The 57,671-nt window shown below is 57.7% G+C and carries 48 protein-coding genes and 1 other RNA gene (2 of these 49 only partly in view); 31 read left to right on the top strand and 18 right to left on the bottom strand.

Features of this window, described 5'->3' with window-relative positions; translation table 11 throughout:
• Both gltB and QMZ18_RS08805 read right to left on the bottom strand, forming a co-directional pair.
• Positions 1–3,184, bottom strand: partial view of a glutamate synthase large subunit gene (gene gltB / locus QMZ18_RS08810; RefSeq protein ID WP_282605910.1) — the 5' portion only. It extends 1,388 nt beyond the left edge of the window; the window shows 3,184 of its 4,572 coding nt (coding positions 1–3,184); it begins with the start codon at positions 3,182–3,184; its stop codon lies off the left edge, out of view.
• A 106-nt stretch (positions 3,185–3,290) separates the two neighbouring features.
• The gene (locus tag QMZ18_RS08805) at positions 3,291–4,760 is read right to left on the bottom strand and encodes an NAD(P)-dependent oxidoreductase (RefSeq protein ID WP_282605909.1); all 1,470 of its coding nucleotides are present in this window, start codon (positions 4,758–4,760) and stop codon (positions 3,291–3,293) included.
• A gap of 822 nt (positions 4,761–5,582) precedes the next feature.
• Between QMZ18_RS08805 and QMZ18_RS08800 the strand changes: the two genes are divergently transcribed.
• Positions 5,583–6,404, top strand: coding sequence for an undecaprenyl-diphosphate phosphatase (locus tag QMZ18_RS08800; RefSeq protein ID WP_282605908.1), 822 nt, complete (start codon positions 5,583–5,585; stop codon positions 6,402–6,404).
• 25 nt (positions 6,405–6,429) lie between these two features.
• Here the strand turns inward: QMZ18_RS08800 and QMZ18_RS08795 are convergent, their stop codons facing one another.
• A complete protein-coding gene (locus QMZ18_RS08795; RefSeq protein ID WP_282605907.1) occupies positions 6,430–7,380 on the bottom strand; it encodes a complex I NDUFA9 subunit family protein in 951 nt (316 codons plus the stop codon).
• A 270-nt stretch (positions 7,381–7,650) separates the two neighbouring features.
• Here QMZ18_RS08795 and QMZ18_RS08790 point away from each other — a divergent pair, with 270 nt between their 5' ends.
• The 8 genes from QMZ18_RS08790 to ptsN all read left to right on the top strand — a co-directional run bounded on the left by QMZ18_RS08790 (position 7,651) and on the right by ptsN (position 15,530).
• Entirely contained in the window at positions 7,651–8,271 is a 621-nt protein-coding gene (locus QMZ18_RS08790; protein ID WP_282605906.1) for a ribonuclease D, read from the top strand.
• A gap of 160 nt (positions 8,272–8,431) precedes the next feature.
• Complete coding sequence (locus QMZ18_RS08785; RefSeq protein WP_282605905.1) at positions 8,432–9,505, top strand: SIS domain-containing protein; 1,074 nt, start codon at positions 8,432–8,434, stop codon at positions 9,503–9,505.
• Between the two features lie 17 nt (positions 9,506–9,522).
• Positions 9,523–10,209 carry an LPS export ABC transporter periplasmic protein LptC gene (lptC, locus tag QMZ18_RS08780; RefSeq protein ID WP_282605904.1) on the top strand — a complete coding sequence of 229 codons (687 nt, stop codon included), beginning with the start codon at positions 9,523–9,525 and terminating at the stop codon, positions 10,207–10,209.
• On the top strand, positions 10,206–11,057 hold the full coding sequence (locus tag QMZ18_RS08775) for an LptA/OstA family protein (RefSeq protein ID WP_282605903.1): 852 nt from the start codon (positions 10,206–10,208) through the stop codon (positions 11,055–11,057). The genes lptC and QMZ18_RS08775 overlap by 4 nt, the downstream gene beginning before the upstream one ends.
• Before the next feature lie 70 nt (positions 11,058–11,127).
• The gene (lptB, locus tag QMZ18_RS08770) at positions 11,128–11,922 is read left to right on the top strand and encodes an LPS export ABC transporter ATP-binding protein (RefSeq protein WP_282605902.1); all 795 of its coding nucleotides are present in this window, start codon (positions 11,128–11,130) and stop codon (positions 11,920–11,922) included.
• Positions 11,923–11,934: 12 nt separating this feature from the next.
• Positions 11,935–13,533 carry an RNA polymerase factor sigma-54 gene (gene rpoN, locus QMZ18_RS08765; protein ID WP_282605901.1) on the top strand — a complete coding sequence of 533 codons (1,599 nt, stop codon included), beginning with the start codon at positions 11,935–11,937 and terminating at the stop codon, positions 13,531–13,533.
• Positions 13,534–14,454: 921 nt separating this feature from the next.
• Positions 14,455–15,042, top strand: a complete 588-nt coding sequence (gene raiA, locus QMZ18_RS08760) for a ribosome-associated translation inhibitor RaiA (protein ID WP_282605900.1) — start codon at positions 14,455–14,457, stop codon at positions 15,040–15,042.
• Between the two features lie 23 nt (positions 15,043–15,065).
• Positions 15,066–15,530 (top strand): PTS IIA-like nitrogen regulatory protein PtsN, encoded by a 465-nt coding sequence (ptsN, locus tag QMZ18_RS08755; RefSeq protein WP_282605899.1) that lies wholly within the window; start codon positions 15,066–15,068, stop codon positions 15,528–15,530.
• 188 nt (positions 15,531–15,718) lie between these two features.
• Here ptsN and QMZ18_RS08750 read toward each other — a convergent pair whose 3' ends face one another.
• Positions 15,719–15,937 (bottom strand): DUF1150 family protein, encoded by a 219-nt coding sequence (locus tag QMZ18_RS08750; protein WP_282605898.1) that lies wholly within the window; start codon positions 15,935–15,937, stop codon positions 15,719–15,721.
• A gap of 90 nt (positions 15,938–16,027) precedes the next feature.
• A complete protein-coding gene (locus QMZ18_RS08745; protein ID WP_282605897.1) occupies positions 16,028–16,492 on the bottom strand; it encodes an Hsp20 family protein in 465 nt (154 codons plus the stop codon).
• Positions 16,493–17,519: 1,027 nt separating this feature from the next.
• Between QMZ18_RS08745 and QMZ18_RS08740 the strand changes: the two genes are divergently transcribed.
• Positions 17,520–18,314, top strand: a complete 795-nt coding sequence (locus QMZ18_RS08740) for a metallophosphoesterase family protein (protein ID WP_282605896.1) — start codon at positions 17,520–17,522, stop codon at positions 18,312–18,314.
• 439 nt (positions 18,315–18,753) lie between these two features.
• Positions 18,754–20,733: an XrtA/PEP-CTERM system exopolysaccharide export protein gene (locus QMZ18_RS08735; RefSeq protein ID WP_282605895.1), complete on the top strand. Its 1,980-nt coding sequence runs from the start codon at positions 18,754–18,756 to the stop codon at positions 20,731–20,733.
• Between the two features lie 132 nt (positions 20,734–20,865).
• On the opposite strand, the gene QMZ18_RS08730 is transcribed toward QMZ18_RS08735, so the two are convergent.
• The gene (locus QMZ18_RS08730; RefSeq protein WP_282605894.1) at positions 20,866–23,427 is read right to left on the bottom strand and encodes a cadherin-like domain-containing protein; all 2,562 of its coding nucleotides are present in this window, start codon (positions 23,425–23,427) and stop codon (positions 20,866–20,868) included.
• Between the two features lie 232 nt (positions 23,428–23,659).
• On the opposite strand from QMZ18_RS08730, the gene QMZ18_RS08725 reads away from it, so the two are divergent.
• The 3 genes from QMZ18_RS08725 to QMZ18_RS08715 all read left to right on the top strand — a co-directional run bounded on the left by QMZ18_RS08725 (position 23,660) and on the right by QMZ18_RS08715 (position 26,050).
• The gene (locus tag QMZ18_RS08725; RefSeq protein ID WP_282605893.1) at positions 23,660–23,785 is read left to right on the top strand and encodes a hypothetical protein; all 126 of its coding nucleotides are present in this window, start codon (positions 23,660–23,662) and stop codon (positions 23,783–23,785) included.
• A 61-nt stretch (positions 23,786–23,846) separates the two neighbouring features.
• Positions 23,847–24,539 carry a ParA family protein gene (locus QMZ18_RS08720; RefSeq protein WP_282605892.1) on the top strand — a complete coding sequence of 231 codons (693 nt, stop codon included), beginning with the start codon at positions 23,847–23,849 and terminating at the stop codon, positions 24,537–24,539.
• Positions 24,540–24,763: 224 nt separating this feature from the next.
• Complete coding sequence (locus QMZ18_RS08715) at positions 24,764–26,050, top strand: nucleotide sugar dehydrogenase (RefSeq protein ID WP_282605891.1); 1,287 nt, start codon at positions 24,764–24,766, stop codon at positions 26,048–26,050.
• 109 nt (positions 26,051–26,159) lie between these two features.
• Here QMZ18_RS08715 and QMZ18_RS08710 read toward each other — a convergent pair whose 3' ends face one another.
• Positions 26,160–27,269 (bottom strand): response regulator, encoded by a 1,110-nt coding sequence (locus tag QMZ18_RS08710; RefSeq protein ID WP_282605890.1) that lies wholly within the window; start codon positions 27,267–27,269, stop codon positions 26,160–26,162.
• Positions 27,270–27,549: 280 nt separating this feature from the next.
• Here QMZ18_RS08710 and QMZ18_RS08705 point away from each other — a divergent pair, with 280 nt between their 5' ends.
• From QMZ18_RS08705 to QMZ18_RS08685, 5 genes are all read left to right on the top strand, one after another.
• Positions 27,550–28,593: a 2OG-Fe(II) oxygenase gene (locus tag QMZ18_RS08705; protein WP_282605889.1), complete on the top strand. Its 1,044-nt coding sequence runs from the start codon at positions 27,550–27,552 to the stop codon at positions 28,591–28,593.
• A gap of 216 nt (positions 28,594–28,809) precedes the next feature.
• Positions 28,810–30,006 carry a cupin domain-containing protein gene (locus tag QMZ18_RS08700; protein ID WP_282605888.1) on the top strand — a complete coding sequence of 399 codons (1,197 nt, stop codon included), beginning with the start codon at positions 28,810–28,812 and terminating at the stop codon, positions 30,004–30,006.
• A gap of 346 nt (positions 30,007–30,352) precedes the next feature.
• Entirely contained in the window at positions 30,353–31,336 is a 984-nt protein-coding gene (locus QMZ18_RS08695; RefSeq protein ID WP_282605887.1) for a hypothetical protein, read from the top strand.
• Positions 31,337–31,563: 227 nt separating this feature from the next.
• A complete protein-coding gene (locus QMZ18_RS08690; protein ID WP_282605886.1) occupies positions 31,564–32,991 on the top strand; it encodes an NAD(P)/FAD-dependent oxidoreductase in 1,428 nt (475 codons plus the stop codon).
• 173 nt (positions 32,992–33,164) lie between these two features.
• A complete protein-coding gene (locus QMZ18_RS08685) occupies positions 33,165–34,208 on the top strand; it encodes a TAXI family TRAP transporter solute-binding subunit (protein ID WP_282605885.1) in 1,044 nt (347 codons plus the stop codon).
• Between the two features lie 43 nt (positions 34,209–34,251).
• Here QMZ18_RS08685 and QMZ18_RS08680 read toward each other — a convergent pair whose 3' ends face one another.
• Positions 34,252–34,902, bottom strand: coding sequence for a glutathione S-transferase family protein (locus QMZ18_RS08680; RefSeq protein WP_282605884.1), 651 nt, complete (start codon positions 34,900–34,902; stop codon positions 34,252–34,254).
• Positions 34,903–35,082: 180 nt separating this feature from the next.
• On the opposite strand from QMZ18_RS08680, the gene QMZ18_RS08675 reads away from it, so the two are divergent.
• Together QMZ18_RS08675 and QMZ18_RS08670 are read left to right on the top strand one after the other, a co-directional pair.
• A complete protein-coding gene (locus QMZ18_RS08675; RefSeq protein WP_282605883.1) occupies positions 35,083–36,462 on the top strand; it encodes a M17 family metallopeptidase in 1,380 nt (459 codons plus the stop codon).
• Between the two features lie 168 nt (positions 36,463–36,630).
• Complete coding sequence (locus QMZ18_RS08670) at positions 36,631–36,924, top strand: MarR family transcriptional regulator (RefSeq protein WP_322097185.1); 294 nt, start codon at positions 36,631–36,633, stop codon at positions 36,922–36,924.
• 1 nt (position 36,925) lies between these two features.
• On the opposite strand, the gene QMZ18_RS08665 is transcribed toward QMZ18_RS08670, so the two are convergent.
• From QMZ18_RS08665 to QMZ18_RS08630, 8 genes are all read right to left on the bottom strand, one after another.
• Entirely contained in the window at positions 36,926–38,695 is a 1,770-nt protein-coding gene (locus tag QMZ18_RS08665) for a cobalamin B12-binding domain-containing protein (RefSeq protein WP_282605881.1), read from the bottom strand.
• 44 nt (positions 38,696–38,739) lie between these two features.
• Complete coding sequence (locus QMZ18_RS08660; RefSeq protein WP_282605880.1) at positions 38,740–39,669, bottom strand: glyoxylate/hydroxypyruvate reductase A; 930 nt, start codon at positions 39,667–39,669, stop codon at positions 38,740–38,742.
• A gap of 24 nt (positions 39,670–39,693) precedes the next feature.
• The gene (locus QMZ18_RS08655; RefSeq protein WP_282605879.1) at positions 39,694–41,322 is read right to left on the bottom strand and encodes an ABC transporter ATP-binding protein; all 1,629 of its coding nucleotides are present in this window, start codon (positions 41,320–41,322) and stop codon (positions 39,694–39,696) included.
• Positions 41,319–42,407: an ABC transporter permease gene (locus QMZ18_RS08650; RefSeq protein ID WP_367575944.1), complete on the bottom strand. Its 1,089-nt coding sequence runs from the start codon at positions 42,405–42,407 to the stop codon at positions 41,319–41,321. The genes QMZ18_RS08655 and QMZ18_RS08650 overlap by 4 nt, the downstream gene beginning before the upstream one ends.
• 25 nt (positions 42,408–42,432) lie before the next feature.
• The gene (locus tag QMZ18_RS08645; RefSeq protein WP_282605877.1) at positions 42,433–43,545 is read right to left on the bottom strand and encodes a microcin C ABC transporter permease YejB; all 1,113 of its coding nucleotides are present in this window, start codon (positions 43,543–43,545) and stop codon (positions 42,433–42,435) included.
• Between the two features lie 13 nt (positions 43,546–43,558).
• Positions 43,559–45,577 carry an extracellular solute-binding protein gene (locus tag QMZ18_RS08640; protein ID WP_282605876.1) on the bottom strand — a complete coding sequence of 673 codons (2,019 nt, stop codon included), beginning with the start codon at positions 45,575–45,577 and terminating at the stop codon, positions 43,559–43,561.
• Between the two features lie 159 nt (positions 45,578–45,736).
• Complete coding sequence (hisN, locus tag QMZ18_RS08635; RefSeq protein ID WP_282605875.1) at positions 45,737–46,546, bottom strand: histidinol-phosphatase; 810 nt, start codon at positions 46,544–46,546, stop codon at positions 45,737–45,739.
• Between the two features lie 149 nt (positions 46,547–46,695).
• A complete protein-coding gene (locus tag QMZ18_RS08630; RefSeq protein WP_282605874.1) occupies positions 46,696–47,232 on the bottom strand; it encodes a cytochrome c family protein in 537 nt (178 codons plus the stop codon).
• A gap of 318 nt (positions 47,233–47,550) precedes the next feature.
• Here QMZ18_RS08630 and QMZ18_RS08625 point away from each other — a divergent pair, with 318 nt between their 5' ends.
• From QMZ18_RS08625 to QMZ18_RS08615, 3 genes are all read left to right on the top strand, one after another.
• Positions 47,551–48,087, top strand: coding sequence for a DUF2975 domain-containing protein (locus QMZ18_RS08625; RefSeq protein WP_282605873.1), 537 nt, complete (start codon positions 47,551–47,553; stop codon positions 48,085–48,087).
• A 219-nt stretch (positions 48,088–48,306) separates the two neighbouring features.
• Entirely contained in the window at positions 48,307–49,071 is a 765-nt protein-coding gene (locus tag QMZ18_RS08620) for a 3-deoxy-manno-octulosonate cytidylyltransferase (RefSeq protein ID WP_282605872.1), read from the top strand.
• A gap of 131 nt (positions 49,072–49,202) precedes the next feature.
• Positions 49,203–50,063, top strand: a complete 861-nt coding sequence (locus QMZ18_RS08615; protein ID WP_282605871.1) for a prephenate dehydratase — start codon at positions 49,203–49,205, stop codon at positions 50,061–50,063.
• Between the two features lie 90 nt (positions 50,064–50,153).
• Here QMZ18_RS08615 and nudC read toward each other — a convergent pair whose 3' ends face one another.
• Positions 50,154–51,086: an NAD(+) diphosphatase gene (gene nudC, locus QMZ18_RS08610; RefSeq protein WP_282605870.1), complete on the bottom strand. Its 933-nt coding sequence runs from the start codon at positions 51,084–51,086 to the stop codon at positions 50,154–50,156.
• Between the two features lie 245 nt (positions 51,087–51,331).
• Here nudC and QMZ18_RS08605 point away from each other — a divergent pair, with 245 nt between their 5' ends.
• The 7 genes from QMZ18_RS08605 to QMZ18_RS08575 all read left to right on the top strand — a co-directional run bounded on the left by QMZ18_RS08605 (position 51,332) and on the right by QMZ18_RS08575 (position 57,467).
• Positions 51,332–51,964, top strand: a complete 633-nt coding sequence (locus QMZ18_RS08605) for a DUF6134 family protein (RefSeq protein ID WP_282605869.1) — start codon at positions 51,332–51,334, stop codon at positions 51,962–51,964.
• A 63-nt stretch (positions 51,965–52,027) separates the two neighbouring features.
• Complete coding sequence (locus QMZ18_RS08600; RefSeq protein WP_282605868.1) at positions 52,028–52,543, top strand: DinB family protein; 516 nt, start codon at positions 52,028–52,030, stop codon at positions 52,541–52,543.
• A gap of 232 nt (positions 52,544–52,775) precedes the next feature.
• An RNA gene (gene ffs, locus QMZ18_RS08595) (signal recognition particle sRNA small type) lies at positions 52,776–52,872 on the top strand.
• 103 nt (positions 52,873–52,975) lie between these two features.
• Positions 52,976–54,958: a DNA polymerase III subunit gamma/tau gene (locus QMZ18_RS08590; protein ID WP_282605867.1), complete on the top strand. Its 1,983-nt coding sequence runs from the start codon at positions 52,976–52,978 to the stop codon at positions 54,956–54,958.
• Between the two features lie 8 nt (positions 54,959–54,966).
• Entirely contained in the window at positions 54,967–55,290 is a 324-nt protein-coding gene (locus QMZ18_RS08585; RefSeq protein WP_282605866.1) for a YbaB/EbfC family nucleoid-associated protein, read from the top strand.
• Positions 55,291–55,324: 34 nt separating this feature from the next.
• Entirely contained in the window at positions 55,325–55,921 is a 597-nt protein-coding gene (recR, locus tag QMZ18_RS08580; RefSeq protein ID WP_282605865.1) for a recombination mediator RecR, read from the top strand.
• 112 nt (positions 55,922–56,033) lie between these two features.
• On the top strand, positions 56,034–57,467 hold the full coding sequence (locus tag QMZ18_RS08575; protein WP_282605864.1) for a DUF4139 domain-containing protein: 1,434 nt from the start codon (positions 56,034–56,036) through the stop codon (positions 57,465–57,467).
• A gap of 24 nt (positions 57,468–57,491) precedes the next feature.
• Here QMZ18_RS08575 and QMZ18_RS08570 read toward each other — a convergent pair whose 3' ends face one another.
• Positions 57,492–57,671: the final stretch of a LysE family translocator gene (locus tag QMZ18_RS08570; protein WP_282605863.1), read on the bottom strand. The gene runs 447 nt beyond the window's last position; the window shows 180 of its 627 coding nt (coding positions 448–627); its start codon lies beyond the right edge, outside the window; it ends in the stop codon at positions 57,492–57,494.

Raw genomic sequence — 57,671 nt, 5'->3', positions numbered from 1 at the left:
CCTTTGCTTTGGCCACACCCGCGGCAATCGTGCCGATGCCCGAGCGGGCCACCAGCTTGACGCAGACCTTGGCATCCGGATTGATCTGTTTCAGGTCATAAATCAATTGCGCCAGATCTTCGATCGAATAGATGTCGTGGTGCGGCGGCGGCGAAATCAGCATCACACCGGGCGTGGCATGACGCAGCTTGGCAATCATCTCGGTGACCTTGAAGCCGGGCAGCTGGCCGCCTTCGCCGGGCTTGGCGCCCTGGGCGACCTTGATCTCGATTTCGCGGCAGTTGTTGAGATACTCCGCAGTCACCCCGAAGCGGCCGGACGCAATCTGCTTGATCGCCGAATTCTCGTTGTCGCCGTTGGGACGTGGGATGAAGCGCTCGGGCACCTCACCGCCTTCACCCGAATCCGACTTAGCGCCGATCCGGTTCATGGCGATGTTGAGGGTGCCGTGTGCTTCGGGACTCAGAGCCCCCAGCGACATCCCGGGTGTGACGAAGCGCTTGCGTATCGCCGTGATCGATTCGACTTCTTCGATCGACAGGGGCTCGATGGCATCGCGCTTGAAGTCGACAAGATCGCGCAGGCTGCTGGGCGGGAGGTTGCGAATTCCCTCGCTGAATTTACGGTAGGTCGAGTAGGCGTCGTTGGCGACCGCCGATTGAAGGGTATGGATGAGTCCGGCTTCCCAAGCGTGACTCTCGCCGCCGCGGCGGTAGCGGTAAAAGCCGCCGACCGGCAGAGCTATGAAATCCTCAGTCCAGGCTTTGCGGTGCAGGTCCAGGATCTTTTGCTGGATGCCCGACATACCGATGCCGGAAATCCGGCTCGGCATGGCCGGGAAGTATTCATCGACCAAGGTCCGGGACAACCCGACGGCTTCGAAGTTGTAGCCGCCGCGGTAAGAGGAGATGACGGCGATGCCCATCTTTGACATGACCTTGAGGAGGCCTTCGTCGACGGCTTTTTTGAAGCGCCGCACACAATCTTCCAGCGATAATTCGCCGAACAGGCCGCGCCGGTGCCGGTCGGCGATGGATTCCTGCGCCAGATAGGCGTTGACCGAAGTCGCACCCACGCCGATCAGAACTGCGAAATAGTGAACATCCATGCATTCGCCGCTGCGGACATTCAGCGAGATGAAGGTGCGCAGCTTCTGTTTGACCAGATGAGAGTGCACGGCGGCCGTGGCCAGGATCATCGGCATGGCCGCGCGGTCTGCATTTACATCCTCATCGCTGAGAATCAGATGTTCACAGCCCTCGCGCACGGCGTTCTCCGCCTCTTGCTGAATACGTGCAACCGCGTTGCGCAGACCGACTTCGTCCTCCGCAGCGTCGAAGGTGCAATTTATCGAGGTGACCGTATCGCCCATGTGGTGGCGCATGGCCTGGAATTCGGCATTGGACAGCACCGGTGAATCCAGCTGCAGCAGGTTACACTGGGTCTCGTCCTCGTCCAGGATGTTGCCCAGGTTGCCGAGGCGCGTCTTCAGGGTCATGACACGCCGCTCGCGCAGGCTGTCGATGGGCGGGTTGGTGACCTGGCTGAAATTCTGGCGGAAGAAATGGTGCAGTGCCCGGTAATGATCGGACAGCACAGCCATCGGCGTATCGTCGCCCATGGAGCCAAGGGCTTCCTTGGCCTCTTCCACCATCGGGTGGAGGATCAGTTCCAGATCTTCCATGGTCTGGCCGAAGCTGAGCTGGCGCCGGCGAAGTTCTTCGCGGTCGAAGTGAGATTTCTCGCCCTTGTCCGCGCTGGCCCGCACCAGATCGTCGATGGCGGTCGTGTTGCGCACCCACTCGCCGTAAGGCTGCTGCTCGGCGAGGTGGTCCTTGACCTCACGGTCCCGGTAGAGCTTGCCGTCCTCGAGATCGATCGCGATCATCTCGCCCGGTCCGAGTCTGCCCTTTTCACGGACCGAATTTTCGTCGACGCGTACCATGCCGGTCTCGGAGCCGGCAAACAGTATGCCGTCGTGGGTGATCGTGTAGCGCATTGGCCGCAGACCGTTCCGGTCCATGCCGGCCATGACCCAGCGGCCACCGTAGCCGCAGATTGCAGCCGGACCGTCCCAGGGCTCCATCACGGCGTTGCTGTAGCCATAAAGATCCTTGTGGGATTGCGGGACAGCCGAGTTGTTGTCCCAGGCTTCGGGGACCAGCATGATTTTCGCCATAGGCAGGCTGCGTCCTGCCCGCACGACCAGCTCGAAAACCGCATCCAGGGCCGCCGAGTCGGAACTGCCCGGCTGGATCACCGGCTTTAGTTCCTCGATATTGTCGCCGAAGGTTTCCGATGCCATGCGGCATTCGTGCGCCTTCATCCAGTTCACGTTGCCGCGCACCGTATTGATTTCGCCGTTGTGCGCGACCATCCGGAAGGGCTGTGCCAGATGCCAGGTCGGGAAGGTGTTGGTGGAATAGCGCTGGTGGAAGATCGCGAAATTCGAGATGAAGCGGTCGTCGTTCAGATCCGGATAGAATTCGGCCAGGGACTCGGCCAGGAACATACCTTTGTAGATCACTGAACGGCAGCTCAGCGAACAGATATAGAAGTCTTTGATCGAATCCGTCTCAGCGGCTTTTTCAATGCGCCGGCGGATGATGTAGAGGTCGGTCTCAAATTGCTCGAGCGAGACGCCGCGGCTGTTGGCGATCATGATCTGCTCGATTTCCGGCCGGTTGGCGGCGGCTTTCTCACCGATGACCGTGGTGTCGACGGGAACCTGACGCCAACCATAGATCGTGTAGCCGAAATTCAGGATCTCGCGCTCGACGATGACCCGGCAGCGCTCTTGCGCCGAGAAATCCGTGCGCGGCAGAAAGACCATGCCGACCGCAAGTTTGCCTTCGATCGGCGTATGTCCCGTCCGCTCGACGTGTTCATGGAAAAAGTCTTGGGGAATCTGAACATGGATGCCGCAGCCGTCGCCGGTCTTTCCGTCGGCGTCGACGGCGCCGCGATGCCAGACTGCCTTCAGCGCCTTGATACCGGCTTCGACCACCCGGCGGCTGGCGCGGCCGTCGATCGAAGCGACCAGGCCCACGCCGCAGGAGGCATGTTCCTCTGCAGGATCGTACAGGCCGTGCTCCGACAGGTAGCGGGCGTTGTCTTCCCAACTGTCGATGAACTTCACGCCGTTATCTTCCGGCTGCTTCTGGAAATCGCTTTTCTTCGTCATGCTCTTACATCCCTGAAGAGGTGCCCTTTTTGAGGAATCCTCTCGCCCATTCCGGGCCATTCATTCGTTCTGGTCCGCCTGTATCGCAGCCTTTGATCTGACCGGATCAGGCGACGGCGCGTTCGCCGGCCACGGTCTTTGCGGTCTTGGTTTCAGTGCCTGCGGCCTTCTGGATATAGCCGTGGATCTGCTCGGCAACGTCGCGGCCATCGCGCACCGCCCAGACCACCAGCGAAGCGCCCCGCACGATGTCACCTGCTCCGAAAACGCCATCCAGGCTGGTCATCATGGTCCGGAAATCGACCTTTAGCGTACCCCAGCGGGTCACGGTCAGGTCGCTACTGTCGAACATCTGCGGCAAGTCTTCCGGATCGAAGCCCAAAGCCTTGATCGCAATATCAGCGTCGATGGTGAAACTGGATCCTTCGAGGATTTGCGGAGTCTGACGACCGGTCGCATCGGCCACTCCCAGGTGGACCCGCGAGGCGCGCACGGCCTCGACTGCGCCATTCCCCAAGAAAGCTTCCGGCGCGGAAAGCCAGATGAATTCGACGCCCTCTTCTTCGGCGTGTTTCACCTCGCGCTGAGACCCCGGCATGTTTTGACGGTCCCGGCGATAGAGGCATTTGACCGATTTCGCGCCTTGGCGCACCGCGGTACGCACACAGTCCATCGCCGTGTCGCCACCGCCGATAACCACGACATTCTTGCCTTCGGCGTTCAGGTTGCCGTCATCAAAATCGGGGACCGAATCACCAAGGCCCTTGCGGTTTGATGCCGTCAGGTAATCCAAAGCCGGAAGAATATTGGCCAGCCCGACGCCCGGCATCTTGATGTCGCGGCCCTTATAGACGCCCGTCGCGATCAGCACTGCAGCATGCTTGCTGCGCAGATCTTCCAGGCTTGAGTCCTTACCGACCTCGAAATTCATATGATAGGTCACGCCCGAATCAGCGAGCAGCTTTGCCCGGCGTTCGACGATGTCCTTTTCCAGCTTGAAGTTTGGAATGCCGTAGATCAAAAGCCCGCCGACGCGGTCGTAACGGTCGTAGATATCGACCTGATAGCCTTTGCGCCGCAGCTCTTCGGCGGCGGCAAGTCCGGCCGGACCCGCACCGATTATACCCACCGATTCTGTGCGTTCGCGTAGCGGCTTGACCGGCTTGACCCAGCCTTTTTCCCATGCGGTGTCGGTAATGTACTTTTCCACGGATCCAATGGTGACCGTGCCGTGGCCGGCCTGTTCGATCACGCAGTTGCCCTCGCAGAGACGGTCCTGGGGACAGATCCGGCCGCAGATTTCCGGGAAATTGTTAGTCGACTGCGAGAGCTCGTAGGCTTCTTCCAAACGGTCTTCCGCCGTCAGCATCAGCCAGTCGGGAATGTTGTTGTGTAGAGGACAGTGGACCTGGCAGAAGGGCACGCCGCATTGCGAGCAGCGGCTGGCCTGCTCAGCCGCCCCGCTGGGATCATATTCGCGGTAAATCTCGTCGAAGTCCTGGCGCCGCGATGATGCGTCGCGCTTTTCCGGCAGATGCTGGTCCCGATGGACAAACTGCAGCATTTTCTTCGTCATTCTCCGACCTCACTCCTAACGACTCTCTGTATCGCGCCCGCTCCGTCTTCGGCGCCTGCTTCGGTTCCAGCGGACTGCGGGCAGGCTTTTGTCGCCGGAAGCCGTCATTCCGCCGGCGTTCGCCATCTCGCAGCGTCGCTACAACTTGGATGTTGCAGACTTTGAACGGATCCTCACCCTTGGGACAAAAATGTGCCAACGGGCGAGCGCACTCTTTTTGTGTGTAGCCTGACCGGCTGCACAGAACCCGCGCGGCAGTTTTCGCCTCCGCACAGGCCTATTGGGGAGAGCTATAACCGATCTGAGCAGTCAAAGCGACAGGAAACTGATTAATAGGTCATAAATGCTGACATATTAATCAAGAGCCATTGACGCAACACATATTTTTAGGCGAGTTAGTCAAAGCGGTTAACGGAGTATAGTACCGAAATGGGACTAATTTGGGCCTGTGCCCGAATTGAGGCGTAGTGCTATAAGCCGCGTGGATCTTGTTCGACCCAAATTTCCATGACGTCCGACCATCGGAAAATACCTGCTGCGGAAGATTGCAAGGAACAGCGGCTTTGCGAAGTTGTGCTGAAGAGGCGGTGACGCGGCCCTGATTATGGTTAACGAAATTTAGATACCGGTCGCTGCATGATTGAGTGTGAAAACAGGTGATCAATAAGAAGCTGATACCAAGGAATGTTGATAATGACCGAAAGAGATTGTGTGCAGCGGCGGCTTTCAGCGATTTTCGGGCTGCGCACACCTAACCGAAAGACGCGTAAAGATGTCTCTGTGCGTCAGTATCAACGCTCCTTGGCATAAGAGGAAAACGCCTTGGCGCTTCTTCATGTTTTTGTCCTGGCGATTGTGCAGGGACTTACGGAATTTCTTCCGGTCAGCTCTTCCGGTCACCTCGTGCTGGTGTGGGAGGGGGTAGACTATGCCGGCCTGTCGGTGCCGCAGGAAACCGCCCGTTCACGGCTTTTGCTCGATATTGCCGTGCATGTCGGCACATTGCTTGCGGTCTGCCTCTACTATTACCGGGATCTGGGGGCGATGCTCGGCGGGCTCTTCGCACTTCTTGCCGGCCGGGTAACACCGGGTGCCAAACTGGTTTTCCTGGTTGCCGTGGCCAGCGTTCCGCTTGGTCTGGTGGGATACTTCTTTTTGGATCGTATAGCCGATTCTCTGCACAACATCGAAGTGGTCGCCTGGACGACGATCATTTTCGCGCTGGTTCTGTTTGTGACGGACCGTGTCGGAATGACTCTACGCCGGATCGAGCACATGACGATCTGGACGGCCCTTCTGATTGGCTGTTGTCAGGTGTTGGCCCTGATCCCCGGCACCAGTCGTTCGGGCATTACCATGTCGGCCGCGCGGTTACTGGGGTTCGAACGTACAGAAGCGGCGCGTTTTTCCCTTCTCATGGCGATTCCCGCAATTGCCGGGCCGGGTCTGCTCCTCGCCCGCAAGTTCTATCAGGCACCGGACTTTCAGTTCGGCCACGAAGTCATCCTGGCCGCCGGCGTGTCCTTCGCCGTCGCCTTCATCACCATTGCCGTCATGATCCGCTGGCTCCAATACGCGGGCTTTGCACCCTTCGTGGTTTACCGGCTTCTGCTGGGGGCCGCGCTGCTCTACTGGATTGCCTGATCCGCTACATTCCTAGGCCGCTTAGCTAAGAGGTCTGGTTGGTGTTGAAGCGTCCGCCGGGCCGGTGGCGGTCCAGATAGGTCGGGATCACGGATTCGACGGCATTCGGGGTCATGCCCAGATCGGCGAAGCCCTTGGCATCTTCGCTCACGACATTGTCGCTCCGCAGCATCCGAACCTGGTCGCGCGTTAAAGGCGGAACGGGAAGCAGTTCCAGAAATGTTGCCTGCAGGCTGGCGATGGCGAAAGGCAGAGGGATCAAGGCGCGCCGCTTGCCGATCTGCTCAAGCATCATCTCCAGCAGGGCCTTGAAGCTGTAGACTCCTGGGCCACCCAACTCGAAGGTCTGCCCCAGAAGATCGTTGCGTTCCATGGCCATCTGAATCGCTTCTGCGACGTCGCCGACGCAGACCGGCTGGAAACGCGTCTTTCCACCCCCTACCAGGGGTAGGAAGGGCGAGACGCTGGTCATATCGGCAAAGCGATTGAAAAATCCGTCTTCCGGACCGATCACGATGCTGGGGCGCAGAATGGTAGCGTTTGGAAAGGCCTGACGGACGGCCTCTTCTCCCTGTCCTTTCGAGCGGGCGTATTTGGCCCCGGCCTCGGGATCCGCCCCGATTGCAGAGATATGGACCAGATGCCGGGCGCCGGCGGTCGCTGCCGCCCGTGCGATATTGGCGGCGCCGAGATGATGGACGGCATCGAATTTCTGCCGGCCCGACTCATAGAGGATGCCGGTTAGGTTCACCACCGCGTCAGCGCCTTCGACGACTCTGGCGACGCGGCTTTCATCCTGAACCCGGGCGGCGACAGCGGAAATCTGACCTACGTCACCAAGCGGCTGCAGGTAATGTGCGCGCGAAGGGTGGCGTTCGGCCAACAGGATGGACCAGCCCGATCGGGCCAGCCGTGTGACCAGATGACGTCCCAAAAAACCGGATCCGCCGAAAATTGTGACTTTTCGTTGTTTCATAGCGCCCCCGCAGCATTTCTTTTTTTGGATATCCCGGGCGAGTCGTTAGGGAAACAATAGCCCGAGCGCCAGAGAAAAGGTATAGCCGACGCGAAGGCAGCGATGGTTTAGGCTGATCGGGGTCGGGATCTGCGATCGCCGTGGCTGCGCCAGCCGTCCTGTGCGCTGGGGCGTAGAGCTTGACAGGCCTTCAGGCGTTGTGAGAATGCCCGCAGCTCCATATTTTGGGCCAATGGATAATCCATAGGGCCGTTACAAAGGTTCCACCGCGTGAACGCACCAGAGATACATCTTCATCAAGACGATCTTTCCGATGGTCTGGATTTTGGCGATGCCGTCGCCATCGATACCGAGACCATGGGGTTGAATCCGCTGCGAGACCGTTTATGTCTGGTGCAGCTGTCCGCCGGTGATGGCGTCTGCCATCTGGTTCAGCTGCGCGACGGCGCCTTCGAAGCGCCAAATCTGAGGGCGCTGCTGACCGACCAAAAGGTGACCAAGCTTTTCCATTTCGCCCGCTTCGATCTTGCGGCCCTGAAACACTATATGGATGTCGACTGTAATCCGGTTTACTGCACCAAGATTGCCTCTAAGCTTGCGCGGACCTTTACCGACCGGCACGGATTGAAGGATCTTTGCCGGGAACTGATCGGCAAGGATATGTCCAAGCAGCAGCAATCTTCGGATTGGGGCGCAAAAACCCTGACGCAGGAGCAATTGAAGTATGCGGCTTCCGACGTGCTCTATCTGCACGAACTCAGGCGCCGTCTCGACGAGATGCTGGTGCGGGAAGGCCGGAATGAACTGGCAAAGAGCTGTTTTGAGTTTTTGCCGACCCGCTCGGCGCTCGATCTGGCGGGCTGGAGCGAAGTCGATATTTTTGCGCATTGACCGGGCCGCGTTCGCGTGCGGCCTTTGACCTCTGTCAAGTCGGGGCCTTTGGGGATGGGGCAGTCTGGTCAAGGTGCGAAGACGGCGAGGCAAGGTAAAGTGGGACCTCATCGGCGAGGTCGTGCATAATTGAGATGAAAAACGAGATGAGAAGGTTGGCATGAAGCCGCTAGCAACGAGTCCCGCCGCAGTCGCGGATCTGCAGGATAGCGCCCCCTCGACTCCTTCAGCCGGCGCGGATGTTTCCGAAGCCGGTGATCCCGGACCGGCTGCCGTCGATACCCGTCAGGGCCTCGAGTTCGGCCGCCGCGTTCTACAGCGTGAGATCCACGGTTTGCAGGACCTGGCCGAGGGCCTTGATGAGAGCTTCGTGCAGGCGCTGGACATCCTGGCCGCGCTGAAAGGGCGGGCCATTATCACAGGTATGGGCAAAAGCGGCCACGTCGCGCGCAAAATTGCCGCGACGCTGGCGTCGACCGGCACACCTTCCCAGTTCGTGCATCCGGGCGAAGCCAGTCATGGCGACCTCGGCATGATTGCCAGGGATGACGTGGTCCTGGCTCTGTCGAATTCAGGTAACACGACCGAACTGACCGATATCGTCGGCTATACGCGGCGCTACGCTATTCCGCTGATTGCCATGACCAGCCGGGCCCGTTCAACTCTGGCCGAGGCAGCGGATGTGGCTCTGATTCTGCCGCGGGCACCCGAGGCCTGTTCCATTACCGAGGCGCCGACGACTTCAACGACGATGGCACTGGCGCTTGGTGATGCCCTCGCGGTGTCTCTGCTGGAGTGCAAGGGCTTCTCCGCGCAGGATTTCCACGTCTTCCATCCGGGCGGTGCCCTCGGCAGCAAACTCGTGCGCGTTTCGGAAGTGATGCGTGGCCGCGACGAATTGCCGCTGTGCGATCCCGAGACAGCGGTTTCCGATGCTATCCTGCTCATGACCGGCGGCGGCTTCGGCTGTGTCGGCGTGACCGACGGGTCGGAAAATCTGATCGGGATCGTCACCGACGGTGACCTGCGGCGGAATATGGCGCCATCCCTTCTTCAATGCAGAGTCCGCGATGTCATGACGCCGGAGCCGAAGTCGATCCGGCCCCAGGCGCTTGCGGCCGAAGCGCTTGGTGTCATGAACGACAACAAGATCACCAGTCTCTTCGTCCTTGAGGACGACCGGCCCGTCGGCATCGTCAGGATGCACGACTGTCTGCACATCGGCGTTGCTTGAGGAATTCGAACAGCATCATGGCGCAGGCATTCGACAGTCACGGTGATTACGGGGGAACGGCTACCGCCGCGCCCGCAGAACCTGCGCCGCCGCCGCCGCGCTATTCTCAACGTAGCGGATACAGCCGTTTTGTCAGTGTCCTGAAGGTGTTGCTGCCGGCCACCGCGGTCGGACTTATTATCCTCGTCATCGCCTGGCAGAAGATCGGCCCAACGGAAGGCATCATCCCGACAACGGTGCCGGAGTGGCAGGGGGCGGGCGAAGTTAGCGTGTTGAACCCACGCTGGAACGGCGTGGATGAAGAGAACCGGCCGTTTACGGTGACCGCAGATCTCGTTTCGCAATCGACGGGCGATGGAAACCTTTACGAACTCGAGTTGCCCAAAGCGGATATCACGCTGGAGGACGATACCTGGCTTGCGCTGACGGCAAAATCCGGACGTTTTTTTTATGAGGAACAGCAGCTTGAACTGATCGGAGACGTCGATCTCTTTCACGACCAGGGCTTCGAGATCCGCACCGAGGCAGCCACGATCGACCTCAAAACCAAGGACGCGCAGGGTGACAGTCCCGTGGAAGGACATGGTCCCGCCGGACGGCTCAACGCAGAAGGCTTCCGTATTACGCAAGAAGGTGCGAGAATCACCTTTACAGGCAAAAGCCGCCTGATCGTCTACCCGGAAGCGCAGGAGGCCATCCGTTGATTGAATTTGCGTTCGGAAACTCGACACGGTTTCGAGCCGTCCGGACTCTGCTGCTCGGTCTTGCCTTCACTTGGCTTTCTCTTGCCACGCCGCTGCACGCCCAGGGCCTCTCGGGCCTGGACAAGGGCGACGCACCGTTGGAGATCAACGCGGAAGACGGCATTGAATGGCGGCGTGACGAGCAGACCTATGTGGCGCGGGGCAATGCCCGGGCAGCCCGTGGCGAGCTTGAGGTCTTTGCTGATGTAATGATCGCCAGCTACAAGGAAACCGCCAAGTCCAACACCGACATCTACCGGATTGACGTGCATGGCGACGTCCGGATCGTGACGCCGAACGAGGTGGTGTACGGCGAAGACGGTGTTTATGACGTCGAAAACGGTATCCTGGTGCTGACCGGAGACAATCTGAAGCTGACCAGCGGGCCGGATGTTCTGACCGCCCGTGACAGCCTGGAGTACTGGGAGGGTAAGCAGCTTGCCGTGGCACGCGGCAATGCGGTCGCCATTCGCGAAGATAAGCGGATCCGCGGCGATGTCCTGACCGCCCATTTCGAGCAGGATGCGAAGGAAAAGCTGGAACTGCACAGGGTCGATGCCTTTGGCAACGTCGAAGTGGCGACACAGCAGGAGTTCGCACGTGCCGATAAGGGGCAGTATTTCGTCAAGCGGGAGGTCGCGCGGCTGGTCGGCAACGTCAAGGTTACGCGCTGCGGCAACCAGATGAATGGTAACGAAGCCGAAGTGAACCTTGCGACCGGTGTCAGCAGGATGCTTGCCGGTGATGGTGGTCCCGTCAACGTGCTTGTTGTGCCGGGCTCGGTCGACAAAGGTAAGGACGGTTGCTGAGTGTTTATGCTACCAATACCTGCGCATCGAATGCATTTTTGATGCCGGTGGTTAAATCGAGAAAGTTGAAATGCGGGAAATAAAGAGCGGTCAGGTCGAAGAAGCAGACGGTGACAGAGCAAAACCGAGGCTGGTTGCGGACAATTCCGGACTTATGGCGGTCAATATCGGTAAGAGCTTCAAAAAGCGGCCGGTTCTGCGTGGCATCTCGATGGAACTCCAGCGCGGCGAAGCCGTCGGTCTGCTCGGCCCGAACGGTGCCGGCAAGACAACAAGCTTTTATATCATCACCGGACTGCTCTCACCGGACTATGGCTGGGTGACCCTCGACGGCAACGACATCACGGATATGCCGATGTACCGGCGGTCGCGGATGGGAGTCGGCTACCTGCCGCAGGAAGCGTCGATCTTTCGCGGATTGAACGTCGAGCAGAATATCCGGGGCGTACTTGAGGTTACGGAATCCGATCGCGAGCGCCGCGAGGCCATGCTCGAAGACCTGATGGCTGAATTCTCGATCACTCATCTGCGGCGCACGCCTGCCATGGCTCTCTCGGGTGGCGAACGACGCCGAGTCGAAATCGCCCGCGCTCTGGCGTCGCAACCCGGCTTCATCCTGCTGGACGAGCCCCTGGCGGGCATCGACCCGATTGCAGTCGGCGACATTCGCGATCTGGTGTCTCATCTCAAGGACCGGGGGATCGGTGTGTTGATCACCGACCACAATGTCAGGGAAACACTGGAGATCGTTGATCGCGCATACATCATTCACGATGGAATGGTGCTCATGGAAGGCAACCCGTCCGAGATCGTCGCGCATGAAGATGTGCGGCGTGTTTACCTGGGCGAAAGGTTTAGCCTTTAAGGGTTTAACCATATGGCGGTGACCCAAAGGTTAGAACTCCGACAGGGCCAGACCCTTGTCATGACGCCGCAGCTGCAGCAGGCGATCAAACTGCTGCAACTTTCCAACGTCGAGCTTGCGGCCTTCATCGACAGGGAACTTGAGCAAAACCCTTTGCTTGAGAGGGAAGACGGCCCTGATGGCGGAGCCAGCGAAAACGCAGCACAGGAAAGTGCCGCGGCGAGCGAACCTGCCTATAGCAACGGACACGACGGGGATGCGTCGGGCAATGCGGCAACCGGCCCCGAAACGACATCCGATCCGCAGGCCGAGCCGGTCGAATCTCAACCCGATTCGCTCGATCTGGCCAACGCCGATAACCTGCCCGGAGCCAACGAAGCTCCTCTCGACACCGACTTTGAAGATGTCTATCAAAGCAGTCCCGGTGACGATCGGGGACAGGAGGACACGGCCTTCTCCAACTGGGGGGCCGGTGGCAATACGCGCTTCGAAGACAGCGAAAATTCGATTGAAAGCCAGCTGACCGAGACTGTGACGCTCCGGCAGCACTTACTTGATCAATTGCAGATTGAGGTCGACGATCCGGTCGATCGTATGATCGGTGTTCATCTGATCGATATGCTCGATGCCAGTGGCTATATCGTCGGTGAGCTGGAGGAACTGGCGGCGACACTGTCCTGCGATTTGAGCCGAGTCGAATCGACCCTGGCCATCCTGCAGAAAATGGACCCGGCGGGCGTTTTTGCACGCTCGCTGAGCGAATGCCTTGCCTTACAGCTTGCCGAGCAAAACCGGCTTGATCCTGCCATAGAACTGGCGCTCGATAATCTCCACCTTATTGCGACGCGGCAACTGTCCGAGTTGCGCAAGATTTGCGGTGTCGACGACGAAGACCTGATGGAAATGATTGCCGAGATCAAGGCGCTCAATCCCAGACCCGCAGCGGCTTTCGACGATAATGCCGCCGAACCCATTATTCCGGACGTTCTTATGCGTGCGCAGCCGGACGGCACCTGGATCGTCGAGTTGAACAGCGATACGCTGCCGCGTGTTCTGATTAATACGCGCTACTTCGCGCACGTGTCCGAAAAGGTCAGGACGAAAGAAGAGCGTGATTATCTATCGAATCAATATCAGACCGCAAACTGGCTGGTAAAATCGCTGCATCAACGGGCCACGACGATCTTGAAAGTGGCGGCTGAAATCGTGCGGCAGCAGGACGCCTTTTTCCGCAAAGGCGTGCAGCATATGAAGCCTCTGACACTTCGGCATATCGCCGAGGTCATTGAGATGCACGAATCGACGGTCAGCCGCGTAACTTCCAACAAATACATCGTCACACCACGCGGTACCTACGAGCTCAAGTACTTCTTTACCGCTTCGATAGGTGGGTCGGATGGCGAATCCCATTCGGCAGAAGCCGTCCGCCATCGGATTAAGATTTTGATCGATGCGGAGAACGCGGCCAAGGTGCTGTCCGATGACTCGATCGTAGAGATGTTGAGAAGTGATGGTATTGATATTGCGCGCCGTACGGTCGCAAAATACCGCGAAGCCATGCGCATTCCTTCTTCGGTTCAGCGCCGGCGTGAAAAAGCCGCCCATCTATAAAAGCGTGTCCTGCGCCCTTTGTTCTGCCCCCTAGGCTATACGCCTCCACGCACTGAACCCGCGGCTGATTCATATAGTTACAGGGCGATTCGCGTTCCCGGCTGTTTCCTTCAAGAACGACCGTACTCAAGATCGGCCGGAAAGTGATGCCAGGATACTGGCAAAGCGGCGCAGATGGGTTTAGGCTAACGCTATGAACAAGGCGGAGTAGTTGCTCTTGATTGCAACAATCGAGAAGGTTAATGCCTCTCTAACTTGTTGATAAAGAGGCTGATTCACGTTTCATTTTGCTTCAAAATGAAACGATCAGGCTCAGGAGTGCGTTCACTTTTGATTTGATTGATCAAAAGTGTGAATCGCCCTCCAAGTAGTTATAGTTAGAGACTGATTCACGTTTCATTTTGCTTCAAAATGAAACGATCAGGCTCAGGAGTGCGTTCACTTTTGATTTGATTGATCAAAAGTGTGAATCGCCCTCCAAGTAGTTATAATTAGAGACTGATTCACGTTTCATTTTGCTTCAAAATGAAACGATCAGGCTCAGGAGTGCGTTCACTTTTGATTTGATTGATCAAAAGTGTGAATCGCCCTCCAAGTAGTTATAGTTAGAGACTGATTCACGTTTCATTTTGCTTCAAAATGAAACGATCAGGCTCAGGAGTGCGTTCACTTTTGATTTGATTGATCAAAAGTGTGAATCGCCCTCCAAGTAGTTATAATTAGAGACTGATTCACGTTTCATTTTGCTTCAAAATGAAACGATCAGGCTCTAGGTCTGAGGTTCGACGGAAACGGGAGTCTCAACAGTGATAGCGCAACTATTGACTCCATGCAGGGCCGACACTAATGTGCGCCGTCCTGGGCTGAACAGAAGCCAAAAAACTTCGAAAACCCGCAGAAATCCTAGAGAAATATAGAAATATGCAGCTATCCGTCAAAGGGAAGCAGCTCGATGTTGGTGACGCGATGCGCACCCATATTGAGGACAGTCTGTCGCGAACACTCGACAAATATTTCGGTGACGCCATCGAAGTCAATGTGACCTTGACACGCGAAGCCCATCTCTATCAGGCGACGGTTTCAGCCCATGTCGGCCGCAATATTCGATTGCAGGCCAACGGTGCGGCTGCAGAGCCCTATCCGGCCTTTGATGTCGCGGCGGAGCGTTTGTCCAAGCGCCTGCGCCGGCACAAGCGGAAACTCCGTGATCACGGCAACTCGAATGAGCGTGCGGTTGAGACTCAGTTGGCGCAGCAGTATATTCTCTCAGGAGACGCCGAATCGCTGGATGGCGAGGGCGATGAAGGGGATAGCAAATCTTTGATCGTGGCCGAAATGGCCACAGATATCCCGAGCCTGACGGCTGGACAGGCCGTTATGCGTATGGATTTGGAGGATCTTCCGGCGATGATGTTCCGCAATAGTTCTCACGGCGGCCTGAATATGATCTATCGTCGACCAGACGGTAACATCGGCTGGATCGACCCCCGCGGCAATCGCGGCGAATAGTTTTTCACAACCAAGATATCATCATGGAAATTGCCGATCTCATCAGCCATGGCAGTGTTGTTGCCAATTTGCGGGTGACCAGCAAAAAACAGGCACTTCAAGAGCTTGCCAAACGCGCCTCTGAGCTGACGGGTCAACCGGAACGCGTCCTGTTCGAGGTTCTGATCGAACGGGAACGCCTGGGGACCACCGGCGTGGGGAACGGCATCGCCATCCCGCATGGCAAGCTGGCCGGCCTCGACCGCCTCTACGGTATGTTTGCACGCCTTGAGACGCCGATCGATTTTGACGCAATCGACGAACAGCCGGTCGATTTGATCTGCATGCTGCTGGCACCTGAGACAGCGGGCGCGGATCACTTGAAGGCGTTGGCACGGGTTTCCAGGTTGCTGAGAAACCGCAGCGTATGCGAAAAATTGCGCGGCACCGACAGTACCGACGGCATTTACGCCCTGTTAACGGAATCAACCGCCAGTCATGCGGCTTAGCCGCTGATAGGTCTGCCAATCCGGCGTTAAGGACCTCGCCGGTCTCTCACCTGCTGCTGCTCGGGACAATGACTGCGGTGTCGGAGGGGGAATTCCGGCGCCGGAACTGGCGCCGCTGGAGCATCATAACTCTTTGACATAGAGCCTGATTCGCGCTTTTCACTCATTCAGTGAAAAGCGGTAAGACTCTAGTGAATGCTGGCAGGTTCCATATTGTTCTGACGCACGGTCACGACTGCGACTTCCCGTTCGGGGACGCGCGCGACCTCCGTCCCATCGGCGGCGTGGATGGTGTAGTACACCTGCCCGTCCGATTCTTGAGGCTTAATGTAGGCAACTTCGTTAATCCCGAGGATACGAAGGTCATGGGTCGAAATGCTGTTCGCGAATTCCAAGGTGTTCTGCATTTTACGTCCTCCATCCTGGATCGTACGATCTAGATGTTAACAAGCTTCATAATAAGCGGCATTTGCCTAAGTTTTTCCGAAGATCGGGCTTCAATCGTCTGCGCCATGATCCTTTAGTGCAGGGAGCTCCAGGGATTTGCTGGTTTCTGCGCTGCGAATCGCAATGGTTTTGACCGCCGGCTCGATTTGGGGCCACTCCAGGTCTATGTGCAGGAGGCCGTTGTCGAGCGACGCTCCGCTGACTTCCACACCGTCGGCGAGAACGAAGCTGCGGTGAAACTGCCGCGCAGCGATTCCACGGTGAAGGTAAACACGGCTCTGATCGTCTTTTTGCTTGCCGTGGATGACGAGCTGGTTGCTTTCGATCTGGACCTGCATGTCATCCGACGTGAAGCCTGCGACGGCTAAGGTTATGCGAAGCCGGTTATCTGCGAGCTTTTCGACATTATAGGGGGGATATCCGTCCGACGCCGTCTTCGAAATACGGTCGATCGCCTGTTCGAACTGTTCGAAGCCGAGCATTAACGGGCTATTGAATAAAGACATCCGGGTCATCTGCCAGCGTCCTCCTCTCCTGTGAGCAAGGGCTGCGTTATAATCATCAGGACCTGCCAAGCAGCGTCCAACGTTTGACCACCTGCCTTTCGGCACGGTGCGCTACCCTTACTTGGGAGGTTTTTCCTGGCGATCAAGTTTTGAGATCTGCCGGGCTCTTGCGGGGGAGCACCGGCCATCATCACCGCGAGTCCCGAGACCGGCCTTACACTTCCCTCAGATTGTGGAAAAGATTCCGGAAAGGGTGCTGATCATGGCATATGAAAAAGTATCTTTTGTTGTCATAGCCTTAGCTGACTTTCAACGAAAATATGGTTACCAAAATGTTGCGATTAACGCTTTCTTAACGCCAGATAAGGTAGGTTAGCTCTATCAACATACTACATCTTGTGGATAAGGCTGTGGATAAGATGCCAAAAAATAAATTTAATCAATCTCTTAGCCCTTATCTCAATCGCCCGCTTCGCAGCCTCCATGAAGTCTTGAGCACTCGTCTTGAAACTCAGGTGCCAAAAGCGGAAGAGCGGGCTGTAAATTGCACGCACAACGATCATCTGAGCACTTCGGAAAATATACAAGATTCAGCTGTTTAGGCTGCGGGATCTATAGCTTAACAGGCGCACTTTCCTCACTTTTCCTCAAATTCCGGGTGACCCGGCCGCCGGGGCCAAATCTCTTTGAAGCTGCGGCGATGAATTCGTTCACATACTGCGGGTAATCTTGGATGGCGGCGGTTTAACTTAGGTTGAGCTTGCTCCGGAAAATGTCTGTCCTCCTAAAGAGTATCTGCCCGCCAATAATGTGTCCTCGACAGCGCCTACCCCAGACAACACAACCCCGACAAGGCCGGCTCCAACGCTTGCCGATGAAGAGAGGAGACCGAGCCGCGCCCAATGAACGATCTGGAACAGCCTGAGGAATTGCCGTGGAACGGGACAACGCATCTTATGAGGTTCATTCAGCAATATCGCCGTTAAGCCGCGTCTGGAGACTTGTCGCGCCCGGTGAGGCAGGTTAGGACATGCTTATGCGTGGCTCCTTCTCTTCTCTGAAGCGATTGTTTTCCGGCACCGCCGCGTCGTCTCAAGGAGGCTACCGGGTTCCGGAAGGACAACGCATTTATGCGATCGGCGACGTGCATGGCCGAGCAGATCTGCTGGCAGAACTCCACGAACAGATCAGAGACGATTTCGCAACGGGAACGGAAAGTCCGGCGGCCACGGTGGTATATCTCGGTGACTATGTCGACCGGGGTACGCAAAGCCGTGACGTCATCGACTTCCTCCTCGATCAGCCGCTTGAAGGTTTTACGTCAGTGCACCTCAAAGGCAATCACGAGGAAGCCATGTTGAGGTTTATGGATGAGCCCGCCATAGGGCCGCAGTGGTTTGGATTCGGTGGTGAGTCCACGGTCATGAGTTATGGTGTCGTCCTGGCGCGCACACCCGATGACCCGCGCTACTACAGCGATATTTCAACAGAGCTGCGCGAACGCGTACCCGCGCGGCATAAGGCATTTCTGTCCAGCCTCGATCTGCAATACCTCGTCGGCGATTACCTCTTCGTGCATGCCGGGATCCGGCCGGGTTGCCCGATCGATGAACAGGACGATGATGATCTTCTTTGGATTCGCAGTGAATTTTTAAATTCGCAGGAAGATCATGGGGTCATGGTCGTTCATGGGCATACACCGACGGCGCGTCCCGACGTCCGCAGGAATCGAATCGGAATCGACACGGGAGCCTTTGCATCCGGCACGCTGACCTGCCTGGTGCTGGAAGGGAGTGGGCGCCGATTCCTGTCGACGTCTTTAAAACGTTGATAACAATTGACGTTTGACTCGAACAAGAACGTGCTAAGCCGTTGAGTCAATGAGAGTTGGCTGTGAAGGCAGTTCGTACTGCGTAAAGAATTTCTTAAAGTTCGGGGTGTTAGGTCCTGGAATGTAGTTATTCGGTGGTGTGACCGAATCTTTTGACCTAAGCTGCCGAATATTATGGTAGTTTTCCGCCGACTCGGGGGGTGAGTCCGGGTCTCAGGGCCTCGACGGCGCAAGATGGTTGATATATACAGGCAATTGTTCTCGCGCCGAGTCGGGTTTCTAGAAGCAATTCGGGGTTCTGGACAACCGAAGAGGCGCAGTAGCAAACGCGGAGCATATGAGCAAAGCGATATCATCTGACCGTAGTTTGCGGTCTGTCGCTCGGGGGATTTTGTTAGGCGGGGTCAGTGCTGCGGCGTTGAGCCTGTCGTTTGGCTGTATGGCGTTCGCAGAAGAACGTCGCGCCGGAACGCAAGAAAATCTTTCGCAACTGGCGGCACAGACACCAGAGGGCGCGCAGCTGGAAGGCGAAGTGGCTTCACCGGACTATTTGATTGGTCCAGGTGATGTCATTGAACTGCTGGTGCTGCGCAATCCTGATCTTTCCGGTGTCTACACCGTGCGGCCTGACGGCCGTGTTTCCACACCCTTGATCGAAGACCTCGTGATCGTCGGTCATACGCCGACGACATTGGCGCGTGAGCTGGAAGAAAAGCTTAGTGTCTATGTGCAGGATCCGATCATAACGGTGATCGTCCGTAGTTTCGTTGGCGATCTCAGACAGCAGATCCGTGTGGTTGGCGCCGCGCAGCAGCCGCGCGCTGTTGCATTCCGTGATCGCATGACGGTGTTGGATGTCATGATCGCAGTCGGTGGACTTTCCAGTGGCGCCGACGGCAATTCGGCAATTCTTCTGCGGCGCGAAGGCGACGGAGAGGAGCGCAGGCAGATTGAATTGCGCCTGGACGATCTTGTCGACGGTGGCGATTCCTCTGCGAATGTCGCGATGGAGCCGGGCGACGTCATTATCATTCCGGAAGGCTTCTTTTCCGGCGACTGGCGCGTGACCCCGACGATTTCCTTCAATCAGACCTTCACCGATAACGTCGACCTGGATCCTGACGGCCAGGAGGAGGAGGCGTTCATCAGCACGGTGAGCCCGGGCATTACCTTCTCAGCCAACGCCGCCAGAATCAGATGGGCTTTCAGCGGCGATGTCGCGCTGAGCAACCAAAACGGCGGTGAAGACGAAGGTTTCAACGCGGACATCGATCTGAACAGCTCGGGCAATGTCGAAGTGTTCGAAGACCTCTTCTTCATCGACGGCAGCGCCTCGGTGAGTCAGGAAGTGCTGAACAACGATACCGCCGATTCGGGCTCGGATGATAACAATTCCAATCGCGACACGATTCAGAACTATCGCTTCAGTCCCTATCTGCAGAATCGTTTTGGTGATTTCGCCTCGGCCGAAACGCGTTACCGCCTGTCGCAGGTCTTTATCGATTCCGACGACGTGTCGAATACGACGGAGCATGAACTCAGTTACAATTTGAGCAGCGGTGAGGATTTTACGCAGTTCACTTGGCGACTGGCGCTCTCGGCCTCGGAAGCGACATCGTCGGATGATGACGATGTTTCGCGGCGCGATATCAACTTCACGACCACTTACGCGGTCACAAGGCAGTTTTTCCTTATTGGAACTGTGGGCTATCAGCAGTTTGACGATGGAGATTCGGATAACGACATAAGCGACCCGACATGGCGGACTGCCCTGCGTTGGCAACCGAGCTCCCGGACTCAGGTGGAGGTCGGCTACGGCCAGAGCGATGACGAAACCAGCTTTGACGGTACCGTGCGCTATGACATCTCCCCGCGCACGCGTTTTACGGCAAGCTATGACGAAACCCTGCGGACCTCTCAGGAGGCTTTAGGTCGGAACCTGGACAACATCGTGTTCAACCCGGACACCGGCCAGTTCGAAAATGGCGATACGGGACAGGTGGTCGATTCAGCCAACGACCTGCCGTTTGAAGTCGACGATGAAACGACGCGTGTTTCGACCTTCCGGATGGGATTGAACGGCTCGCGCGGCCGGAATACCTTTGGCTCCAACTTCCGGATCCAGACCGAAGACAATGGCGGGGGCGACGAAGACCAGACCGAGTACGGCCTCCGGGCCGATTGGGGTCGTACGCTGAACAATCGCACGCGCTTCAATACCTCCGGCGAATACGAGTACAACGATCTCGGCGATTCTATCGAGACCGAATACACCTTCCGAAGCGGCTTGAGCTACAGCGTGTTCAACAATGTTTCGGCGAGCGTCAATTACACCTTCAGGCTTCGCGAATCAGATACGAGTTCCGACGACGAGTTCATGGAGAATGCCGTGACCGTGGGGCTGAGCGCCACTTTCTGACGCGGCTCTTTTTCGAAAGTGGGTCCGAACCCGCCGCGACGATATCCTGAATCTCAACAGACCTAAGACAAACAAAACGGCCGGCGTCTTTGACAGACACCGGCCGTATTTCGTTGTGCGTTACGGAGATCGTTAGACGACGACGATATCGCTGTCCGGATCGATACCGACCGTCAGTGCGTCGGTGACACCGGAGAGTGTGACCATAAAGTCGGTAGCGCCGTTGACCGTAATCTCGGTGTTGCCACCGTTGACCACCACGTTGACGTCGCCGGCCCGGTTGGCTTCGGCAATACCCAGTGCGTCGAAGAGAGCATCCAGGTTGACCTGATCCTCGCCTTTGACGAAATCCTGGATGATGTCGTTGCCGTCAAAGTCGAGGACGCCTGCACCCAGATCGCGGGCACCGAAGGCAAAATCGTCCTCGCCCAGGCCGCCGATCAGCAGATCGTCACCGCCAAGACCGATGATAAGATCGTTGCCGTCGCCACCGGTCAGCACGTTCTGCCCGTTGTGACCTTCGACGATATCGAAGTCGTCGCCGCCGCTTTCGGGCGCATCTGTCGTGACATTGACGGTGATCTGGCCGCCGACCTGATCCGTTGTCGAATCGTTTGTGACGGTCAGCTTGATGTCCGGGTCGTTGTTATGTCCCTCGTCCAGCGGTGCGGAAAGGGTCACTTCCCAGGAGTGCTCGCCGGTCACCGGGTCGACGGTTGGCGCACCGATCGAGACATAGTCGTTGTCGTCGTCGGCGACACTCAGCGTCAGGCTGTCGGTAATCTGGTTCAGCCCGTCTTCGATGGCCTGGACCAGATTGCTGCTGTCGAGCTCCAGGGGCACGCGGGCACCGACACCCAGCTCCGCAATGACGCCGTCGTAGAAGTTATTGATGAAGGCCTCACCCTCGTCGCCGGCGGCAACCAGGAAAATCGGGATGACCCCGGAGGCCTGTAGATTGGCTTTCAACTCCGCACGGAAGACCGCGTTGTCCCAATCCTTGGAGGTGGCATCGGTGATGATAACCACGACCTTTGAAGAACCGGTGCGGAAGCCGAACTGGGAGGCTGTCCCGCCGTTGCCGTCCTCCGCTGCCGCCGCGTCGAGGGCGACCTGATTCAAAGCGACCAACTGGCGTTCTGGGAAGTCACCGCCGAGACCGGTCGGTCCGGGACCCGGATTGCCCGCGAACAATTCGTCGTAAGCTTCGCCGGGGTTAGGCGGCAGGTTCGGATTTGCCGGTGGAGGAACCGCCGGGTCTCCATCCAGGCGCTGACCGCCCTGTCCTGCCTCCAGATTGAGCAGATGCTGGAAATCGAACTGGCTGCCCGGCGCACTGCCGCCGCCTGGCCCGATATCGCGGAATGCACCCAGTCCGAACTGTACGTCCGAGGTAATCGCTTCCACCCCAGTCACCAGGTCGTCGAGCAATCCAAGATCCGCCGCGTCGTTATTGGCGGACTGCTCACCGCGTACGATCGGTAGATCGTCTCGGAACGAGCCGGAGAGATCCTGCAGCAGATAAAGATCGAGAACATCCGGGGCTTCCGGGTCGGCCGTCACCGTGAAGGTCACGTCGCTGTTTGGAAAAAGGTTCACATTGACGGTTGAAGGGTCGGTGTCGGTCCCATTGGGGCCGTCCACATCGACCAGTTGTGTATCGACCGTGCTGAGCAGTTCGGTCCGGTTCGGGTCGGAGTCGGGGACTGAAACAATCCTTTGAACACTGTTGTCCTGTCCGATCGTGATCTGAGCGGTGCTCGAGTCGGTGTTTCCGTCCGGGTCCTCAATTTCGTAAGTCAGGCCGACCGTCGTCACAGTGACGCCGACCGCAGGCGTGAAGACAACTTCGTTGTTCACAATGCTGACCGTTCCCTGTGCGGGATCGTCTAACGTGACAGACGTGATCGTCAATGGGTCGCCATCCGAGTCCACGTCGTTCGCCAGCACGTCGATCGTGACCGAGGTCTCCGGCGCATTGGCGTCGCCCGAGCGATTGGGCCGGACGTCTGAGGCGTCTGGATTGGCCTGTAGGCTGTCGGACGGTGGCTCGACCGGCGGTATCACCGGTGTCGGGACATCCGAGGTCAGATCCAGCGCCTCGCCGGGTTCCGGATCCGGCAGGCCGAAGACCAGCGCGGTCGGCGGAATGACGCCCTGTGCGGCCAGCAGGTCTATGGCATCGCCGAGATTGTCGTCGTAGACGTTGTTGCCGCCACCTTCAGGTGCCTGAGGTGCCGCGGTTTCGAAGGGAATAGGCTCGCCGTTGCCACCGCCGAGGGCGATGGTCTGGCTGACCAGCAGGCCGCTGCCGACCACCTGTCCGCCGATGACGAACACAGGAGGCGTGTCCGATGCCGCCTGATCGACCAAATTCAGAAATACGACGCGGGTGTCGATGGCACCATTGCCGTCACCGTCGAAACTGAGAACGAAATTGGCGCCGTCGACAGCGATAAAGGTATCTTCTGCGGCCATGGTCAGCAGGACTGGCTGGCCTGCTTCAAGCGTGATTTCCTGGGTCTGACCGGTCGCCGGCTGCGTGACGACGAGAGGTTCAGGCGCAGCCGCCTGGCCCAGAGCGATCGCTGACGTCGTTTCCGTCGTTGCAGCGCCAGCCGCGATCTGGCTCTCAGCGCCGCTGCCCTCACGTGCTTGACCAGAGGTAAGGGATGTAACGGGTTGCTCAGCCATGCGGTTCGACCTTTCCCAGACGGTGCCGTAGTTCTGCCCAAATCACCGGCAAGATGGCACGGTAGTTAACGCTCGGTTAATAGCTGGGGGATCTTGCGTATCGAGGCAAGAGGCGTCAACGCTTTAGACGATCAAAACAACACAATTATGTGTGATTTTCTAGAGTGAACAGTTGTCAGCAAACCTGATAAAGGAAAATAAAATTATTTGTTGATAATAAGATAGCGTGCAAATGTCTGCCACGGTTTCCATGAGACCCTGGCAGACGATAACGGCTGTTGAGGAGTTGGAGCGGGCCCTCGGGCGCGCTGGAAAAGATGGTTCGACCGATGACGATATCAGCTTTAAGCCGGCCTGATGAGATGGAAGCGTGTAAGCTTTCTGTCCGTCATGCTTCGAACGCCGGCGGGCGGTGACCGATGGCGGCGCGCATCATAACGGTCGCCAATTTGAAGGGTGGTGTCGGCAAGTCCAACATCGCAGTCAATTTGGCATGCGAACTGGGTGGCGGTGAACGCCGGGTCGCGCTGGTGGATGCTGATCCGCAGGGAACCTCGTCACATTGGATGTCCCGAGGCCGTTATCCCGCACAGATCCATTCTTTCCCGCTCGAGGACGAGCGCGGCGCGCAGAGCTGGATTACCAAGGTACTGTCGATTGACAGTGATTTCCTGCTGATCGATTGCCCTGCGCATTCTCGCGCTGTCACCGAGATAGCCCTGAGTCTGTCGCGGCTTGCAGTGATTCCTCTGACGGCATCTGGCCCGGACTTGATTGCCACGACCAATGTCTTGAACCTGATCGAAACCTCGCGGGCCATGCGCGACGGCAATGAGCTTAGTTTTCTGTTGGTGCCGTCGAAGATCGATCACCGGACCGGGGCAGGGCGGCGAATCGGCGATGTATTACGGCACCTCGGTGATGTCGTGGGACCTGAGGTGCGGCAACGCACAGCCTTTGTAGATGCTTTCACTGAGCGTAAGTGGATTGGTGAGTTCGCACCTAAAAGCGATGCCAGGCACGACATCGTCAATCTGGCCAACGCTGTATTGGCCAAAATGGAGGAAATCGAGGGTTTTGGACCCGACGAGCAAACGGCCCAGGTATCCTGAGCATATAAACCCTTGACCAATTCGCCATCTCGCTTGAATTTGCCTCTATTCAAACGACTTCGTTTTCGTATACATGGATTCACTATCACCTCTCGCTTGTAATTTGTTTGTCCCTTGACGCTCACGGCGTTAACGGGGGATTAGAAGCTCCAATATAAACAGTACATCCAAGTCTCACCCTGCCGGGTGGGCCGTCATGAACGTATCCGGGAAATGACATCGCTATGCTGACTTCAGAAAAGATTGCCGTAATCGGTTTGGGCTACGTCGGACTGCCATTGGCGGTTGCCTTTGCGAAGCATTTTGAGACCGTTATCGGCATCGATATCGACAGCAAACGTATTGCAGCCCTGCGCGCGAACGAGGATTGGACGGGCGAAGTCACCTCGGAACATCTTGCGGCATCCTCGATCCGCTTTACCGATTCCGCCGCCGATCTGGAAGGCGCGACCTTCTTCGCAATCACCGTGCCGACTCCGGTCGATGGTGACCGCCGCCCCGATCTGGGGGCGGTCAAAGGGGCCTGCCGGATGATCGCGCCCTATCTGAAGTCTGGTGGCGTGGTGGTTCTGGAATCGACAGTTTTCCCGGGCGTAACGGAAGATATCTGCGGTCCCATTCTTGCCGAGGTCTCGGGATTGCGCCAAGGAGTCGACTTTAAACTCGGCTATTCGCCGGAGCGGATCAATCCGGGCGATACCGAACACGGACTTGAGGCCATTGTGAAGGTGGTGTCCGGCGAGGACGCGGAAACCCTGGATCGTGTTTCAGAAGCCTATGGCAGCTTCGCTGCCGCCGGGGTTCACAGGGCACCTTCGATCAAGGTCGCCGAGTCGGCGAAAGTTATTGAGAACACTCAGCGCGACCTTAACATCGCTTTGATGAACGAACTCGCGATCATTTTCGAGCGGCTTGAGATCCCCACGAGGGATGTTCTCGCCGCGGCCGGAACCAAGTGGAACTTTCTGAAGTTCACGCCGGGCCTGGTCGGCGGTCACTGTATCGGCGTTGATCCCTATTACCTAACAGCCCGGGCCGAGGCCGTAGGCTATCATCCGGAAGTCATTCTCGCCGGACGCCGCATCAATGACGGCATGGGCGCGTTCCTGGCGCGTAAATTGATCAAGATGCTGCTTGCAAGTGATCGCATGTCCGCGAATGCCCGAATCGGCATTCTTGGCCTGACGTTCAAAGAAAACGTTCCTGACATCAGAAACAGCAAGGTTCCGGATATCGTGACTGAGCTGCGGGAATTCAGCCTGCAGCCCCTGATCTTCGATCCTTACGTTTCGGCGGAATTGGCAGAGGAGGAGTTCGGTCTGGCCCTGAGCCCCGACGATCAGCTTCGCGATCTCGACGGATTGATTTTGGCCGTCTCCCACCAGTCGTTCCTGGATGGCGGAACCGAACGCCTGACCGATCGCATCAAGCCTGGTGGTATCCTGATCGACGTCAAGGCCGTGCTCGACGAAACGACCATCCGTTCGGACGTGCAGTACTGGGGCCTTTAAACGCAACGCTATCCAAACGGTCCGTTCTTGTGGCCGGCTCTCGGCAGCCGGTTGCAATCCACAAGGCTATGAAAAGTGTGGGTGGGAGAGCGGGAGGCCGTCAGCGGCGTCAGCTGTATTTCTTAACAGCGGCCTCGATTTCCTTCAAAAGAGTGGCACCTACTTTGCCGCCGTTTCCAGTGATCTTCTGATTAAACACCGTTCGAATGGCACCGATATGGGCATCAATCAGCTTCAGGCGGTTCCCCGTGACTGCGAGACTGACGTCGAGCGTCGCTTCATAGAGGGATTTTCCGAAGGCGGTGCATAGAGGATAATCAAAAACACCGCCCTGGCCGCGCAGCTCATGAGCGATATGGTTGATCTGCGCGAGAACCCTGCGGCTGTCCTCCTGCCGTTTTTGCAGCTTGTTGAGACAGTCTGCGAGAGTGTTCAGGTAGTTTTCCGTCCATTTGGAATAATCGCCGACAAGTTCCTGGATCCGCGCTTCCGCTGCCTGGATAACGAGCGGATCAAAATCGATCTGCCCCCGCATGACATTCGGACCAAGCTTATCGAGCAGGCGATTGGCCGGGCGGATGATGACGGCATGGACGTCATCGCGAATATGTTTGATGTTCGAGCGCGCGTTGACGATCTGCAGGTCAGACGGCGCAGAGATGCGGCGGTCGTCGGTCCGCTCCACCATCTCAGTCTTGCCGCCTTTTTCGCTGGTTTTTTCGAACCATTTGATCGGCCGGTCCATGCGTCGGCGATCTGGTCCGAAATAATCGGCCGCGAGCACGAACTGCCGCGGATTTTGGATAACTTCCAGAATGCGGTCCGCCATTGTTTGGGCGGCGAACGGCTTTGCCAGGAATTCAGTCATGCCGGCGTCGCGGGATTTCTGGACACTTTTTTCGTCGGCTTGGCCTGAGACCATGACGAAGGGAACGAAACGGTCGGGAGCGTGTTTGTTGGTTCTTGTCCAGCGCAAGAACAGGATCCCGTCGACGTCCGGCATGACGAAGTCAGAGAGAATAATATCTATGGACCCGATTCCGGCGTTGACCGGGTCGGTTTTACTGATCTTGAGCTGCTCAATAGCTTGTGTGGCGTTCGGGACGCTGACGACGTCTTTGATGCCCAGTGCACGGATGGTCGAGGTGATCAAACTGCGCATAAAGCTGTTATCGTCAACCACCATGATTGAGATGTTGTGCCAGTTAAACTTTAGCATAGGGGAAAGCTGTTCTCGTTCCTGTGCGATTGGATTTGAAGGGTGCGGCGCCGATGAGTTTTCAATCTTATTATGCGCGAACACCCAAAAGAAGTTCTAATTTAAATAAGTTTGTCGTGACAATAATCCTATTATGTCGTGCCCCGCTATCCCGCTCCATTTGGATTCACTGAACGAATCATCTCATCCATACTTGTTGCTTCGTCTTCCACAGGTGCCCATACTTAGGAGTCTTTGTTTCCTGAGGGGGGTAGGAAACGAGAGTGCTGTGGTTAGAAACATGACCGCGGAACTCGTATCGCGACACTTAGGTGTTGGGGACGTATTTCCGCATGTTCAACTCAAGGCGGCCGATGGGCGCCTGCGAGTGCCTGTGCAGTTCGCCGGCCAGCCTTTGCTGGTGCATCTCTGCGCGTCGGGTCTTCTGTCTTCGCATGAAACTGCAGGCGATAATCGAACCTTGCTGCCGGTGATCGCCGGCGCCAGACAGGAGCTTACCGCTCTGGGTTTGAAGCTGTTGGTGATCGAGAGAGCCGAAGAGCCGACAAATCCCGATGCGCCCGGATCTGCATGCGATGTCGAGCGGCTGAAAGACCCCGCCGATGCGATCGCCAAGGCGTTTAATTTTGGCCGGTCTGGCGCGACATTATTGCTGAACGAAAATCAACGGGTGCTCGCTATTTTCGACCCGCGTGTGGTTTCCTGTGATCGTGATGGACTTTTGACTGCGGCCACGACTCTTCTGCCGCGACGCCCCTTCATGGAGGCCAAGATTCATGCACCGGTCTTGCGAATCCCACGGGTGTTCGACCCTGAGTGCTGCAAGCATCTGATCGGGATCTTTGAAAACTCGCCGCATCAGCCCTCGGGGTTTAACGAGCAACGGAAGGATGGTGCGCCGTTGGTGTTTGACGAAAAAGTCAAGAAGCGTCGCGATTTTGTCGTTGGAACCGGCACTCCCTTGGCAGAGCAGATTCGGGTGCTGTATATGCGCCGTCTGATCCCGGAAGTCGCCAAAGCCTTTCATTTCGAAGTTAAGTCGCACGAGGCTTTCAAGATTGCGCGCTACGATGCCGAGGACAAAGGCTTCTTCCGCCGGCATCGAGACAATACAAATGCAGCAAATGCGCACCGCAGATTTGCCGTCTCCATCAATCTCAATGCTGAGGATCACGAGGGCGGGCATCTGGTGTTTCCCGAATATTGTGAATCCGGCTATCGCCCAGCTACGGGTGAGGCGCTTGTATTCTGCTGTTCTCTTCTGCACGAGGCCCGGCCCGTTACCCGTGGCAGCCGCTATGTACAGCTGGCGTTCCTCTACTGACCCAGGGGATTGTTCTGCCGGAATGCCGGTTTCCCACCGGTCAGAATGGAAAAGCCACAGTGACTATGGCGGACTGCGAAGTGCCACAGAATTGAACGGCACGGGCGGCGAATGTTGATGCGGTGTCATTGCAAAGCCATATAATGCCGTAGGTCATTATCAGTGCTCTTTGATATTAGCCGATGACCTCCGTTTTCCCCACTTCAGTGCAGGTAAATGTCCGAGCAAATTACGTCGTTTCGGCAGCTGATCGATCCGCTGCCGCCTGAGAAGTTTTTTCAGGACTATTGCCGTCAGCGGCCGGTTCACATTGCGGGACGACCCGAGAAATTTGGTTCCGTCATGAACTGGGACGATCTGAATCGGATGCTGGAAATGGCCGTTTGGACGGCGCGTTCCCTCCAGTTATCTCTCGACAAGCAGCGGATACCACCTGGGGCCTACTGCCGGAATACGGTCGATCGTAACCAGATGCAGGTGCTTCAACCGGAATCCGAAAAGATTATGGATTTTTTGAAGCGCGGCGCGTCCTTGTTGCTGAACGAGATTGAGACTCTGCATCCGGGGGTGCGTTCTGTGCTGGAAACCATCGAGGCGGCACATGGCGGACGCGGAAACGCAAACCTCTACTGCTCCTGGAAGCAGCGACAGGCCTTCGACTCACATTATGACAGGCACGAAGTTTACGCCCTCCAGATCGTAGGAGAGAAGCGCTGGCGCGTCTATGAAGGCCGTGCCGAGAATCCAATCGAGCATCCCGCATTTATGAACGTCCCGCAGGCCGAATATGACCGCATGAAAGGCGCGGTTGCCGAAGAACTTGTCATGCGGCCGGGCGACTTACTGTACCTGCCGCGCGGGCAGTTCCATGACGCCCTTGCCAGCAGTGATGTGTCGGTACATGTGACCTTCAGCTGCAGCGAACCGATCGGCCTGGAATGGTTGACGAAGCTGTGGGAACTGGCGGTTAAAGACCCGGTTTTCCGGGCTGATTTGCCTCAATGCAACGATCGCGAAGGCGAGGAGCGGCTCCGGCGGCACCTGGACCAGCTTTCGGAGCGTTTCCAGGAGATTGCCCGCGGAGACGAAGGAATGCAGCGCGCTGTCGCACTTCGCAATGGATTTACGGTGCGAAGGCCCGGCTTTAGCCTGCCGAATTTCGAGCCTCGCCAGAGCTTTCAGGTTCTTCGCCAAGACCTGCGCGTTGTGCGCCGAGGGAAAGAATGGGTTGCCGTGGCAGAGGACTACAAAGTTTCGCAATCGCCGGAAGACGGTCCCCTTCTAGGCTGGATGGCAGAGCAGGGCCGGTTTGACAAAACCGCTCTGGCTGCCGCCTTTCCGCAGGTAACCGATTCGGTCCTCGAGGGACTTTTGGAGCGCCTCTGCGCTGATCGTACACTAAGCCAGGTATAGAAAAGTGACCTGATCGAAAAGATGTGAACGACTTGGAGCACAAAGTCGGCCCATGAAGCCGGACTCTTGGCCAGTGGCTATGATATAGAGACAGTGGTCTATGAGTACGACCGTTCTAAACGGCAAAAGTAAGGAACGTGAATCAGACTCAGGCCACGAGAAACCATCAGCTGTCATTGGCTGGGGCGCAGGGCATTTAAGCGCAGGGCGCATAAGCGCTGGGTCCCAGGTTTAAACAAGAAATCGATAGCGATGGTACAACCACAGTACGGGGTATGCAGGTGATGATCCGCTTTGCCAGTTTCAAGCTACGTCGAACCGGCGTCGTTGAAGGCGGGCGCAGCAAGTGAGATCCAACTCCAAAGCCTCCAATTTCGTCGCCGGAAAACCCGCCAAAGGAACGCCCCCGAATCTCGTGACCGGACGTCGTCGTCCGACCACGGCGCCGGCACTGAGCACAATAAGAAGCCTTGCGGCGCGCGTGATCGTGGCGGAGCTCTGGCTTGGGATTGGGGCCGTCGCCCTGCTTTCGACACTGGCGGAACGTGACTTCGCTCTCGCTATTGCCCTGAGTACGCTCTTTGCGCTCCTGCCGTCGTTGGTTTGGGTTTGCGACCCTGTCCGTGTTGTCGCGCGTTACGTACTGTCTGTCGGCTTCGTGGCGCAATGCGTCCTCCTGGCGGTGATGAGCCTGCAAACCTCAGGGCCGGTTACCTACGGAATTTTTGCCTTTTCTCTGGTCCTCTTGGCGCAAATCGCGGGCTTTATTTGCTGGCGCAGCCTTTTTCTCGCCGGCTGCTTGCTGATTGCATCCGTGGTTGCCGGCGGCTTTTGGATGTCGAGCGCCACTGAAATGAGTCCGGTTTTCTCGGATGGTTATCTAACCAGCGAACTGTTGGATGGCCTGCTGCCGCTTTGGCTGCTTGCCCTGGGGGTTCTTTTGCCGATGGCCTTCAAAGTCGAGCGCGCACTTGGCGAAGCCCATGCATCGCGTCTCGCTGCGCTGGAAGCAATGACACATGCTGTTGAAGACGCGCGCTCGGTTGCGATCAATAAACGACCGAACGCCCGCAGTGCTGTTGCCGCTCTGAATCTCCGACGTGCGGTCATGGGGGCCGATATAGCAAAGGCGGCAGAAGGGGAAGTTAAGGGATCTCCCGACTTATTGAACGATCCTGAGCTCAAGCGGCAGCTTTCGCTCGGTCTCGATCAAGGCAGTGCAGATAAATCCCCTGGCGAGAAACAGGGTGAGCAACCCGGATTTGAAAATCCGGTCCATCGTCAGCAGCAGATACTGTCGCGCGCACTTGAGGTCCGTGACTCGTCTTGATTCCCGGCCAGTTCTCTTTTCTTGCCAGACGGCGCAGGATGAAAGACGTCTTTAGCAATTCGGGCGTTATCATCGCACCCGCGCATTGCACCGCGTTGTGGTTCATTGCAGGCGTAAGAATTTAGAGTGCGGTCGTTCTTTGTGGAAACAGTCAAGAACGACCGCACTCTAACTACAGTAAATAGAGTCTCGCCAACGAGCGGGGGGAAGATTCGTGGGGACATTAAATGAGCGAGATAATTAACGCCGACTTGTGTGTCATCGGCGGTGGGTCGGGGGGCCTGTCCGTGGCTGCGGGAGCATCCCAGATGGGCGCTGATGTCGTGCTCATCGAAAAGGGAAAGATGGGTGGCGATTGTCTGAACTACGGTTGTGTGCCTTCCAAATCGATTATCGCAGCCGGGCATGCGGCAGACGTTATCCGCCGCAGTGGCCGCTTCGGTGTGAACGGCACTGAGCCGGCTGTCGATTTTCTTAAGGTGCGCGAACATATTCGCAGCGTTATCGCCGGTATCGCACCGCATGATTCTGTCGAGCGGTTTGAGGGCCTCGGTGTCAAGGTGCTCCAGGAGGCCGCCGTTTTTTCGGGGCCGCGTGAGGCCAAGGCTGGCGATTCAATCGTGCGCGCCAAGCGATTTGTCGTCTGCACCGGCTCCTCGGCTGCGGTCCCGCCTATCGACGGGATCCAGGATGTTCCCTTTCTGACCAACGAAACGGTATTCGAGCTGGACGAAAGGCCCGAGCATCTGATCGTGATCGGCGGCGGCCCGATTGGTGCGGAGCTCGCACAGGCCCACCGGCGCCTTGGAGCTAAAGTGACCTTGCTGGAAATGTTCCGCGTCTTGGGCAAGGACGATCCTGAAGTGACCGAGTTCGCGCGCCGCCGCCTGGTCGAGGATGGCGTCGCAATCCGCGAGGGTATCAAGATCGTTTCAGTCGGCGGCGGGGGAAACCAGATCTCCGTCGAAATTGAAGCGGACGGCCAGACGGAGACAATCACGGGCTCGCATCTGTTGGTCGCGGCCGGACGCCGCGCCAATGTCGATGGATTGAATCTCGAAGCTGCCGGCGTTAGCTACTCACCACGCGGCATTGAAGTCGACGCACGCCTGCGGACCAGCAACAAGCGGATATTTGCGCTCGGTGATGTTGCGGGCGGTCTTCAATTTACCCATGTCGCGGGCTATCACGCCGGTATTGTTATTCGGAATGCGCTTTTCAGACTTCCGGCGAAGGCGTGCCATGATTTCGTTCCCTGGGTGACCTTCACGGACCCTGAAATTGCTCATGTCGGTCTGACCGAGGCACAGGCGAAGGAAAAATTCGGCGACGACGTGAAGGTCCTGCGTTGGTCCTTCGAAGAAAACGACAGGGCGCGGGCGGAGCGCGAAACCGAAGGTCTGGTCAAGATCGTCGTCGGCAAGCGCGGCAAGATCCTGGGAGCGTCGATCGGCGGCCCGCGTGCGGGTGAGCTCCTGCAGCCCTGGGTTCTGGCACTCAGTCAGAAACTGAAGATCGGAGCCATGGCCAACGCCATCGCGCCCTACCCAACTTTGAGCGAAGTCAGCAAACGGGTTGCCGGCAGTTATTACACGGACGCTCTGTTTGGAGAGCGAACCCGTAAAATCGTGCGTTTTCTACAAAAATTCGGATGATTTGCGGGAGATTTACCCAATTTTGACGCAGTTTTTGCCTTTTGACAGATATTTTGGTGCGAATTTAACCCTTGCCTTGCTGTTGCCCTAGTATTGTCAAAATTATAGAGGTATATCAGAGGGTAAGCACACCGCGTAACGCTGTGCCATAAGTATTGAAAGGGGCGGTTAGAGTGGGCCGCGCGTTAAATTCAGCAAGTTGGTCCCGGCGTATTGTCGCCGGATTGTCGATGGCCGTGATCGCTGCGACCTTCGCGGTTGTTTCCTGGAACAGCAGCTGGGCCGAGCAAATCAACTTCTTCCGCATCGGTACCGGTTCGACCGGAGGCACCTACTTTCCCGTCGGTGGTATCATCGCCAATGCGATCAGTAATCCACCGGGTAGCCGGGCCTGCGATCGCGGCGGAAGTTGCGGTGTTCCAGGACTGATTGCGGTTGCCCAATCGACCGAAGGCTCGGTCGCTAACGTAAATCAGCTGGCCGCCGGTTTGCTTGATTCAGGCTTCAGCCAGGCTGACGTTTCGTTCTGGGCCTATCGAGGTGAAGGTATCTTCAAGGAACGCGGCGGCGTACCCGGCCTGCGCGCAATTGCCAATCTCTTTCCGGAATCCGTGCATTTGGTCGTGCGCCGCAACAGCGGTATCCGTTCGGTACGCAATCTCAAGGGTTTGAGGATTTCGATCGATGTGGAAGGGTCCGGGACACGGGTTGACGCTTTGCTGATCCTCAAGGCCTACGGCATTGATGTTGAGGATTTTGACGCGGTTTCAGCGACCTCTGGAATCGCAGCGGATATGCTGCGCGCCGGTGAACTGGACGGCTTTTTCATCGTGGCCGGGACACCGGTCAACGCCGTGAAGTTCCTCGCGGCGGATTCGCTGGTCACCCTGGTGCCGATCACCGGCAAGGAAGCGGAAACCCTGCGCCAGACCTATCCGTTCTTTGCCGAGGAAACGGTGCCCGCAGGCACCTATTTCAACGTTCCGGCGACCCGGACTCTCTCGGTCGGTGCCCAATGGCTGGTCACGGATGCCGTCGACCCCGAGTTGGTGTACCAAATCACCCGCGCGCTCTGGCACAAGAATACGGCCAAGATGCTGTCGCGCGGTCACCCTAAAGGCAGCCTGATCACCATCGACACCGCCATCAGCGGCCTTGGCGTGCCGCTTCATGACGGCGCCCGCCGCTACTACAGGGAAGTCGGACTGATCGAGTAGACGGCTGCAATTTTACCCTCAATCACTACTAACAAAGCGTCATTTAGACGTCGAATTCCATTGTCCAGGGCTCTGCGTGGCCGGCGTCGATCCATTCCTGCATCTCCGGCCGCGCCATGACTGCGTCACGATAAGCGCTGCAGACCGAATCCAGGGCGACGTCATAGGTTACGAAACGCGAGACGACCGGTGCGTAGAAGGCGTCGGCGATACAGAAACCCCCGAAGAGGAACTCGCCTCCGGCCCCGAAGCGCGCGCGGCAATCCCGCCAGATCGACGTAATGCGTTCGATGTCCTGACGCGTTGATTCCGAGAATTCCCGGTCGCGGTAACGGGAACGGACGTCCATTGGGCAATCGTTGCGCAGGGCGGGAAAGCTGCTGTGCATTTCCGAAGTGACCGAGCGGGCCAGGGCGCGGGCGCGCGGATCTTCCGGCCAAAGCCCGGCGTCGGGGAAGCGCTCCGCCAGATATTCCGCGATCGCCAGACTATCCCAGATCGGTCCGTCGGCCGTCTTAAGAACCGGCACCTTGCCGGCGGATGAAGCCTCAAGCAGCCGCGCCTTGGTATCGCTCTCCCGCAGGGGAATGACGATCTCATCAAAGCTTGCGCCGCTGAGCTTTAGGGGAAGCCAACCCCGCAGGGACCAGGAGGAATAGGCCTTATTGCCGAGAACAATCGTGAATTCGGGCATCGCTGTCGTTCCTTCCCGAGCCTGATCCTATTCACCCTTATCGGTGAAAACCGTGAATCAGTCTCTCCTTAAGTGATTTGGAATGCTTACGTCTTGAGCTGGCGGCGCGTGTCGGCTACCCATGAAACGGATATATTGTTAGCGGCCATCGCGGTCGTGGAAAACAGGAAAAGCGATCCCATGACCAAATATCTCACCGCCCGAGCCACTGCCGAAACGCGGCCCATTCATCTGGTGACCAAAGACGGACTAAAGGGTTGGCTGAAAAAGCAGCCCGTGGCTGTCAGGCGCTGGGTCGAGGCATCCGCTTTTGATGCTGCAGCGGGCAGATTTACGTTGTTGCCGGACGAAAAAAAAGGAGTCGGCGGTGTGCTGGCCGGGATCGATGATGCCGATATGCTCTGGTCCTGCGCCGCGCTTCCGGCCGCCTTGCCGTTCGGGCGCTACGCTATCGAAGGCGAGTTGAGCGGGGAGAAGGCATCGGCGCTTGCGCTTGGATGGTTGCTCGGAACCTATCGTTTCGACCGCTACAAGAGCTTCGATAAGGATTTTTCTTCGCTGGTCTGGCCGAAAGAGGCTGACCAGCAGGCGGTCGTCGCAATGGCCGAAGGGATCTGCCTGACCCGTGATCTGATTAATACGCCGGCAGAGGACATGGGGCCCGCGGAACTGGCAGAGGCTGCCAAGACTCTGGCGAAGACCCATAAGGCGAGGTTCAAGGCCGTCGTGGGCGAGGATCTGCTGAAGAAGAACTATCCTTCGATCCATGCCGTTGGACGTGCCGCGGAAAAGGCGCCGCGGCTGATCGACCTTAAGTGGGGCAGCAAGGGGCCGCGGATTACGCTGGTGGGCAAGGGTGTTTGTTTCGACAGCGGAGGCTTGGATCTGAAGTCGTCGGGCGGCATGAAGATGATGAAAAAGGATATGGGCGGATCTGCCCAGGTTCTTGGACTGGCATCCATGATCATGGCGTCCAGATTGCCGGTGAGGCTCCGGGTTTTGATCCCGGCTGTTGAAAACGCTGTTTCCGGCAACGCCTTTCGCCCGCTCGATGTCCTCGACACGCGTAAGGGATTGACGGTCGAGGTCGGCAACACGGATGCCGAGGGGCGCCTTGTGCTCAGTGATGCACTGACGGAAGCCTGCAGCGAATCGCCCGATCTGCTGATCGACTTCGCGACCTTGACCGGTGCGGCGCGGGTCGCATTGGGAACGGATCTTCCGGCCATGTTCTGCAACGATGATGCTGTTGCCGCGATGCTGCTGCGGCACGGCGAGACGGAGGGCGACCCACTCTGGCGGATGCCGCTGCATAAACCCTATAGGCAGCAACTCGAGAGCAAGGTTGCCGATCTCTGCAACATCTCCAACGGGCCTTACGGTGGCGCGATCACCGCGGCTCTTTTCCTGGAGCATTTTGTTGAAGGTGCCACGCCCTGGGTTCATTTCGACATCATGGCCTGGAATCTGGGAAGCCGTCCGGGGCGCCCCGAAGGCGGTGAGTCCATGGGTGTGCGCGCAACCTTTGGCATGATCAAGGAATTCATTGCCAAGGCGTAGTGTGGCTGCGGTTTGAAAACAACGGCTTGCTTTCATCTTCGGCCTCGTCAAAACTTGTTGCGCCTGCGGAATGAGTTTGGGCGAAACGAGATCGGGTGAACCGGCGTATGAGGAGGTTGGGCAGTGCAATTCGAACCGAATGATGTGCTGACGCTGTGGCGCAGTGTCATGGTGACGGCTTTGCGTAAGGACCTACCCGATCTGACATGGCGGCAGTTTGCCTTATTGCTGCAGGTCTATACGACACCGCAACCCCATACGGTACGCGGTCTTGCGCAAGAGCTGAATATGTCCAAGCCCGCCGTGACCCGAGCGCTCGACCGCCTGGAAAAGCTCGAGTTTCTGCGCCGAAAGATCGATGAGACGGACCGCCGATCTGTCCTGGTGCAGCGCAGTGTTGCCGGCTCGGTCTTCCTTCGGGAGTTTGCAGATATGGCCGGTGAACAAGCCGAAGACATCTAGATCAGGTGCTGTTTGAGTCCGTTGCCTCAAGCAGGCCGCCCACGACATCGTCCGCTTTTTCGCAAACGATAAGCCCGAGTCCGGAGAGCTTTGCGGTCACATCGACGGGCAGGCTGCTGTTCGATTGATCCGGAATTTGATTGAGGCGTCCCCCGATCAGGACCGGTAGGTCCAGCTTCTGCGTCTTTAGCTCCTTCAGAAGATCGCGCGCATAGGACAAGGCAACGCCATTGTAGGTGCTCAAGGCGATGGCGTTGCAATCTTCCTCAAGCGCCAAAGCGGCAATCTGATGGGGGTCGACGGAAATACCGCCGTCGACAACCTCGACGCCCAGGTTCCGCAGCAGGCGGTCGATCAGCTGTTTTCCATGCTCATGGACGTCGGTCGTCGCGGTCAGAACCCGCAGTCTGCGCCGGGACAGATTTGCCGCTGAGACTTTGTCGATTCCGCTCAGGATGATTCCGCAGTTTTCCGCGAGTTCTTCGATGACGGGCGAGGCAATCACGGGTGTGCGCGGAGCAGTTTCCTCGATCTGCCCGGGGCCGAACAGGGCTTCGAGACGCCTTGCGCCGATGCGCTTGAGAGACAGCAGCAGCTCGAAGGCATCTCCGGTGTCGATGCCGGCCGCAGCGAGGCCTTTGAAGACAGCATCTTTGAACTGCCGGGCGCCTGTCACAAGCTGTGCCGAAATTTCGGCAGCCTCTTCGGGAGTCGTCAGGCAGCGCGCCTGTTCCACGATCTCCTCAAGCCGGGCGCTGAAAAGCTGTGCGTCAACCACTTCGGCAATGTCGGGAATGCGTTCGTTCTCGGTCACGGGAACCGGGTTGATGGCATGACCGGTCGGCCAGCGCTTCAAGCCCTCGATATCGATACGCAGGTATCCCGCGAGACTGGCATAGTTCTCCGCCGGTGAACCCAGGTAGCTGGTCGTGTTGCCGTAGATCATCGAGCCGTCGGTCTCTCCGATATCGTAGAGAGCTTTTTGGAAAGCGAGCCGGGTCACGGGGTTGGAAAAATGATGGCCGTAGCAATGCGAGGTATTGACGCCGATCAGGCCTTTGACGATCTGCCGTTCGATCAGGACGGCGCCGAGACAACACGCCAGATCGCTGAAGTGGGCGGCAAAGCCGTCGTCCAGATTGGAGTGCACCAGGATATCCGTGTCCTGCGCGGCAATCAGTCCCAAGGCAGTAACAGTGGCGCGTGTCGTGGCGACGTCGTTGTCCCAGCCCGGCAGGCGGAAGGTAAAGTACTGCCCCAGATTACCGATGGTGGTCGCTCCGGCGGCCAAGGCCAGTGCGGTATTTTCGACCGCACCGGGAAAGCCGAGGACAAAGTCGCCGAAGTGTGGCGCGACCGGTGCCGCAGCGGTGATCTTCGCCAGATCTTCGGCCTCTTCGAAGATGATACCGGTTCCCCGCGGGCGCTTGCCGCGCTCGGCGGCCGGATAGCCCATGGACCAATCCAGACAGATGCCGTAGCGGTCAACCGCGACACCCTTAGCCGCGCAGCGCTCGTAAATCTCCGCCCAGGCGCGCTGCGTTTTTGCGGGATCCCGAAAGCCGATCTGGGCGTGGCGCATGATACGGCCTTCGGCTGACCAGCGGTGTTTGACTTCCCGCTCCGAAGACGCGCCCTGTTCGGCGAGAAAGGGGTTGGCCTGAAATCCGTGGAGCGCTGCGAGCTTCCGGCCGTCTTCGAGCAAGTCGGTTGCTCGCGGCAATTCTGTTTCCGTCAGAATTTCGGCTCGTAACAGGTCGCGAGGAGGCATGGTCAGCTATCTCCAGCCTTCACAGCTCAGCCTTGCTCCGAGCATTAGTATCCCCGATCGAAGTCCACGACATTCTGAAGAGGCTGGCCTTCCCGCAGGCATTTGATGCTCTCGGCAAGCGCCTCGGCCGCTGTGATCGGTGAGGTAATGCTGGCGCCGTGCGGGGTCACGAGCACTTTAGGATGATCCCAGAAAGGGCTGTCCTGGGGCAGCGGCTCTTCTGGAAAAACGTCCAGGGTTGCGGCTGCCAGCTGTCCAGAGTTCAGCGCCGCCAGAACATCGCCGGGTACCATGTGCTGCCCACGCCCGGCGTTGACGAGATAGGCGCCGCGCGGAAGCAAAGCCAAAGTCTCGGCATTGAGGATGCCTTTGGTGTTTTCGGTCAACGGCAGCAGGCAGACAAGAATTTCGCTGCGCTCCAGAAAGGGACGCAATCCCTCTTCGCCGGAGAAGCTGGTGACGCCCGGCACGTTCTTCTCGCTACGGCTCCAGCCGGCAACATCGAATCCAAGATAGTTCAGCTTGTCGGCTGCATCGGAACCCAGGACACCCAAACCCAGAATGCCAACCTTGCGCTGCCAGGCCAGGGGCGTGACGTGCTGCTCCCAAGTTTTCTGTCTCTGCTGCAGCTCATAGTCATGGATCCGCCGATGATGCCTCAGCACCGACATGACGACGAACTCGGTCATGCCCAGGGTCAGGCTTTGGTCCACCATGCGCACAACGGGGACGTCCTTCGGAAGATCCGGATCCGATGCCAGATGGTCGATACCTGCACCGAGCGAGAAAATCGCCTTGAGATTGGGCAGCTTGGCCAATTCTCCCCGCGGCGGATGCCAGACTAGCGCGTATTCGATCTCGGCTGGATCGCCGACTTCCGGCCAGTTGCGGAATTCAAGTTCGGGAAGCAGCGTGGCGATGGCGTCCTGCCAGACCTCTGCGCGATCTACATCGGATTTGAAAAGGAGCGCCATTGAACCCTAATCGCAGTTTGAGCGTTACATTGATACCACGCCACTCTCGACAGCTTCGAGGTCGAAGGCGGCTTTTATCAATGCCTGTGTATAGGGATTTTTTGGCGCGTTAAAGATCTCTTCTGCCGTCGCCTGCTCGACGACCCGGCCTTCTCGCATAACGATGACCTCGTCAGCCAGGGCGCGCACCACCTTCAAATCGTGACTGATGAAAAGGTAGGCCAAATTATGCTTGGCCTGAAGGTCGCGCAGCAGATCGACGATCTGCGCCTGCACAGACATGTCGAGGGCTGAGGTCGGCTCGTCCAACACCACGAAACGTGGTTTCAAGACCATGGCCCGGGCAATGGCGACACGCTGTCTTTGGCCGCCGGAGAATTCATGGGGGTAGCGATGCCGGCTTTCCGGATCGAGCCCGACTTCTTTGAGGGCCTCGATAATCAGGGTTTCGCGTTCCTGTTCGTTGCCGCCGAGTTCGTGGATCTTCAGGCCTTCTTCGATGATTTGTCCGATCGAAAGCCGCGGACTGAGTGATCCGAAGGGATCCTGGAACACGACCTGCATTTCCCGGCGCAGGGGGCGAAGCTCTCGTGAGCCCAGTTCCTGAATTGCCTGGCCGTTGAAGGAGATGTTGCCGTTGCTGCTGATCAGGCGGAGGAGGGCCATACCCAGAGTCGTCTTTCCCGATCCGCTTTCGCCGACAACGCCGATGGTATGGCCGGCCCGCACGGAAACCGAAATGCCGTCGACCGCGCGCACATAGTCGACCGTGCGTTTGAGCAGGCCTTTCTTGATCGGGAAGTGCACTTTTATATCGTCGCCGGACATCACGACGGGCGCCGAGAGATCCGCGGGCAGAGGATCGCCCTTGGGTTCGGCGGCCAGGAGTTTGCGCGTGTATTCGTGTTGGGGCGTTTCGAAGATGGCATCCGGCGTTCCCACCTCGACGATTTCACCCTGGGTCATGACGCAGATCTGATCCGCCATCTTGCGCACGATCCCCAGGTCATGGGTGATCAGCAGCATGGCCATGCCGAGCTTTTGCTGCAGATCCTTCAGCAATTTCAGGATCTGCGCCTGGATGGTGACGTCCAGCGCCGTGGTCGGCTCGTCGGCGATCAGCAGATCCGGCTCGTTCGCCAGGGCCATGGCGATCATGACGCGCTGGCGTTGACCACCGGATAGCTCGTGCGGGTAGGCGCTTAAGCGTTGTTCAGCGTCCCGGATGCCGACCAGATCCAGCAGTTCCAGCGTCCGTTCGCGTGCCGCCGTCTTGCCCAGACCCTTATGAAGAAACAGAGTTTCGTTGATCTGCTTTTCGACGGTATGGAGCGGATTGAGCGAGGTCATCGGCTCCTGAAAGATCATGGAGATCTCATTACCGCGCACGCGCCGAAGAGCCCGTTTGTCGGCACCGATCAGTTCTTCGCCCTTGAACTTGACCGAGCTTCCGGCCGGATGCCGCGCCAGAGGATAAGGCAGGAGTTGCAGGATCGATAGTGCGGTGACCGACTTTCCCGATCCGCTTTCTCCTACTAGCGCCAGGGTCGAGCCCTTCGCCAGATCGAAAGAGGTTCCCAACACCGCGGGGACGTTCCCGCCAGGCCCGGCAAACTCGACGCCAAGGTTATGCACCGAGAGCAGATTGGTCATTGCGCCGCCTCCTTAGCCGGTTTGCCGGCCGGTTCCGTTGCCTCGGCTGGTACCGGGTCCCCGGCAAAGAGCTTTCGGGGATCAAAGGCGTCGCGCACAGCTTCGCCTATGAAGGTGAGTAAGCTGAGCATGATCGCGATGACGAAGAAACCGGTTAGCCCGAGCCAAGGTGCCTGAAGATTGGCTTTTCCCTGCGCGAGAAGTTCACCCAACGAAGCGGAGCCCGGTGGCAATCCGATGCCGAGAAAATCAAGACCGGTCAGCGCAGTCACCGAACCGGCGAGTGTGAAGGGCATGAAAGTCAGCGTTGCCACGACTGCGTTCGGCAAGACATGGCGGAACATGATCACGGCATTTGAGGCGCCCAATGCACGTGCGGCCCGCACATAATCGAAATTTCTGGCGCGTAGGAATTCGGCTCTAACGACTCCGACGAATCCCATCCATGTGAACAACAGAAGTACGCCTAGGAGCCACCAGAAATTCGGTTCGATGATACTTGCCAGGATGATCAGGATGTAGAGAGTCGGTAGCGACGACCAGATTTCAATGAAACGCTGCATCAGAAGATCGGTCCAGCCGCCAAAGTATCCCTGTACTGCGCCCGCAGATACGCCGATCACTGCGGAAATGATCGTAAGAACAAAACCGAAGATCACTGATATCCGAAAGCCGTAAATCATACGCGCCAGAACATCTCGGGCTTGATCATCCGTGCCCAGCCAATGGTCCGCGTCTGGAGGCGATGGCGCGGCGACACCGAGGTTCCAGGCGACGGTTCGGTAGCTGTACGGAACCAAAGGCATCCAGAACCAGCCCTTGGCTTCAATCATCTCCATAACGACAGGATCGCTATAATCGGCTTCTGTTTGAAAGGTGCCGCCGAAAGTTGTTTCAGGGTAGCTCTTGAAGATTGGCGAATAGATTTCGTTGTCGTAGACAACGATGAAGGGCTTGTCGTTGGCGAGGAATTCCGCGAACAGGCTTAAGACCAGAACCACTGCGAATATCCAGAAAGATATGTATCCACGCCTGTTCGCCTTGAAATTATACAGGCGCCGCCGCGTGATTGGCGTGATCTTCATGCCGAGAAACCGGTCCGCCGTCATGTCAGGTCTCCCGCGTTTCGAAATCGATGCGTGGGTCGATGATCATGTACATCACGTCGCCGACGAGGCTCATGATCAGACCAAGCAACGAGAAGAAGAACAGGGTTCCGAAGATGACGGGATAATCGCGGGCGAAGGCAGCTTCGAACCCCAGCCGGCCCATGCCATCGAGAGAAAAAATAATCTCGATGAAGAGAGAGCCGGTGAAGAGGATACCGATAAACGCAGACGGGAAAGCCGCAATTACGATCAGCATCGCGTTACGAAAGACATGTCCGTAGAGAACTTGCTTTTCGCTTAGACCTTTCGCCCGTGCGGTTGTGACGTACTGAAGATTGATCTGATCGAGAAACGAATTCTTGGTTAGCATGGTCAGGGACGCAAAACCGCCAATCACCATAGAGGTAACTGGCAGGACCAGATGCCAGAAATAATCCAGAATTCTATCCGGCCAAGGTAGTTCGGCGGCATTGGGAGAGGTTAGTCCACGGAGCGGGAATACATCGAAATAGCTGCCACCAGCGAACACGACAATAAGAAATACCGCGAACAGAAAGGCCGGAATTGCGTTCCCGATGATGACCAGACCACTGGTCCAAACATCGAAGGGTGTGCCGTCCCTAACGGCTTTCGCAACACCCAGGGGGATTGATATGAGATAAACGAGAAGCGTCGTCCAGAGGCCGAGAGAAATGGAAACGGGCATTTTTTCGATGACCAAATCAACGACTTTGCGATCCCGGAAAAAGCTCTCACCGAAATCGAAGACGATGTAGCTACCCAGCATCTGAAAGAAACGCTCGTGAACGGGTTTGTCGAACCCGAATTGCTTTTCGAGTTCTTCGATAAACTTTGGATCCAGTCCCTGGGCACCGCGATATCTACTGGATGGACCTTCTCCGCTCGACTGACGCGTGTCGGTCAGAGTTTCGGAACCAGTACCGCCCGATCGCGTCACCCGCTCGGTAATATCTGTGCCAGTACCAGTGATCTGGCCGATAAGCTGTTCGACTGGTCCACCTGGTGCCAACTGAATAATGGCGAAGTTGATCACCATAATGATGAACAGGGTGGGGATAATCAGGAGCAATCGTCGGATGATGTAGGCGGTCATCTCTTGTGGCTCCTCAGTTGCCTGGTTTTGCCATGGCGCGGCGGAAGACAAAGAAGCCAACCAAGAGAAGGCCTGCAAAGACTGCTAATGTCGTTGACAACCCTGGTGTTTCGCCCTCTGCGGATGGATTGCTCTGCCTTTCCTTGGAGCGCGCTTCACGCAGCGCTGCGGCTTTTTTCTCGTCAAACCACCAGTAATTCGTAGTCGTGCCGTGTTTGGGTGTAACGTCGGGCCGGGAGAACTTGTCCCAATAGAGAATTCTATCGAACCGTAAGTGCCAAGCGGGCACAACGAGATGGTTCCACAGTAAGATCCTATCCAGGGCGCGTGTATGATCGATTAATGATTCCCGTGTCGGGGCGACAATGAGCAGTTCAATGAGTTCATCGATGACGGGATCTTTGATCCCCGAATAGTTCTGACTTCCCTGTTGATCTGCAGCGGTGCTACCCCAGTAGCTACGTTGCTCGTTGCCAGGGGAATCGGACTGTCCCCAACCGAGCGAAATCATATCGTAGTCGCGATTTCGCAGCCGGTCGATGTATTGAGATGTGTCAACGATGCGTATTCGGACTTCCATCCCTAGGCGCTCCAAATTTCGCTTAAAGGGTAGGATGATTCGTTCGAATTCCTGATTGGAAAGGAGAAATTCGAACTTGAATTGCTCGTCCGTGTCCCGGTTCACAAGTTTAAGGTCGCGCACTTCCCACCCAGCTTCATTGAGCAGAGCAAAAGCCTTTTCAAGATTTCCGCGCGGCCAGCCGCGTCCATCCGTTACAGGAACGGTGAAGACCTTGGAAAATACCTCGTCGGGAACTCGGCCGCGATAGTGTTCGAGGATCTCAAGTTCCTCTCCTTCTGGCAGGTCGCTAGATGCAAGTTCCGAATTGCTGAAGTAGCTCTTCGTCCTATTATACTGCCCGAAAAACAGTGTCGGATTGCTCCATTCGAAGTCAAAAGCGTAACCTATGGCCTCACGGACCTTCGGGTTCTTAAAAAGTGTCCGTCGCGTATTAAAGATGAAGGCCTGCATGCCCGTTGGCAGTTCGTGACCAATACGTTCTTTTTTGATCCATCCTTTTTTTACGGCCGGGACATCGTAGCCAGAGGCCCAGGCCTTGGCCTGATTTTCGTTCCGATAGTCGATTGTCCCTGATTTCAAGGCTTGTCGGATGACGGTCACATCAAGGAAGAAATCGGTGCGTAATCGGTCAAAATTGTTCTGACCGACATTCACTGCCAAATCTTTCCCCCAATAGTCTTTGACGCGTTCTCGAATAATGTAGCGTCCAGCTTCGAACTTCGTGACTTTGTAGGGCCCGCTACCAAGAGGCGGCTCCAGCGTCGAAGCGCCGAAATCCCTGCTTTCCCAATAGTGTTTGGGGAGAATAGGGAGTTGTCCGACAATAAGGGGGAGTTCACGGTTTCCGGCTTCTGAGAAGAAGAACTTTATTCGGCGTTCACCATCGGGTTCCGCGCGATCAACACTGCCGTAATAAAAGCGCCAACGCGGGTGTCCTTTGGTCTTAAGCGTATCGAGTGAAAAGATTACATCTTCGACGGTGACTGGTTTGCCGTCGTGCCAAAGTGCCTCGGGTCGTAAGGTGTAGGTGACCCAGGACCGGTCCTCGGGCCATTCGATGCTCTCGGCCAATAGACCGTACTGGGTAAAAGGTTCGTCTGCACTGCTAACGGTCAAGGTCTCGATTGAGCCTGTTGACGCCGCAGTGCCCTTTGCGATGTATGCATTGAAGCTATCGAAAGTTCCGCGGGCAGCGGTCCGGATTTCCCCGCCCTTCGGCGCATCTGGATTCACATAGTCGAAGTGATTGAAGCCCGCCGCATACTTCGGTTCGCCGTGCATGGCGATAGCGTGGGATTTGAATATTTCCGGTCCCGGTGGCGGGATCGTCTCTTCGGTAACTTCGATCGTGGGGACGGCGGGCAGTTTTTCGGACTGGGCCTGAACAGCTGACGAAGCTGTGAAAGAACAAAAAGCGGCTAAGAATAGCGGTGCGAGGATTCGACGCATAGACACCAGCAAATGACAGTCGGCAACGGCTGTAAAGCAATTTAAGCTTCTCAGCGCTTTACGCAAGTCGCGTTCACGCTTTTGTTGGCGGGTGGTTTGCTGCCTACGTTGGGTTGGAGCGGCGAGATTGCGCGTTTGAGCAGGCCTTGGGAGGCGTGATCAAGTGCCTGCGATGCGCTTCAGAGCTTCAGCGTGGCAGGCAGGATCGCCGGCAGCGACGACTCGTCCATCCGAATCGACGCTTAATGTCTTGCCGTCCCAATCCGTGATAATCCCGCCGGCGCCGCCGATCACGGCGGCAAGGGCCATGTAGTCGTAGGTGCCTAATCCGGCTTCGATGACGACATCGGTGAAGCCGCTCGACAGCAGGCCGTAGCTGTAGCAATCGCCGCCGTACTGGACCAGCTTTGCCGCCCCCCGGACCCGCTCGAAGGCGTTTTCGTTACCACCTTCGAACATCTCTGGCGAGGTGCTGGCCAGAGCGGCTTTGTCCAGGCCCGGGCAGGCCCGGCAGTGTACTTCAGCGGTCCCGTTGTGGTCTGTGAAGGTCGTCTGCCGGCCCCTGGCGCCGATCCAGCGCTCATTCAGCATGGGCATATCGATGACCCCGAGGATCGGTTGCCCCTTGTAAAGCAGTGCAATCAGGGTGCCGAACAGAGGATTGCCGGTGATGAAGCGCTTGGTGCCGTCGATGGGATCGAGGACCCAGACGTAATCGGAATCCGGATTGGTCGGGGCCTGTTCCTCACCGATCACACCGTGATCAGGCACTCGTTCTGCCAGAAGCTGGCGCAGTGTTGCTTCGGTTTCGCGATCAGCAATGGTTACCGGGCTTTGGTCGGCCTTGTCGTCGACAGCCACCGCCTGGCGAAAGTAACGGCGAATAACCTTCGCCGACGCTTCGGCCATCGATTCCGCGAGATCTATGAATTGCTGCGGACAATTTGGGCCTTCGGAATTTTCCGTCATCGCTGATCTCGCCGCTTGGAGAAGGATTGTTCAGGCAGGGTCTCGAAAAAAAACAGAGTCTTGAGAAAATCAGGGGTTTTCAGAAAACAGGATCTTCACAAAAAAGAAAAGGCGGCGAAAACCGCCGCCTTGTTGCTTCCGCCCGGAGGTTACTCCGGAAGCGGTGCTGGATTGTCGCTCTGGTTGCGCAGATAGGCGATGATGTTGGCCCGGTCCTGAACCTTCTTGAGACCACCAAAACTCATCTTTGTGCCGGGCGCGTATTTTTTCGGCGAGGCCAGAAATTCATTCAGCGCTTCGTAACTCCAGGTCTCCCCCGACATGTCGGACATGACGTCGGAATAGCCGAATTCTCTACTGGCATGCGCAGCCATGACCACACCCCAGAGATTAGGCCCAACCTTGTCTTTGCCGCCTTTATCGACGGTGTGACAGGCCGAACACTTCTTGAAGGCTTTTTCGCCCGCGGCGAGATCGGCCGCTGCCAGCAGCGGCGTGACCGGGTCCAGCGACGGCGTTTCCGCGACGCTTGCCGTCTGGGTTTCACCAACACCTTCCACCATGAAGGCATGTTCCGCCAGGGGAGCCTTGTGGAACAGTTGTTCGGCAATAAAGCCGGCTGTCATGGCGATCACGCCTGCGGTCAGGACAGCGGCGCCAATTTTATTCATCTCAAGTGAGGACATGCTTCAACTCGTTCAGATCGCGAAATTCGGCGGACAATAGCGCCCGACTCGCAGGCATTCAATAGCCCCGTTGCATCTGCGGCAAATCAGCACTGAGGGAAAGGCCTGCCCGAAGAGATCGACGGCACCTCGATCCTGTGGCCGACAGCACTTCAGTAAGCAGATGGGAGGAACCATCTTTCTTCCTGTGGTAAGCTCTATCGGGAAGAGAGTGCAATTTTAAGACGCAAACCCAATCTGCAAAAATTTATGTTTTACACTAATAAATTATCGTTTAGTAATAATTCGATTTTATCACGACACCAATGAGGACGAGCCATGTCAAATCTGAATCGCATTCAGCGCGCCGGCCGGGTGATGTCCGGACTGTGCCTTTTGATCATTTTCGCCCTGCCGCTCATTCTGGCTCTGGTCTGGACCAATCTGGAGCACCTTGGTCCTGAGGTTCTGGCGCAGCTTCCGTCTCAGGTTCGTTTCGAGGCCTTGGGTCCGGGGACCCTGCTGCTCGGATTCGCAATCAACCTCTTGCCAGTGATTGTGCTGATTTACGGGCTGATCCAATTGCGCAGGCTTTTTACCAGCTACAGCCAGGGCATAATCTTCTCCAGCGAACAGGCGGGCCGGTTACGCAAATTCGCCTTGGCCTCGATTCTCTCGGTTTGTGTTCAAATTCTCTCGAACAGCCTGCTCTCCGTCGTTTTGACCTTTAACAACCCTCCGGGCAACCGGCAGCTCGCGGTATCGCTCAGCTCCGACCAGCTGGGTACGATTTTTCTGGGCGCGGTTTTCCTGGTGATTGCCTGGATCATGGGGGAAGCAAGCCGGATTGCAGAGGACAACGCGCAAATCGTCTGATCTGGCGGTCGGTCTGATCCTGCGGCTGATCTGACTCCGGGCCTTGAGAGATTTTATGTCTCATGGGCAACTTTGGCTGAAGTCACCGGGTGCCTGGTGCCAATCCGGGGCGCGGTGACGCCCGCTGTTCGAAAGGAAAAAAGCTATTTCGTTCCCGTCGGGGGTGGCTATGCTGCGTCTGCTCGACCAGTTTGCGATCTTCGACGAGACCTTTCGAACATGACATTGCCTCAGAATCCTATCGTTGTGATCCCGGCGCGGATGGCCTCGACACGTCTGCCCGACAAGCCACTGGCCATGATCCACGGCGAGGCCATGATCGTGCATTGCTGGCGCCGTGCCGTAGAAGCCGACATCGGGCCGGTCATCGTGGCCTGCGCCGAACAGGCGATCGCTGATGTTATCGAGGCTGCGGGCGGCCGTGCAATCCTGACCGATCCCGGCCACCCTTCCGGTTCAGACCGGATTTTCGAGGCCCTGCAGCAGGTCGATCCCGATCAGGCACATGACGCCGTAATTAACGTTCAGGGCGATTTGCCGACCATCGAGCCTCAGGCAGTACAGGCTGTCTTTCAGCCGCTTGAGAACCCCGAGGTCGATATCGCGACGCTGGCGGCCCGGATCAGCAACAGCGAAGAACGGCGGGAACCCAGTGTCGTCAAGGTGGCCGCGGCGTTCGCGCCCGGCCGCAATATTGCCAGGGCCCTGTATTTCAGCCGTGCACCGATCCCTTGGGACGGTGGCAACGAAAATCTGCCGCTGTACCATCACATCGGGCTGTACGGCTTCCGTCGTGCGGCGCTGGCACGCTTCGTATCCCTGCCCAGCTCGATCCTTGAAGAACGCGAGCATCTGGAGCAGTTGCGTGCGCTGGAGGCTGGAATGAGGATCGACGTGGCGCGCGTTGACACGGTTCCCTTCGGCGTCGATACTCCCGCCGATCTGGCGCGTGCCCGCGAACTTTTGGCGCCCGGGCAGGCCTAATTTTCATGAGAGTCTGATTCACCTCGTTGATTGTTTCAATCAAGAACGATCGCACTCTGGAAAGCTGGATGTCCGGCCTGGCCATGCGGCGCACTGTTGCTGGCAAACCCTAACCCTTCTTGGATCTAGAAATGACTAAGGCAGATACCCTTCGACAAGTGATTGCATTCCAGGGCGTTCACGGCGCCTATTCGGATAAGGCCTGCCGGGCTGTCTTTCCCGAGTTGGAGACCCTACCTTGCGGATCCTTCGAAGAGACTTTCGCCGCTGTTCGTGACGGCAGGGCGCAGCTTGCGATGATACCCATCGAAAACTCCAGTGCCGGGCGGGTGGCCGACATCCATCATCTGCTGCCGACCTCCGGTCTCCATATAATCGGAGAGCATTTCCAGAAGGTCGACCATCAGCTGCTCGCGCCAAAGGGTGCGACTCTGGAAGGGATCAAGCGGGTGCACAGCCACGTTCAGGCGCTGGCGCAGGTCCGTAACTTCCTGCGTGACGCCGGTATCGAGCCTGTCGTTCACGCCGATACGGCCGGCGCGGCGGCAGAAGTCTCGGAGATCAACGATCCCACTCAGGGCGCCATCGCGTCGGATCTGGCGGCCGAGATCTACGGTCTCGATGTCATCAGAAGCGATGTTCACGATCTGGCGCACAACACCACGCGCTTCATCATCATGGCTGAAGAGCCGCTCGATCCAGACCCTGATAACGGACTCGTCGTCACGACCTTTGTTTTTCGGGTCCGCTCGGTTCCGGCGGCACTTTACAAGGGTTTGGGCGGCTTCGCGACCAACGGTGTCAATATTACCAAGCTCGAGAGCTACATTATCGATGGCGGGTTTACGGTGGCGCAGTTCTACGCGGACATCGAAGGTCATCCCGATCAGCGTCCGGTGCGCCTGGCGCTCGAAGAACTCAGCTTCTTTTCAAAGGAAGTAAAGATCCTGGGCGTCTATCCGGCCAACAGCTTTCGCGGCGGCAACAACTGATCATACGTCAGCAGGCCGGAGGTCAGCTGACTTAAGACCCGACTTGCGTCCATAAGATGTAAGGGTGTTTCTTGTTCTTGACCCCTTTGGTCAGGAACCGGTTTCCTTGAGCCAGTCGTCAACCAGACGCCGGGCAATGGAGTCGCGCCGCGGCAGGCGAAAGCTCTCGTCTTCAGGAGAATTGAGCATTTCTTCCCGGCTGTACCAGCGCGCCCTCTCAAGCTCGCGTTCGTCGACCTTGATCTCGGTGTTGAGTGCCCGGGCTGAAAACCCCAGCATGATGGACGAAGGGAAGGGCCAGGGCTGGGAGGAGTGATACGTCACCTGATCGACCTTTAGGGTCACTTCCTCAAATACCTCGCGGATCACAGCCTCCTCCAAGCTCTCGCCCGGCTCGACAAAGCCGGCAAGAACCGAATGCATTCCCGGCGGCCAGAAAGGTTGCCGCCCGAGAAGGCAGCGATCGCCATCGTGGACCAGCATGATCACCGCAGGATCGCTGCGCGGGAAATGCGAGGTGCCGCAATCCGGATTACTACAGCGCCGGACGTGTCCATTTTGCGTGCTTTCAGTCGGATGGCCGCAGCGGCCGCAGAAGGGATGGGTCTTGTGCCAGTGGGCCAGTCCGCGCGCATAGGCGAGGATTGAGCCTTCGTCACGTGGCAGCAGCGGGCCGATTTCACGCAAATCGACGAATTCGCCCAGCGGGGCCAGGTCGGGATGCTCCGATGGTTCTTCGACGGTCGAGAGATCCAGGGCGATCCGCACCTCGCCATCTCGAAGGCCGAGGAAAATCAGTTCATCGGCCAACTCGAGCAGACGAGCCGCCTTGAGGCTTGGCAGCCAGACCGGACGTGGCTCTCCGCTGATCCTGGAGCGTGTGTCGATCAGGTTTTTCGTGCGCCAAACCGGCAGAATGCGGGTAGTCGATTTGCTGAGTTGCGCCCGCAGCCATTCAGCATCGTCACGCAGGTGTTCGGCGCGGTCCAGGCCGCTGCCGCTGTAAAAATTTCTCGAAGGCATGGCGCGAAGTTGGCACAAGCCGACGGTAACTGCAATCGTCCAACTCGATAAAAATCAACCCTGCGGAGCTACCGGCATACTTGCCAATCATGCTGCCGTCCGCCAGTCTTCATGTTGCGGGTATGTAACGGCAAGTGAGGTGGACACTGCGACCCCTAGCAAGAAAGACTTGGCGGAACTGGGCCAAACCGGCGCTCAGGATCTTGGCGCGCGCGGTGGTCTTGCGTTTGTGCAGGTCGACCGCTTTGGCTGCGGCCTTAACCCTTTTCATTTCGGCACCGTCCCTCGCGGCGGAGTGCCTCAGATTTCCCGCTGACGGCGAACGGCAATTCGATATTTCGCGAAACGGGGCGCGGGTCGGAACCCAAAGCTTTAATTTTTCGCGACAGGACGGGCAGTTCTTCGTGCGCAGCAGCATCGATATCGAGGTGAACCGCGGACAGACCGTGCTTTACCGCTATCGTCATCATGCAGAGGAAAGTTGGCTGGGCGGGCGCCTGGAGGCTTTTGTGGCCGACACGGACGACGATGGTGCGCGCTATCTGGTGCGCGCCGAGCGTATCGACGACATCTTTATCGGCCGGGTCAATGGCCAGTCCTTTACTGTTTCCGGCTTTATCGTGCCGGCAAGTTTCTGGCATCGCGACACACCGGCTTCTCAGGCACTCTGGGATGGTGTCGATGGGATGGTCAAGGTCGTTACGGGTCAGGACCGCGGGCTGGAAATGCTCGAGGTTCAAGGCAAGCTGGTGGAAACGCGCCGTTTCGAAATTGCCGGCCAGATTCAGCGGATTCTTTGGTACGATGAGCATTGCGCCCTGGTTCGGATGAGCTATCTGGCGCGAGACGGGTCCGAGTTCGTCGCCGAACTGCGATAAATCCTAGTTCGCCGGCCCGGATTGCGGCACGACGATCTGCCAGAGAGGGAAAGGAGGCCCTGGGTGATTGAACCTGAAGCCTTTCAGCGTTTTGCCAAATACAATGCCTGGATGAACGTCAAACTCTACGATGTTTGCGCAGGCATCGACGATACGGTTCGCAGACGTGATGACGGGGCCTTTTTCAAGTCCATCCACAGCACTTTGAACCACCTGCTGTTCGGCGACCGGGCCTGGATGAAGCGTTTTACGGGCCAAGCCTACGAAACCAGGCCTATCGGTGCCGACCTTTATGAATCCTTTGACGAGCTGCGTCAGGCACGGGAGGAGATGGACAGGGATATTCTTGCGTGGACGGACGGGCTCGATCGCAACTGGCTGGCGGCGCCGTCCTCCTGGACCAGCGGAGTAGATGGAATGACCCGCAGCCAGCCTGCATGGCTGTTGGTCCTGCATATGTTCAATCACCAGACCCATCATCGGGGCCAGCTCACGACGCTGCTTTCACAGCAAGGTTTGGATATTGGCGCCACGGATATACCCTGGATGCCCGATCTTCAGGAATCGGTGGAAAAATAATGCCTACCAAGGCGATTCGTGCGTCAACTCCGCTCACCGGACGCGGAAACAAAGTTTCATGAACATTGCAATCGAGAGCCTGATCGTCTGGCTTCGACCCGAAGTGAAACGTGAATCTGTCACTTCTAAGTATGGCCAGAGGGCGATTCCTGCTCATGAAGGAAAAAATCAAGAGCGATCGCACTCTAAATCCCTTGCCTTGGAGGCGCAGAAGATTGATATAGTCCAACAGGGAGGTTGGCCGCGGACGGACCGCTCGCCAACCCGGTCAGATCCGGAAGGAAGCAGCCGTAACGAGTTTGGCCCGGGTCGAGGGTTCAGCCTCCCACCTCATCAGGCAACGCCGCGGGCTTGCGCGTCATCGATAAGCCTGAGAGAGCATTGGCGGGGAAGGCACCCGACTGTGGTGCCGCAGTTTTCGAGCGCTCAAGGATGACGGATCAACCGATAATCGAGTCCCCGGCCCCCGAAACAACAGCTTCGTCTGATGTCAGCCCGAAGAGCACAGATTCCGACGGTCCCGGGTCGCAAGAATCAAGCGATCCCTACCGCGTTCTCGCGCGAAAGTACCGCCCCGCAAATTTTGCTGATCTCATCGGCCAGGAAGCGCTGGTCCGGACTCTGACCAACGCGATCGAATCTGGCCGCATGGCGCACGCCTTTATCCTGACCGGCGTACGTGGTGTGGGGAAAACCACGACCGCCCGCATTATCGCCCGGGCGTTGAATTGTGTCGGCTCTGACGGCAAGGGCGGGCCCACGCCGCAACCCTGCGGCCAGTGTGAGTTTTGCGTCTCGATCGCCCAGGACCGTCACGTCGATGTAATCGAAATGGATGCTGCGAGCCGGACCGGTGTTGCTGATATTCGAGAGCTGATCGAAGGTGTGCGTTACCGTCCCGTCTCGGCACGCAACAAGATCTACATCATCGACGAAGTCCATATGCTCTCCAACAATGCCTTCAACGCCCTGTTGAAGACGTTGGAAGAGCCGCCAGAGCATGTCATCTTCATCTTCGCGACCACGGAAATCCGGAAGGTTCCGATTACCGTGCTCTCACGCTGTCAGCGCTTCGACCTGCGCCGGGTCGGACATGATACGCTCGCGGCCCATTTCGCCACGATTGCCAAAGCCGAATCCGTCGAAATCGATGCAGAAGCGCTGGCCATGCTGGCCCGGGCCGCGGATGGCTCGGTCCGGGACGGACTATCGCTTCTGGATCAGGCGATCGCGTTGGGTGGCCGTCGGATCGATGCCGGGCAGGTCCGTGATATGCTTGGATTGGCGGACCGGACCCGGGTGCTTGATCTCTTCGATTCGGTGATGCGCGGTGCAACCGCAGAAGCACTGACGATATTGGAAGACCTTTACGCGTCCGGAGCGGTTCCAGCCGTCGTTATCCAGGATCTGATGGACTTTTCCCATTTCCTGACCCGGGCCCGCCTGACACCCGAAAGCCTGTCGGCGCCGGGCGTGCCGGAGGCCGAGCGCCTGCGCGGCAAAGAGTTGTCTGAAAAGCTCTCCATGCCTGTGCTGACAAGAACCTGGCAGATCCTGCTCAAGGGTCTGGGCGAGGTTCAAAGCGCGCCAAATCCGCTGCAGGCAACCGAAATGGTTCTGATTCGCCTGGCATATGCCAGCGAACTGCCGACCCCGGGCGATCTTGTTAAGCAGCTACAGTCGGGTCCAAGCGGTGGCGCGAACACCACAAGCTCTGCCCCGCAGGCTGGCTCTGGCGGATCCACACCGCAATCGTCATCCTCGGTGGCGCCCGTTCTGCAAGAGGCGCCGCGGGCTGTATCCGGTCAGGGTGCTGGCGCCGCAATGTTGCGCGCAGTTGAGCCCATGCTTGTTGAGACAATGCCGATGGATGCGGCTGAGACGGAAACAGCCTCGACGCCGGCGCCTAAGGAAGCTGCGCCGGTTGCCGCTCCACAAGCCGCCGCCGCTCAATCGCCGGCGCCGAAGTCGTTTTCCGAGGTGATCGAACTGGCCCGCAGCCGGCGTGAGGCGATTGTTGCGGCCCACCTTGTCAACGATGTTCATTTGGTCAGCTTTGCAGAAGGTGCGATCGAATTTCGACCTAAGGACGATGCCCCGCGCGATCTGGCCGGGCGCCTGGGAAATCTGCTGCAGGACTGGACCGGACGCCGTTGGGTGGTCAGCGTCTCCAGCGAGGCGGGCGCGCCCTCGGTAAGAGACCAGGAAGACGCGGTTGAAGAGAAGCTGACGGCCGTTGCCATGGAAGACCCGCTTGTCAAAGCGGTGATGGCGTCCTTCCCGGGTGCCAAGGTGGTTGCACGCCGCAATGGCACCATGACACTGCCACAGGGTGAATTCGTGCCGCCGATCGGCGAAGACGTGATAACAGACGAAGATCTCCCGATCGGCGATGAAGTGCCGGTCGATGAATAGGAAGTGATATGAAAAACCTCGCTCAGATGATGAAACAGGCCCAGCAGATGCAGTCCAAGATGGCTGAAATGCAGGAAAAACTGGCCGATCTGGAAATCACCGGCGTGGCCGGTGGTGGTATGGTGCGCGTGACCCTGAACGGCAAGAGCGAGATGCGGTCTGTCAAGATCGATCCGGCGCTGATCGATCCCAAGGATCCGGAGGTTCTCGAAGATCTGATCGTCGCGGCCAGCAACGACGCGAAGCAAAAGGTCGAAGCCGAAGTAGCCGACAAGATGAAAGACATGACCGGCGGACTGAACCTGCCGGAAGGCTTCAAGCTGCCCTTCTGATCGCGCGTTCTTCGGTACATATCCGGCTTCCTCTATGGCACAAAACGATATCGAGCGTCTGATCCAGCTTCTCGCCCGCCTGCCGGGCATGGGGCCGCGTTCCGCGCGCCGCGCCGCGCTGCACCTGATCAAAAAGCGCGAAGGCTTGATGCTGCCGCTGGGAACCGCCATCCAACGGGCGGCGGATAACATCCGCACCTGTTCGAACTGCGGCAATCTGGATACCAGTGATCCCTGCGATATCTGTGACGATCCCAAGCGCGACGCTTCGATTATCTGTGTCGTGGAGGAGGTTGGTGATCTTTGGGCGCTGGAGCGCAGCGGCGCCTTCAAAGGACGCTATCATGTGGTCGGCGGGACACTCTCGGCGCTGGACGGCCGGGGCCCGGAGCAACTGAACATTGGCTCTCTGCGCGGACGCGTCGAAGACAGCGCCGTGACTGAGATCATTCTGGCTCTTGGCGCCACGGTCGATGGCCAAACGACGGGCCATTACATTGCGGAAAGCCTGACCGGCAGCAACGTTAAGATTTCGCGTCTTGCCCACGGCGTGCCCGTGGGGGGGGAGCTCGACTATCTGGACGATGGAACCCTGACAGCGGCGCTGCAGGCGAGACGCCCGGCAGGGTGATTGTGACGGCAAAGCCATTGCGGGATTTGCGCGGTCTTTAACATCTTTGCGCCGCCGTCTTGCCACAATCATTGCGCAGGTTTCGGGCTGAATTACCACTTTGGAGATTTCCATGACTGGATTTGCGAATTTGGCGAAGCGGGCAGGGTTTTCCGGCGCCACGGCTGCAGTTCTGACCGTTTCCCTGGTCATGACGGCCATGGCTGCGGAGCTGAAGATCGGAGAGGACGCACGCAAAACGGTGGCCTTGACGGTTTACAATCAGGACTTGGCCCTGATCAGCGAAATCCGGGGCCTGGAGCTGCCGAAGGGCCGGACCAAGGTTGCGATCGAAGGGCTGCCTGCAAATCTTCTCCCGCAAACCGCCTTGATCGGCGGCGAAGGTTTCCGGGTTCTCGAGCAGTCTTTCGATGCCAATCTGATCTCTCAGCAGAAACTGCTGGAAGCCTCCGTTGGCAAGGACGTTCGCGTCATACGGACCCATCCAACGACCGGCGAGGAAACTTTTGTCACTGCGCGGCTGATCAGTATCACCCAGGGCATCGTGCTTCAGATCGGCAACCGCATTGAGACCAACGTGCCGGGACGACTTGTCTTTGACGAGATTCCCGAAGGTCTGCGCGAAAAACCCACTTTGGTGGCTGAGATCGAAAGTGCTGCGGGTGGTGCCGGCGAACTGGCGCTGCGCTATCTGACGGGTGGGCTTTCCTGGAGTGCTGACTACGTGGCCGAACTGAACGAAGCGGAAGACCGGCTTGATCTCTCGGCCATGGTGACGCTCAGAAACAGCACAGGTTCGGAGTTTGAGGACGCGACACTTCGGCTTGTGGCCGGACAGGTGAACCAACAGACACCCAAACCAAAGCAAGCTATGATGGCTATGCGGGCACAGGGCGCGATGATGGAGAGTGCGGAAGCCGATATGTCGGCACCGCAGTCTGCCGGTGACCGCTATGTCTATGACTTGGAACGCGCTGTTGCGATTGGGGCGCGCGAAACCAAACAGATCAGCCTTTTGTCGGCAAATGGCGTTGCTGTCCTTAAGACCTACCGCTTCGAGGGTCTGGCGAATGCCCATGGCGGCGCCAACGAGATCGGCCCGGTCAATGCGGCCATCACCCTGGAGATCGAGAACGGCGAGGAGACGGGTCTGGGTTTGCCGCTGCCAGCCGGAATCGTCCGGGTCTATCAGTCGACACAGAAGGGCAGCCTGTTCCTGGGCGAGGACCATCTGAATCACACGCCGGAAGGAGAGAAGGCTGAGTTGAGGCTTGGGGAGGCTTTCGACATCACAGCGCGTGCGAGGCATACCGCCGTGGACCGGATTTCCCGCGATACCTATGAGTCGGAGCAGGAAATCGTTGTCGAAAACGCCAAGGACGAAGCCGTCACTGTAGAGGTTGCCGGTTTCTTCCCGTCGGGCTGGAAGATGCTTAAGGAAACCAGCGCGCACGAGGCGGAAACAGCCAATCAACTTGTCTGGAAGCTGGAGGTTCCTGCGGGTGGATCCACGACTCTGACCTATCGGATGCGCGTGAGCCGTTAAAACTGGCGGCGGTGCAGTTTGGCTTTACGCCCGGCGTGTATCGGAAAACGCGAGCGCTCCGGCGATGACGAGATAGAAGCTGGCAGCCGCCCGGTTGAATAGGCGTTGCCTGGCGACACTTGTCAGGAGCTTGGCAAGCCCGCCACCGGCGGCCGTGTAGCCGCTGTAGACCAGGATGATGATCGTGATCGCCGTGGGCACGAT

The sequence above is a fragment of the Pelagibius sp. Alg239-R121 genome (assembly GCF_947331435.1).
Taxonomy (GTDB): Bacteria; Pseudomonadota; Alphaproteobacteria; order Kiloniellales; family Kiloniellaceae; genus Denitrobaculum.
This window is presented reverse-complemented; position numbering and strand designations above follow the sequence as displayed.

Bases quoted from the DNA above. Each gene is read 5' to 3' on its own strand.
- QMZ18_RS08575 (WP_282605864.1), top strand. From the start codon at position 56,034: ATGACTGGATTTGCGAATTTGGCGAAGCGGGCAGGGTTTTCCGGCGCC.
- QMZ18_RS08715 (WP_282605891.1), top strand. From the start codon at position 24,764: ATGCTGACTTCAGAAAAGATTGCCGTAATCGGTTTGGGCTACGTCGGA.
- rpoN (WP_282605901.1), top strand. From the start codon at position 11,935: ATGGCGGTGACCCAAAGGTTAGAACTCCGACAGGGCCAGACCCTTGTC.
- QMZ18_RS08745 (WP_282605897.1), bottom strand. From the start codon at position 16,492: ATGACCCGGATGTCTTTATTCAATAGCCCGTTAATGCTCGGCTTCGAA.
- QMZ18_RS08630 (WP_282605874.1), bottom strand. From the start codon at position 47,232: ATGTCCTCACTTGAGATGAATAAAATTGGCGCCGCTGTCCTGACCGCA.
- nudC (WP_282605870.1), bottom strand. From the start codon at position 51,086: ATGCCTTCGAGAAATTTTTACAGCGGCAGCGGCCTGGACCGCGCCGAA.
- QMZ18_RS08650 (WP_367575944.1), bottom strand. From the start codon at position 42,407: ATGAAGATCACGCCAATCACGCGGCGGCGCCTGTATAATTTCAAGGCG.
- recR (WP_282605865.1), top strand. From the start codon at position 55,325: ATGGCACAAAACGATATCGAGCGTCTGATCCAGCTTCTCGCCCGCCTG.
- QMZ18_RS08615 (WP_282605871.1), top strand. From the start codon at position 49,203: ATGACTAAGGCAGATACCCTTCGACAAGTGATTGCATTCCAGGGCGTT.
- QMZ18_RS08690 (WP_282605886.1), top strand. From the start codon at position 31,564: ATGAGCGAGATAATTAACGCCGACTTGTGTGTCATCGGCGGTGGGTCG.
- QMZ18_RS08670 (WP_322097185.1), top strand. From the start codon at position 36,631: ATGGTGACGGCTTTGCGTAAGGACCTACCCGATCTGACATGGCGGCAG.
- QMZ18_RS08725 (WP_282605893.1), top strand. From the start codon at position 23,660: ATGTCTGCCACGGTTTCCATGAGACCCTGGCAGACGATAACGGCTGTT.
- QMZ18_RS08750 (WP_282605898.1), bottom strand. From the start codon at position 15,937: ATGCAGAACACCTTGGAATTCGCGAACAGCATTTCGACCCATGACCTT.
- QMZ18_RS08585 (WP_282605866.1), top strand. From the start codon at position 54,967: ATGAAAAACCTCGCTCAGATGATGAAACAGGCCCAGCAGATGCAGTCC.
- QMZ18_RS08640 (WP_282605876.1), bottom strand. From the start codon at position 45,577: ATGCGTCGAATCCTCGCACCGCTATTCTTAGCCGCTTTTTGTTCTTTC.
- QMZ18_RS08705 (WP_282605889.1), top strand. From the start codon at position 27,550: ATGACCGCGGAACTCGTATCGCGACACTTAGGTGTTGGGGACGTATTT.
- raiA (WP_282605900.1), top strand. From the start codon at position 14,455: ATGCAGCTATCCGTCAAAGGGAAGCAGCTCGATGTTGGTGACGCGATG.
- QMZ18_RS08730 (WP_282605894.1), bottom strand. From the start codon at position 23,427: ATGGCTGAGCAACCCGTTACATCCCTTACCTCTGGTCAAGCACGTGAG.
- QMZ18_RS08675 (WP_282605883.1), top strand. From the start codon at position 35,083: ATGACCAAATATCTCACCGCCCGAGCCACTGCCGAAACGCGGCCCATT.
- ptsN (WP_282605899.1), top strand. From the start codon at position 15,066: ATGGAAATTGCCGATCTCATCAGCCATGGCAGTGTTGTTGCCAATTTG.
- QMZ18_RS08710 (WP_282605890.1), bottom strand. From the start codon at position 27,269: ATGCTAAAGTTTAACTGGCACAACATCTCAATCATGGTGGTTGACGAT.
- QMZ18_RS08720 (WP_282605892.1), top strand. From the start codon at position 23,847: ATGGCGGCGCGCATCATAACGGTCGCCAATTTGAAGGGTGGTGTCGGC.
- QMZ18_RS08660 (WP_282605880.1), bottom strand. From the start codon at position 39,669: ATGGCGCTCCTTTTCAAATCCGATGTAGATCGCGCAGAGGTCTGGCAG.
- QMZ18_RS08680 (WP_282605884.1), bottom strand. From the start codon at position 34,902: ATGCCCGAATTCACGATTGTTCTCGGCAATAAGGCCTATTCCTCCTGG.
- QMZ18_RS08795 (WP_282605907.1), bottom strand. From the start codon at position 7,380: ATGAAACAACGAAAAGTCACAATTTTCGGCGGATCCGGTTTTTTGGGA.
- QMZ18_RS08700 (WP_282605888.1), top strand. From the start codon at position 28,810: ATGTCCGAGCAAATTACGTCGTTTCGGCAGCTGATCGATCCGCTGCCG.
- QMZ18_RS08655 (WP_282605879.1), bottom strand. From the start codon at position 41,322: ATGACCAATCTGCTCTCGGTGCATAACCTTGGCGTCGAGTTTGCCGGG.
- lptB (WP_282605902.1), top strand. From the start codon at position 11,128: ATGCGGGAAATAAAGAGCGGTCAGGTCGAAGAAGCAGACGGTGACAGA.
- QMZ18_RS08805 (WP_282605909.1), bottom strand. From the start codon at position 4,760: ATGACGAAGAAAATGCTGCAGTTTGTCCATCGGGACCAGCATCTGCCG.
- QMZ18_RS08785 (WP_282605905.1), top strand. From the start codon at position 8,432: ATGAAGCCGCTAGCAACGAGTCCCGCCGCAGTCGCGGATCTGCAGGAT.
- QMZ18_RS08665 (WP_282605881.1), bottom strand. From the start codon at position 38,695: ATGCCTCCTCGCGACCTGTTACGAGCCGAAATTCTGACGGAAACAGAA.
- QMZ18_RS08740 (WP_282605896.1), top strand. From the start codon at position 17,520: ATGCGTGGCTCCTTCTCTTCTCTGAAGCGATTGTTTTCCGGCACCGCC.
- lptC (WP_282605904.1), top strand. From the start codon at position 9,523: ATGGCGCAGGCATTCGACAGTCACGGTGATTACGGGGGAACGGCTACC.
- QMZ18_RS08625 (WP_282605873.1), top strand. From the start codon at position 47,551: ATGTCAAATCTGAATCGCATTCAGCGCGCCGGCCGGGTGATGTCCGGA.
- QMZ18_RS08735 (WP_282605895.1), top strand. From the start codon at position 18,754: ATGGCGTTCGCAGAAGAACGTCGCGCCGGAACGCAAGAAAATCTTTCG.
- QMZ18_RS08620 (WP_282605872.1), top strand. From the start codon at position 48,307: ATGACATTGCCTCAGAATCCTATCGTTGTGATCCCGGCGCGGATGGCC.
- QMZ18_RS08645 (WP_282605877.1), bottom strand. From the start codon at position 43,545: ATGACCGCCTACATCATCCGACGATTGCTCCTGATTATCCCCACCCTG.
- hisN (WP_282605875.1), bottom strand. From the start codon at position 46,546: ATGACGGAAAATTCCGAAGGCCCAAATTGTCCGCAGCAATTCATAGAT.
- QMZ18_RS08590 (WP_282605867.1), top strand. From the start codon at position 52,976: ATGACGGATCAACCGATAATCGAGTCCCCGGCCCCCGAAACAACAGCT.